Raw genomic sequence first — 57671 nt, forward strand, 5'->3', positions numbered from 1 at the left:
CCTGGTTCAATCACCCCGCACACTAAGTTCGAGTCAGAAGTATACGTACTGTCTAAAGACGAAGGCGGCCGTCATACTCCGTTCTTCAAAGGCTACCGTCCACAGTTCTACTTCCGTACAACTGACGTGACCGGTACTATCGAACTGCCAGAAGGCGTTGAGATGGTAATGCCTGGTGACAACATCAAGATGGTTGTTACCCTGATCGCGCCAATCGCGATGGACGAAGGTCTACGTTTCGCTATCCGTGAAGGTGGCCGTACCGTAGGCGCTGGTGTTGTTGCCAACATCGTTGAATAATGATTTGACGAAACACTAGTAAAAAGGGCATCATTTGATGCCCTTTTTCTGCGTTTGACACTTATATTGTTGCTATTTTGCCCAGTATTAGTGAACAAATGCAGCGTGTTGGTGCTCGTATTGATACCCTTAGGTGTGATAAATACGAGCACCGCGTGTCATTGCCAAGGCATTATGGTGTTTTGGCTGCAAAGACATTGCCGTCTATGTAGACTTGTTACAGGTAGAATGTATGAAAGCGAACGCTGAGACCCAATCCGGTTCGATGGACATCCTTAAATGGGGTGTTGTTTTTGTCCTGTTGGCCGCAGCCGTGGTAGGGAATAGCCTGTACAGTGACGTGTCTGTGGTAGTGCGAGCTGCTGCTGTAGTGGTGTTAGTTGCCGCTGCTGGTGGTATTGCTGCACTCACGATGAAAGGAAAAGCTGCGATCACGTTTGCACGCGAATCGCGTATGGAAGTGCGTAAAGTTGTATGGCCTACGCGTCAAGAGACCTTACAAACCACTCTCATCGTTCTGGCTGTTACTGTCGTTATGGCGCTCATCCTGTGGGGCGTTGACGGGATTATGGTCCGTCTAGTCCGCCTAATCACTGGCGTGTGAGGTAAAAGTACATGAGCGAAGCTCCCAAAAAACGTTGGTATGTGGTTCAGGCTTTCTCTGGTTTTGAAAGCCGTGTTGCGCAGTCATTGCGTGAACATATCAAAATGCACGAAATGGAAGATCACTTTGGTGAAGTCTTGGTGCCAACCGAAGAAGTGGTTGAAATGCGTCAAGGCCAGCGCCGTAAAAGTGAGCGCAAATTCTTCCCAGGCTACGTGCTAGTACAAATGGTGATGAACGATGAATCTTGGCACTTGGTACGCAGTGTTCCTCGTGTAATGGGCTTCATCGGTGGCACCTCAGATCGTCCTGCGCCGATTTCAGACAAAGAAGCCGATGCGATTCTCAACCGTCTTGAAAAAGCGAGTGAGTCACCCGTACACAAAACCGTCTTTGAGGCTGGTGAAGTGGTTCGCGTGACGGAAGGACCCTTTGCAGACTTTAACGGTGTGGTTGAAGAAGTGGACTATGACAAGAACCGCCTGAAGGTGTCTGTGTCTATCTTTGGCCGTGCAACCCCAGTTGAGCTTGAGTTTGGCCAGGTAGAAAAAACCTGATCAAAAAAGCATCATCAACGGTTGGCAAGGGCGCGAAATTTGACTATAATTTCGCGCCCTTTTGTTAAACGGGGAGTCTATCGTCAGGTAGACGTTAGTACCCAAAATTAGGTAATTGAATAATGGCAAAGAAAGTAGAAGCTTACATCAAGCTGCAAGTTGCAGCGGGTGCAGCTAACCCATCGCCACCGGTTGGTCCTGCTCTAGGTCAACACGGTGTGAACATCATGGAATTCTGTAAAGCGTTTAACGCGAAGACCGAATCTATCGAGAAAGGTCTGCCGATTCCTGTTGTTATCACTGTATACAACGATCGTTCTTTCACTTTCGTTACTAAGACTCCGCCAGCGGCAGTTCTTCTTAAGAAAGCAGCAGGCGTTAAGTCTGGTTCAGGTCGTCCAAACACTGAAAAAGTGGGTACCGTCACTGACGCTCAGATCCAAGAGATCGCAGAAACCAAAGCGGCAGACATGACCGGTGCGGACATCGAAGCGATGAAACGCTCTATTGCGGGTACTGCCCGTTCAATGGGCCTGAACGTAGAGGGTTAAGACAATGGCTAAAATGACTAAGCGCATGCGCGTAATCCGCGAAAAAGTTGATGTGACCAAAGAGTACGACATCAACGAAGCCGTTGCTCTACTGAAGGAACTGGCGACTGCTAAATTTGTTGAAAGCGTTGACGTTGCTGTCAACCTTGGCATTGATGCACGTAAATCAGACCAGAACGTTCGTGGCGCAACTGTACTGCCACACGGTACTGGCCGTGATATCCGTGTTGCTGTGTTCACACAAGGTGCGAACGCTGAAGCTGCGAAAGAAGCGGGTGCCGACATCGTTGGTATGGAAGACCTGGCTGAGCAAGTGAAGAAAGGCGAAATGAACTTTGACGTCGTTGTCGCTTCACCAGACGCGATGCGCGTTGTTGGCCAACTGGGTACTATCCTAGGTCCTCGCGGCCTGATGCCAAACCCGAAAGTGGGTACTGTAACGCCTAACGTTGCTGAAGCGGTTAAGAACGCGAAAGCAGGTCAGGTTCGTTACCGTAACGACAAGAACGGCATCGTTCACACCACCATCGGTAAAGTAGACTTTGACGCGAACAGCCTGAAAGAAAACCTGGAAGCGCTGTTGGTTGCTCTGAAGAAGGCGAAGCCAACTTCAGCAAAAGGTACTTTCATTAAGAAAGTTAGCCTGTCTACCACCATGGGCGCAGGTGTTGCTCTGGACCAGAACACTCTGGAAACCAGCGCAAGCTAATTGCCAGAAGCGAGTGAGTAGTTTATACTCTCTCGCTTCACAATTTTATGGCTGAGTCTGTTTAACAGACTTCGTCCAAGACCGTAGGCGTTCATTACGAACTTAATATTTCCTACGTAGACGGTGCCAGAACATGATAGATTTCTCGTCTTTCTTGGATCTGCACCGTACAAGCTCTCTCTGCAAAGCTGTAGAGAGTGGTGTTAAACAATCCAGGAGCAAATCCAAATGGCTTTAAACCTTCAAGACAAAAAAGCAATTGTTGCTGAAGTCAACGAAGCTGCCAGTGGTGCCCTGTCTGCAGTAGTTGCTGATTCTCGCGGTGTAACCGTGGATGCGATGACTTCTCTACGTAAACAAGCGCGTGAAGCGGGCGTTTTCATGAAAGTTGTTCGTAATACACTGGCTCGCCGTGCAGTTGAAGGCACTGACTACGAGTGTCTAAAAGACACTTTCGTTGGTCCAACTCTGATTGCGTTTTCTAACGAGCACCCTGGTGCCGCTGCGCGTCTTTTCAAAGACTTCGCAAAAGAGAACAAAGAGTTTGAGATCAAGTCTGCTGCATTCGAAGGTGCGATCACTGACCCAGAGGTATTGGCAACACTGCCAACGTACGACGAAGCAATTGCACGCCTGATGATGGGTCTGAAAGAAGCATCTGCAGGCAAGCTGGTTCGTACTATTGCCGCTGTTCGCGACCAAAAAGAAGCGGCGTAATTGCCCTTTTACATTGGTTGCTTAATCTAATTATTGTTGACTTTAAAGAGAATTGTTATGTCTATCACTAACGAGCAAATCCTAGACGCAATTGCAGACATGTCTGTAATGCAAGTTGTTGAGCTAATCGAAGCAATGGAAGAAAAATTCGGCGTATCAGCTGCAGCAGCAGTTGTTGCTGGTGGTGCTGCTGAAGGCGGTGCTGCTGAAGAGCAAACCGAATTTGACGTAATCCTGAAAGAAGCTGGTGCTAACAAAGTAGCAGTTATCAAAGCGGTTCGTGGCGCAACTGGTCTAGGCCTGAAAGAAGCGAAAGCTCTGGTTGACGGCGCTCCTGCACCTCTGAAAGAAGGTGTTGAGAAAGAAGAAGCTGAAGCGCTTAAAGCTCAGCTAGAAGAAGCTGGTGCTTCTGTTGAAGTTAAGTAATTTATACTTAATTTCTTAGCCTGAAAGGGCATTGGCTGGTGGCTAAATAGCCACCGGCCTTTTTGCGCTGTAGGGCGGTAGTGAAATTTCCACCCCGTTTTATCACTGCTGACCATGCAAAAAAAATCAAAGCAAGCGCTTTGATTTTCCTACACTAAACGGTGGTTGTTTAGTCACTGTCCCTTGTACTGGACAGTTTGGGTCACTTATCAGCGAGCTGAGGAACCCTATGGTTTACTCTTATACCGAGAAAAAGCGTATCCGTAAGGATTTTGGTAAGCGTCCTCAAGTTCTGGACGTGCCATACTTGCTGTCGATCCAGCTTGAATCTTTTGAGAAGTTTATCGAGCAGGATCCAGAAGGGCAATACGGTCTTGAAGCTGCCTTTCGCTCTGTCTTTCCAATTCAGAGCTACAACGGCAATTCCGAGCTGCAATACGTTAGCTATCGTCTCGGTGAGCCAGTTTTCGATGTCAAAGAATGCCAAATTCGCGGCGTAACCTATTCGGCACCACTACGCGTGAAACTGCGCTTGGTGATGTTTGATAAAGATGCCCCGGCTGGTACCGTTAAAGACATCAAAGAACAAGAAGTCTATATGGGCGAAATTCCGCTCATGACTGAAAATGGTACCTTTGTCATCAATGGTACTGAGAGGGTTATCGTATCCCAGCTGCACCGTAGTCCGGGCGTCTTTTTCGACAGCGATAAGGGTAAAACCCATTCCTCAGGAAAAGTGCTATATAACGCACGCGTGATCCCATACCGTGGTTCATGGTTGGATTTCGAATTTGATCCTAAGGATATCGTTTACGTTCGTATCGACCGTCGTCGTAAGCTGCCTGCATCGATTATTCTGCGTGCGCTGGAATATACAACGGAAGAGATCCTGGATCTGTTCTTCGATAAAGTTGTCTTTGAAGTCAAAGGTAAAGCGCTAGTCATGGAACTGGTGCCTGATCGCCTACGTGGCGAAACAGCCAGCTTTGACATTGAAGCCAACGGCACCGTTTATGTTGAACAGGGTCGCCGTATTACCGCTCGCCACATCCGTCAGTTGGTGAAAGATAACGTCGATCACATCGAAGTGCCGGTTGAGTACATCGCAGGCAAGATTTCTGCACGTGATTACGTTAACCAAGACACAGGCGAAGTGATTGTCTCGGCTAACCAAGAGTTAAGCCTGGAGACACTGGCGCAATTGTCGCAAGCGGGTCACAAGAAAATCGAAACCCTGTTCACCAACGACTTAGATCATGGTCCGTACATGTCAGATACCTTGCGTATCGACAACACCACGGATCGTTTGACTGCGTTGGTTGAAATCTATCGCATGATGCGCCCAGGCGAGCCACCAACAAAAGAAGCGGCAGAGCAATTGTTCGAAAGCCTCTTCTTCTCTGAAGATCGTTACGATCTATCAGCGGTGGGCCGTATGAAGTTCAACAGCTCATTAGGGCGTGATGAACTAACCGGTCCTGGCGTACTGAGCAAAGAAGACATCATTGAAGTGATGCGTAAACTGATCGATATCCGTAACGGTATCGGTGAAGTGGACGACATCGACCACCTAGGTAACCGTCGTATTCGTTCGGTTGGCGAAATGGCCGAGAACCAATTCCGTGTTGGTTTGGTACGTGTTGAGCGTGCGGTTAAAGAGCGTCTGAGCCTGGGTGACCTTGACAATGTGATGCCACAAGACTTGATCAACGCTAAGCCAATTTCGGCCGCGGTGAAAGAGTTCTTTGGTTCATCTCAGTTGTCACAATTTATGGACCAAAACAACCCGTTGTCTGAGGTGACGCACAAACGTCGTATCTCTGCATTGGGTCCAGGTGGTTTGACGCGTGAGCGCGCCGGCTTTGAAGTTCGAGACGTACACGCGACGCACTACGGTCGTCTCTGTCCGATCGAAACCCCTGAAGGTCCGAACATCGGTCTGATTAACTCACTGTCAGCGTTTGCGCGTTGTAACCCTTACGGCTTCTTGGAAACCCCATACCGTAAAGTGGTTGACGGTAAAGTGACCGATCAAATCGATTACCTGTCAGCGATTGAAGAAGGCCACTACGTGATTGCGCAGGCGAACGCCGCGCTGAACGAAGATGGCTCGTTCACTGATGAACTGATCACTGCGCGTGAGAAAGGGGAATCAGGTCTGCACCCACGTGACCATGTTCAGTACATGGACGTTGCAACCAACCAGGTTGTATCGGTGGCAGCCTCTTTGATCCCATTCCTTGAGCATGACGATGCGAACCGTGCCTTGATGGGTGCGAACATGCAACGTCAGGCCGTTCCAACATTGCGTGCGCAAAAGCCGCTGGTTGGTACGGGTATCGAGCGCAATGTGGCGGTTGACTCAGGTGTTACCGCGGTTGCGAAACGTGGCGGTATCATCCAGTCAGTTGATGCTTCGCGCATCGTACTGAAAGTGAATGAAGATGAGCTGGTACCTGGTGAAGCGGGTATCGACATCTACAACCTGACTAAGTACACCCGTTCTAACCAGAACACCTGTATTAACCAGCGTCCAACTGTGATGCCGGGCGACCAAGTGGCAAAAGGTGACGTACTGGCTGACGGCCCATCGACTGACTTGGGCGAGCTAGCACTGGGTCAGAACATGCGTATCGCGTTTATGCCGTGGAACGGTTATAACTTTGAGGATTCCATCCTTATTTCCGAGCGCGTCGCGCAGGAAGACCGTTTAACCACTATCCACATTCAAGAGCTTTCTTGTGTGGCGCGTGATACCAAGTTGGGCAGCGAAGAAATCACCGCGGACATTCCAAACGTGGGTGAAGCAGCGCTATCGAAACTGGATGAGTCAGGGGTTGTGTATATCGGTGCCGAAGTGAAAGGCGGCGATATCATGGTTGGTAAAGTGACGCCAAAAGGCGAAACGCAACTGACACCAGAAGAGAAACTGCTGCGTGCAATCTTCGGCGAAAAAGCCTCTGACGTGAAAGACTCGTCACTGCGTGTGCCGAACGGTGTATCAGGTACGGTTATCGATGTACAAGTCTTTACTCGCGATGGCGTAGAGAAAGACAAGCGTGCACTCGAAATCGAAGAAATGCAGCTGAAAGAAGCGAAGAAAGACCTGACCGAGGAGTTCTCTATCCTTGAAGGCGGTCTGCTAGCGCGTGTTCGTTCACTGCTTTCTCAAGCCGGTTATACCGACAACCAGTTAGACGGCATGGATCGTAAGACCATGTTGACACAAACACTGGATGATGAAGCACAGCAAACCCAGCTAGAGCAGCTGGCTGAGCAATACGACGAAATTAAAGCCGAGTTCGATAAGAAGTTCGAAACCAAGCGCCGTAAGATCACTCAAGGTGATGATTTGGCTCCTGGCGTACTGAAGATCGTTAAAGTCTACTTGGCCGTTAAACGTCGCATCCAGCCGGGTGACAAGATGGCCGGTCGTCACGGTAACAAAGGTGTAATCTCGAAGATTAACCCAGTTGAAGACATGCCTTACGACGAAAACGGTGTTCCTGTGGATCTGGTACTTAACCCGCTGGGTGTACCTTCACGTATGAACATCGGTCAGATCCTAGAAACACACATGGGTCTGGCGGCGAAAGGTATCGGTGACAAGATCAACCGTATGCTCAAAGAGCAGCAAGAACTGGCGAAATTCCGCGAGTTCCTGCAGAAGGTCTATAGTCTGGGCGATACCCGTCAGAAAGTGGACATCAGTAAACTGACTGACGACGAAGTACGCACCTTGGTGAACAACCTGCGTGACGGTCTTCCAACGGCATCGCCTGTCTTTGACGGTGCACCAGAGCCGTTGATCAAAGAGCTACTCAAACTGGGTGATCTGCCAGAGTCAGGTCAGCTAGCGCTTTATGATGGCCGCACGGGTGAGAAGTTTGAGCGTCCAGTAACCGTGGGTTACATGTACATGCTGAAACTGAACCACTTGGTTGATGACAAGATGCACGCCCGTTCAACTGGCTCGTACAGCCTTGTAACTCAGCAGCCGCTGGGTGGTAAGGCACAGTTCGGTGGTCAGCGATTCGGTGAGATGGAAGTATGGGCACTGGAAGCATACGGTGCTGCCTATACCCTACAAGAAATGCTCACCGTGAAGTCGGATGACGTTAATGGCCGTACCAAGATGTATAAGAACATCGTGGATGGCGACCATCGTATGGAGCCGGGCATGCCGGAATCTTTCAACGTATTGCTGAAAGAAATCCGCTCGTTGGGTATCAACATCGAGCTGGAAGACGAGTAAGCCGCTGGCTGACTCTCTCCGGTAAGAATATGAAGGCGCTGCCTGTCAGCGCCTTTATGGGTCAACTCCTCACAGGAGCCGATTGTGAAAGACTTACTTAAGTTTCTGAAAGCACAGCATAAGACCGAAGAATTTGATTCGATCAAAATCGGTCTAGCCTCACCAGACATGATCCGTTCATGGTCGTTTGGTGAAGTGAAAAAGCCAGAAACCATCAACTACCGTACCTTTAAGCCTGAGCGTGACGGTTTGTTCTGTGCACGTATCTTCGGCCCGGTCAAAGACTACGAATGTCTTTGTGGTAAATACAAGCGCCTGAAGCACCGTGGCGTCATTTGTGAAAAATGTGGCGTTGAAGTTACTCAGACCAAAGTGCGCCGTGAGCGTATGGGTCACATTGAGCTGGCTTCACCTGTTGCCCACATTTGGTTCCTGAAGTCGCTACCATCACGCATTGGTTTGCTGATGGACATGCCGCTACGTGACATCGAGCGTGTGCTTTACTTTGAATCCTACGTGGTGATTGAGCCAGGTATGACCAACCTTGAGCGTGGTCAGATGCTGTCTGAAGAGCAGTACTTGGACGCGTTGGAAGAGTGGGGCGACGAATTTGATGCGCGCATGGGCGCAGAAGCAGTGAAAGCACTGCTGGCGAACATGGATCTGTCAGTTGAGACAGAGCAAATGCGTGAAGAGTTGGAAGAAACCAACTCTGAAACCAAACGTAAGAAGATCACTAAGCGTTTGAAGCTGGTGGAAGCCTTCTTGCAATCAGGTAACAACCCTGAGTGGATGATCCTGACTGTGCTGCCTGTGTTGCCGCCAGACTTGCGTCCATTGGTACCGTTGGACGGTGGTCGTTTTGCGACCTCGGATCTGAACGACCTTTACCGTCGTGTGATCAACCGTAACAACCGTTTGAAGCGCCTGCTTGATCTTGCTGCACCAGACATCATCGTGCGTAACGAAAAACGCATGCTGCAAGAGTCTGTGGATGCCTTACTTGATAACGGTCGTCGTGGTCGTGCCATCACTGGCTCGAACAAGCGTCCGCTTAAATCGCTGGCTGACATGATCAAAGGTAAGCAGGGTCGTTTCCGTCAGAACCTGCTGGGTAAACGCGTTGACTACTCTGGCCGTTCGGTAATCACCGTAGGTCCATACTTGCGTCTGCATCAGTGTGGTCTGCCAAAGAAAATGGCACTAGAGCTGTTTAAACCGTTTATCTACGGCAAGCTTGAGACTCGTGGTCTCGCGACCACCATCAAAGCCGCCAAGAAGATGGTTGAGCGCGAAGAAGCTGTGGTATGGGATATCTTGGATGAAGTCATCCGTGAACACCCTGTCCTGCTAAACCGTGCACCAACACTTCACCGTTTGGGTATCCAAGCGTTTGAACCTGTGCTTATCGAAGGTAAAGCGATTCAGCTACACCCATTGGTGTGTGCGGCCTATAACGCCGACTTCGATGGTGACCAGATGGCTGTTCACGTACCGCTGACGCTGGAAGCCCAGCTCGAAGCGCGTGCGTTGATGATGTCGACCAACAACATCCTATCGCCAGCATCCGGTGATCCTATCATCGTACCGTCTCAGGACGTGGTTCTGGGTCTTTACTACATGACCCGTGAGAAGGTGAACGGCAAAGGCGAAGGCATGTACTTGGCCGGCCCAGGCGAAGCCGAAAAGGTTTACCGTACTGGCCATGCTGAACTGCATACGCGCGTAAAAGTGCGTATCAAGCAAGTTGATATCGATGAGATGGGCGCTCGTACCGAGAAAGTATCACTGGTTGATACCACCGTCGGTCGTGCCATGCTGTGGACCATCGTGCCGGAAGGCCTGTCATTTGACTTGGTTAACCAGCCGTTGGGTAAAAAGCAAATCTCTAACTTGCTCAACACCTGTTACCGTAAGCTGGGTCTGAAAGACACTGTTATTTTTGCTGACCAAATCATGTACACCGGTTTTGCCTACGCGGCACTGTCGGGCACCTCTGTCGGTATCGACGATATGGTGATCCCACAAGCCAAGTACGACTTGATCGAAGCAGCAGAAGCAGAAGTTGCGGAAATCCAAGAGCAGTTCCAATCTGGTCTGGTTACCGCGGGCGAACGTTACAACAAAGTGATCGATATCTGGGCTGCAGCGAACGAACAAGTTGCAAAAGCCATGATGGATAACCTGTCTAACGAGACAGTGATTAACCGTGACGGCGAAGAAGAAACCCAGAAGTCGTTCAACAGTGTTTACATGATGGCCGACTCAGGCGCACGTGGTTCTGCGGCACAGATTCGTCAGCTAGCCGGTATGCGTGGTCTGATGGCGAAGCCAGATGGCTCTATCATCGAAACGCCAATCACGGCGAACTTCCGTGAAGGCCTGAACGTTCTTCAGTACTTTATCTCTACGCACGGTGCGCGTAAGGGTCTTGCAGATACCGCATTGAAGACAGCGAACTCAGGTTACCTGACTCGTCGTCTGGTTGACGTAGCCCAAGACGTGGTCGTGACCGAAACCGATTGTGGCACCGAAGGCGGTATCCACATGATGGCGGTTATCGAAGGCGGTGACGTGAAAGAAGCACTGCGTGAGCGTGTGCTGGGTCGTGTCGTCGCTGAAGACGTACTGAAGCCGGGTACTGACGAGGTGCTTGCACCACGTAACACCCTGCTGGATGAGAAGTGGTGTGACATTCTTGAGCAGCACTCTGTCGATAAGGTAAAAGTACGCTCTGTCGTAACCTGTGAAACTGACTTCGGTTGTTGTGCACACTGTTACGGTCGTGACTTGGCACGTGGTCACTTGGTGAACCACGGTGAGTCTGTGGGCGTTATCGCGGCACAGTCTATCGGTGAGCCAGGTACACAGCTGACCATGCGTACGTTCCACATCGGTGGTGCGGCATCGCGTGCGGCGGCAGAAAACAACATCCAGGTGAAGAACAAAGGTTCTATGCACCTGCACAATGTGAAATCCGTGACCAACAGCGACGGTAAGCTAGTGATTACCTCGCGTGCGTCAGAGATGACCATTGTTGATGAGTTCGGTCGTACGAAAGAAAGCTACAAAGTGCCTTACGGTGCCTTGCTGAGCAAGAAAGATGGTGAAGCGGTTGAAGCTGGCGACGTCGTTGCTAACTGGGACCCGCACACCATGCCAATCATCACCGAAGTAGAAGGTAGCGTTCGCTTCGTAGACATGATTGATGGCGTCACCATGCAGCGTCAAACTGATGAACTGACCGGCCTGTCTTCTATCGTGGTCATGGATGCCTCTGAGCGCCCATCATCCGGTAAAGATAAGCGTCCTGCAGTGAAACTGGTTGATGCGCAAGGCAATGACATGATGATCCCAGGCACTGATATGCCGGTTCAATACTTCTTGCCGGGTAACGCAATTGTTCAGCTGGATGACGGCGCGAACGTTGGCATTGGTGACACCTTGGCGCGTATCCCGCAAGAAAGCGGCGGTACCAAGGATATCACCGGTGGTCTGCCACGTGTTGCTGACCTGTTCGAAGCGCGTAAGCCAAAAGAGCCAGCTATCTTGGCGGAGATCACAGGTACTGTTTCCTTCGGTAAAGAAACCAAAGGTAAACGTCGCCTGATCATCACCCCAGAAGAAGGCCAAGCCTACGAAGAGATGATTCCAAAATGGCGTCAGCTCAACGTATTCGAAGGTGAAAAAGTCGAGAAAGGTGATGTGATCGCTGATGGTCCAGAATCACCGCACGACATCTTGCGTCTGCGTGGTGTTCACGCAGTGGCTGAGTACATCACCAACGAAGTTCAAGACGTTTACCGTCTGCAAGGCGTTAAGATCAACGATAAGCATATCGAGACCATCGTGCGTCAGATGTTGCGTAAGGTGACCATTAAGTCTGCAGGTGATACCGACTTCTTGGAAGGCGAGCAAGTGGAATACTCACGTGTGACCATTGCTAACCGTGAACTTGAAGCGGAAGGCAAGCGTCCAGCGACCTATGGTCGTGACCTGCTGGGTATCACTAAAGCCTCGTTGGCGACTGAGTCATTCATCTCAGCGGCATCGTTCCAGGAAACCACGCGCGTGCTGACAGAAGCAGCCGTAGCGGGTAAACGTGATGACTTACGTGGTCTGAAAGAGAACGTGATTGTGGGTCGTTTGATCCCAGCCGGTACTGGTTTCGCGTATCATAAAGATCGTCAAGCCAAACGTGCTGAGCCTGAACAGCCTGTTGCACCACAGATTGATGCTGAGCAAGCCTCACAAGATCTGGCAGCACTTTTGAATGCAGGACTGAACGACGACAATTAATCGATTGTCTCGCACCATTGAAAAGGCACCTCCTCGGAGGTGCCTTTTGTTTTTCTGCCCTAGAGCACAAAAAAACGCCGCCAAGAGGCGACGGATTCGTTTATTCACTGATACGTATTTACGCGCCAGGCGGGTGAGCTAAGCTATCTGCAATGACACGAATTAGTGTGTCTTCTAACTCGAAACGTTGTTCCAGCAGCTCGCCGATCGCTGAGATGTCTTCATCAAAGTCGGGGAAGTGATAGTCCTCATCATCCCAATCAAGCTCACTAAATTTGTCGTTGAAATCGAGCAAAGGATCCGTGGTGTCAACAATGCGGAAATACAAGCTATCGGTTTCTTGTGTTGCCGAGAAGCCGGTAGACTGCCATCGCTCCATGACCATGTTATAAATCTTAAAATGCCCCGTGGAGATGTAATCGACCAAGTGATCGCAGAAGCGGTCAATTTCTTCTTTGCTGGGCAGATTCTGCTTCTTTTTTACCGCGACACCTGCCACGTTGTAGTATTCAACCAGCAGCTGACGACGTAACTCGAGCCAGTAATCGATGACGTCATCGTAACCGCTCCATTGTGCTTTAGTACGTTCAAGTTTTTTCAGCATGATCGGCGTCCTCGTGATCGATCAGCGAATGGGTGGCACTATATACGGCCAACTTAAAATTAACGGGCTGCTCAATCCTTTGCATCACGTTATGAAGTTAGATTGCCAGTATTCAAGTATAGCTGCAAGGCTAAGGAAGTGACCATGTCTCAGAATCAACAAGCCGTCTATTTGTGTGCGGTTGTCGACGGAAAACTCTGGCTTCCTCACGGTACATTGCCTTTGTTATCCCTATCAGAATTGCCGTTTGCGGTGCAGACGACGATCACCGTTGGTCATTATCAACACATCCCAGTGGTGGGGGCATGGAATTGTAACACCATGCTACCGAGTGATGAGATGGCGGACTTGAGAGCGCTATTATCGGATTTACCGGCTGACTTGTTTGCGCTAGTGGGACGAGTCGTTCAGCTTGATGTGATGCAAAAGCAGCAAGCATTTTGCGGCCGCTGTGGCCACCGTGCGGTATTGGATACACAGTCGGTGGCGATGTGGTGCGCCGTCTGTCAACGTCACGATTATCCGCGTGTGTCGCCTTGTGTGATTGTGGCGGTACGTGATGACAAGCGACTGCTGCTGGCACAGCATCCACGGCATAAAACCGGGATGTATACCGTGATTGCCGGATTCGTTGAGCCCGGTGAAACCCTCGAACAGTGCGTGGCGCGCGAGGTCAAAGAGGAAACGGGGATTGAGGTGAAAAATATCCGTTATATGGATAGCCAGCCGTGGGCCTTTCCTTCCAATGTCATGATGGGTTTTTTGGCCGACTATGCAAGCGGTCAGCTACGGCCAGATTATGAGGAATTGACGGATGCACAATGGTTTGACTGCCAATCACTCCCGCCAGTTGCACCTCAAGGGACCATTGCGCGGCGCTTGATTGACGCAAGCTGCGCGCTTGCGCAGGAATAAAAAAACCCGGCCGTAGGGAAGCCGGGGTAAGATGCGAACATAATTGTCTTTCGCAGACCTATTGTCGTTATGCGTTGGTTTTATCATGTGGTGAGAAAAGCAGCAATCATCGCCCACCCTTGGGATGACAGTTTTATGATCCTGTTAACAAAGGTTGGCTTTTGTTGCGACTCGACAGTGATACAATGACGCCTCTTTTCGCTCACAGGCTTTAACACAATGACTGAACTGAAAAACGATCGCTATTTACGCGCTTTACTCAAACAGCCAGTGGATTGCACCCCCGTGTGGATGATGCGTCAAGCTGGTCGCTATCTGCCAGAATACCGCGAAGTACGTGCGCAAGCCGGTGATTTTCTGTCATTGTGTAAAAATGCAGAGCTGGCGTGTGAAGTGACTTTACAACCTTTACGCCGCTTTGATCTCGATGCCGCTATTCTGTTCTCCGACATTTTGACCATCCCCGATGCGATGGGACTGGGTTTGTATTTTGAGACCGGAGAGGGGCCGAAGTTTGCGCGCCCGATTACCTGTAAGGCGGACGTCGATAAAATCGGCATTCCCGATCCTGAAGGTGAGCTGCAATATGTGATGAATGCCGTACGCACTATTCGTCACGAATTGAACGGAGACGTTCCCTTGATTGGTTTTTCCGGCAGCCCTTGGACGCTCGCCACCTACATGGTGGAAGGGGGCAGCTCGAAAGCCTTTACCAAGCTTAAGAAGATGATGTATGCCGAGCCACAAACCCTGCATGCATTACTCGATAAGCTTGCCGATAGCGTGACCAGCTATTTGAATGCGCAAATCAAAGCGGGCGCCCAATCGGTGATGATCTTTGATACTTGGGGTGGGGTATTAACCCCGCGTGATTATTACGACTTCTCACTCCAATACATGCATAAAATTGTGGATGGTCTGATCCGTGAGCATGAAGGCCGTCGTGTCCCAGTGACCTTGTTTACCAAAAACGGCGGAATGTGGCTTGAGAAAATCGCGGCGACCGGTTGCGATGGTGTGGGGTTAGATTGGACAATCGATATTGCCGATGCCAAAGCACGGATTGGTGATAAAGTGGCCTTGCAAGGCAATATGGACCCGTCCATCCTCTATGCTCAGCCTGATCGTATCCGTCAAGAGGTTGCGACTATCCTAGAAGGATTTGGCGAAGGGACAGGCCATGTCTTTAATCTCGGCCACGGGATCCACCTCGATGTCCCGCCGGAAAACGCCGGGGTGTTTGTCGATGCGGTGCATGAGTTGTCCCGTCTGTATCACGACTAAGCTAGCACGCTCGCCAATGGCGAGCGTTTTTTTACCTCGGTGCAGTGAACAACGCCTGTTGGATCTGCGTTTGCAGGGCTGGCACTACCTGTTCTTCAAACCATGGATGACGACGTAGCCATAACGTATTTCTGGGCGAGGGGTGAGGTAGCACAAAAGTGTGCGGTGCCCACTGCCGCCAGTGTTTGACGGTTTCGGTCAATGTTTTGGGCTTATTGGCTAAATAGTACTGCTGAGCATACTGGCCAATCAGCAAGGTCACCGCAACGTTAGGGAGGTGCGCTTTGATTGCCTTGTGCCACACAGGCGCACAAATGCGGGCAGGCGGCAAATCGCCCGATTTACCTTTGCCCGGATAGCATAGCCCCATCGGCATAATGGCAAATAAGTCAGGCTGATAGAATTGCTCGCGCGTGACCCCCAGCCATTCTCGTAAGCGGTCGCCACTGGGATCATTAAAGGGCAGGCCACTGTCATGGACGCGTCTACCGGGTGCTTGGCCGATAATCAGTACCCGCGCATCCGTACTGGCTTGGATCACAGGACGAGGTCCATCAGGTAGCCAATGTTGGCATAATCGGCATGCTTGTGCTGCGGATAACCCTGTCTCCAAATCCGAAAACGTCATCTAGTACCCTTTATCAAAATCGACGTGGTGGAGCAAAGGCTCGCCAGCATGCCAGCGCCGATAGTTATCCGTAAACAGCTTAAAGACCTGATCGGGGAAGCTAACGGCAGCAATATGCGGTGTCACTGTCACCTTGGGGTGTGTCCAAAACGGATGCGACTCGGGCAGGGGCTCCTGTTGCATCACATCCAAGACCGCGCCGCGAAGCTGCTTCGCCTCCAACGCGTGGATCAGGGCGTGCTCATCCACGGTGGCACCACGCCCGACGTTAATAAAGAAAAGATCCAGCGCATGCTGCCAAAACGCTGCATTCAGGCATTGGTGTGTTTTGTCTGTGGCGGGCAAAGTGCTTACTAACACATCAACCTCACGCAACCGTTGCTGTAATTCGGGCAGTGTCATGGTGTGATCAAACGCCTCGACAGACCGGCCGGTTTGGTTGGTGCCCAGTACCTTCATGCCAAACGCGTGAGCGACGGTCGCGATATACTGGCCAATCGCTCCTGTGCCTAAAATGGCGAGCGTTTGCCCATGCAATGACTGATAGGGCTGAGGCTGCCAGTGACACTGCGCTTGCTGTTTGGCGTACTGACCAATATGGCGAGTATTCGTCAATAGGTGTCCGAAAACATATTCGGCCATTAAGGGGCCAAAAATACCGCGCACATTGGTGAGCTGATAGTGGCGGAACGGCGCCTGAATCAGCGCATCGGTCCCGGCGAAGGTGGATTGCAACCAGCGCAACGCGTTGGCATGAGGCAGCTTTGACACGGCAAGCGGTGGGTCAGCTAGCCAGATCGTGGCCTCTTCTGCGTTATGCGTGAGGGCGAGATCTGGGAGTTGGGCTGCTGCCAGTAATTGATGGTAGGTCGCAGCATGCTCACTGATCACATAAACTTTATCCACAAAGGCTCCTTTTTATGGGGCGGTGAATCAAGTACACTTGCACCCAATTTACCGACGGACAATTGTCCCCCGTTATTTAAGATCAATTGGCTATGTTAAGAAACCCCTTACAACTGCGTTTGGAAAAATGTGAGACTTGGCAGCACGTCAGTTTTATGGCTGCGCTGGTGGAGCGTATGTACCCTAACTATGCCCTTTACTGTGCGCAAACTGAATTTGCTGACCCTCAAGCGTTTCGCAATATTCTTGATGCAGTGTGGGAATCACAAACAGTGAAAGGGGCCAAAATTGACTTTGAGCGACAGCTAGAAAAGCTGGAGCCATTGATCCCTGCGCTCACCGATGACGCGATTTACCTCACTTATCCAGCCATTGATGCCTGTGCGGCGTTATCACACCTTCTTCACGCCTTGCTTGACCGTGATGAAATGCTGACCATTACGCTGAAAGTGAGCCAGCAGTCGGTGATGAGCGTCGCGCAACTGGAAGAAGCACAAACCGGCGATGCAGTCACCGATGAAAACCAGAAGGCGAATGAAGCTGTGTGTGATGAATGGGACGCGCAGTGGGCGATTTTCCGGGTACTGAAAAGTGCGGATACCCGCGACGTTGAGATGCTTAAAGGCATTCGCCAAGAGTTACGCGAGGCGGGTGTGAGCAACTTAGGATTAAGCCTTTGAACGGCGGAAAATGAGATAAAAAAGGCGGCTTCGGCCGCCTTTTGTGTTTAGGTTATCCCGATGATTCATCCGATTGACGCTGTACGGGTGGTTCATCGTCGTCTTGGCTCTCAATCATCTTATGCTGCTTTTTCCATGACTCCCAACGCTGGTAGGCCAATTGCTGCATATCGGTGACAGTATCCGCTTCATCAATGATCTCGCGGCCGGTTAAGTACTCGAAAATATCTTCCAGCGTGATTATCCCTTGCACCGTCCCGTACTCGTCCACAATCATCGCTAATTGCGCGCGACGGATCATTAAGATATCGAACGCTTGTAATACGCTATTACCGGGCAAAATCACCGCGAGTGGACGCATAAGGTCACCCAGGGTGGTACGTCGAGCCCCGCGTGTCTTGGCGGCATAGATATCGGATTTGTGGACAAAACCTAAAATATCATCACGCTGTTCGCCATAAATCAACGGGCGCGAGAAGGGACAGTCACTGTGCTCGGTTAAAAAGGTATCTACACTCATCTCCGCCGGGACACGAAAAAGCACCGGACGTGGGGTCATCAACTGCGTGGCAGGGAGCTCACGCAGTTTCAACATGTTGTTGAGCATCTGGGTTTCATCTTCACCCATTTCACCACTTTCTGAGGCGAGCATCGCCATGGCCGAGATTTCATCACGCAGTTTGACATGGGTCGCGTCAGAGCTAAGACGCTTGGTTATTTGCTCGGATACCCACACAAAGGGGGTCAGGCCCCATACCATCCACTTCAATACAATCGCCGCCCCTGGCGCCAATTGCGGCCAGAAGTTGGCACCAATGGTTTTTGGGATAATCTCGGAGAGTAATAAAATAGCCAGTGTGAGTACTGCGGAGAATACCCCAACCCATGCATCGCCAAACACATTGGCCGCTTGTGCCCCTGCACCTGCTGCCCCCACGGTGTGCGCAATGGTGTTTAAGGTGAGGATCGAAGCCAGTGGTCGGTCGATATTATCTTTTAAGGCGGTCAGTTTCGCCGCGGCTGGGTGTTCTTGCTGACGGAGATTCGCCAAATAGCTTGGCGTAATACTCAATAGGATTGCTTCAAGCACAGAACAAATGAAAGATACACCAATAGATAATGAGATAAATAGGACAAGAGTCAGCATATATTCCCGAGTATGAAAGCCAGTCGTCCCCTTAAAGATCAGGCCAGTGGCGGGCTTTTACAACCATTCAAATGAGAAAAAGCGCAACAAATTGTGAGATCGCGCTCAGTTTGTGGTTAAAGAGCCTCCATATAGTCTCACCAAGCGCCACAAACCTTTGCCAGCCGGGCTTCTTTTGAATTAGAGTGAGCTCGTCTCTAAAAAAACCTAGAAGGGAAGACATAATGAACAAGACCCAACTGATCGACCTGATCGCTGAAAAAGCCGACCTTTCAAAAGCGCAAGCAAAAGCAGCACTGGAAGCGACTTTGGGCGGAATTGAAGGTGCCCTAAAAGAAGGCGAGCAGGTGCAACTGATTGGCTTCGGTACGTTTAAAGTAAACCACCGTGCAGCGCGCACGGGTCGTAACCCACAGACGGGTCAAGAGATCCAAATTTCAGCGGCTAACGTGCCAGCCTTTGTGGCAGGTAAAGCACTGAAAGACGCGGTTAAGTAAGCGTCAATCGTCATTATCGCCATAGCCTCTGCTATGGCGTTTTTGTCTCTGGGTGACGCAAAATGCGAAGAGTATGGGCGTTATCGCTGATCATACTGCTCACGGCCTGTAGCCGTGGCGAACCCCCGAAGCCTGTCACACGGGTAACAGCCTCTGTTGCGGGTGGTGACCACAGTGCGGTCTATTGGCTCGATAGCCAACAGGGGCGCCCAATCAGCTTGTCAGAGCATGTTTGGCAAGGGGATTACGGCGAGTATCGCGGCGAATATGTGTGGCGAGATGGCCAATTACGTGCCTTAAAGCGTGAAGGTGAACAGCTCGCAGATAATACGCGTGTCCCTTTTTCTCTCCATGTCCGTTTTGATGCCAGTGGCGAACCTGTATTTCAACGCTATCGCCAAGATGGCGCGATTATTCCCCTCGACAGTGCTGCGTTAACGCGCCTGTATCAAGAGTCCAATCAGATCCTCGGCCAAGCCCAAGGGCAAATCGCGCGCAATGTGTCTGTCTTGCAGGGACAGCGAATAGGTGAATATTGGGTAGATTGCCGTGGCGAACGGCAGCGTTGGGTCTTTGATGATGCGATCCCGCCCGTGGTGGTGAGCAAGCTGCTCCAGCCGGGTACCTTTGTGATTGGCGCTGGGAATCCCGGTATTGGCAAAGATACCATCGATGCCTTGGTCTTGGTGCGCCGTGAAAAGGCGTGCTTAACCCGTCCTCAGCTATTGGCAGAATAAAAAATGCGCCCAGAGGACGCATTGTGGCATGGTGTGACGGTCACTGATTCGCTTATGATGTAGCGTTTTCGCGTGCGATGGCGCGATGGGCAATATCACGGCGGTAAAAGCAGCCCGGCCACTGGATCATGGCAGCCAGCGTATCAGCCCCTTGTTTTGCCGTAGTCACATTCTCACCTAATGCGGTAGCACAGAGTACACGCCCGCCAGCGGTGACAATATCGCCGTCTTTTAGTGCTGTCCCTGCGTGAAATACTTTGGCGGTCTCGCTATCGGTGGGTAACCCAGAGATACGATCCCCTTTGCGATAGTCACCCGGATAGCCACCAGCGGCTAAGACCACGCCCACGGCTGCACGTGGATCCCAGTGAGACTCGACCTTATCAAGGCGTCCTTGCGTGCCTGCCAAGCAAAGCTCAACCAAGTCAGATTGCAAGCGCATCATAATCGGTTGGGTTTCCGGATCGCCAAAGCGACAGTTAAACTCAATCACTTTTGGCGTCCCATCGGCACTGATCATCAAGCCTGCGTATAGAAAGCCTGTATACGGCACACCATCGGCGCGCATGCCTTCTACTGTTGGCATGATTACCTCGTCCATCACACGTTGATGGATTGCATCGGTGACCACAGGCGCGGGCGAGTATGCACCCATACCGCCGGTATTAAGGCCGGTATCGCCTTCTCCGACCCGTTTGTGGTCTTGGCTGGTGGCCATTGGCAGCACATGCTCTCCATCGATCATGACGATAAAGCTTGCTTCTTCACCTTGCAGAAATTCCTCGATGACCACGCGGTGACCGGCTTCACCAAACGCATTGCCCGAGAGCATATCGCGCACTGCCTCGGTGGCTTCTTGTTCGGTCATCGCGACAATGACCCCTTTTCCAGCAGCAAGGCCGTCGGCTTTGACCACAATGGGCGCGCCTTTTTCCTCGATGTAGGCTAATGCGGGCTCTACCGTCGAAAAGGTTTGGTAGTCAGCGGTGGGAATGCCATGTCGCGCTAAAAAGTCTTTACTGAAGGCTTTCGAACCTTCAAGTTGTGCCGCTGCTTGGGTAGGACCAAAGATGGCCAAGCCGTGCTCACGGAAGGCATCGACCACACCTAACACCAAGGGGGCTTCAGGACCCACGATGGTCAAATCAATTTGTTGCTCGCGCGCAAAGGCCAGCAATCCCTCAACGTCATCAGCAGCAATGGCGATATTGCTGACTTTTTCCTCGTGGGCGGTGCCGGCATTGCCCGGTGCGCAATATACGATTTCAACGTTTGATGACTGCGCGGCTTTCCACGCCAGCGCATGTTCGCGGCCACCGCCACCAATCACTAATACCTTCATGTGTTCTCCTTCATCGCCCACTTAGTGGCGGAAATGGCGCATACCGGTAAAGACCATCGCCATGCCATGCTCATTGGCGGCAGCAATCACTTCGTCATCACGCATCGAACCGCCCGGTTGGATCACGCAGGTGATCCCAGCTTTTGCTGCAGCATCAATGCCGTCACGGAAAGGGAAGAAAGCATCGGAGGCCATCACGCTACCGGCCACTTCGAGCTGCTCATCGGCCGCTTTAATGCCGGCTATCTTCGCCGAGTAGACGCGGCTCATTTGGCCGGCGCCCACGCCGATGGTCATGCTGTCTTTGGCATACACAATCGCGTTTGATTTCACGTATTTTGCCACTTTCCAGCAAAATAGCGCATCGTTTAGCTCTTTGTCTGTGGGCTGACGCTCAGTGACAATACGCAAATCGTCTAAACCGACCATGCCTTGGTCGCGGGCTTGGACTAACAAGCCACCATTGACGCGCTTGCTATCCCAACCTGTGGTGCGTGCTTGCCATTGGCCACACTCGAGAAGGCGTACGTTCTTCTTCGCTGCGACCACTGCTTTGGCGGCCTCACTGACGCGCGGTGCGATGATCACTTCAACAAATTGACGTTCGACAATGGCTTGTGCTGTGTCGCTGTCCAGTTCACGGTTAAAGGCAATAATGCCACCAAATGCTGAGGTAGGATCGGTTTGATAAGCACGTTGATAGGCGCTGAGTAAGTCTTCACCGATGGCAACGCCACAGGGATTGGCGTGTTTTACAATCACGCAAGCAGGCTGTTCAAACTCTTTCACGCACTCTAATGCCGCATCGGTGTCAGCGATATTGTTATAAGACAGCGCCTTGCCTTGTAGTTGGGTGGCCGTCGCCACCGAGGCCTCTTGCGGTTGGGCTTCAGTATAAAAGGCACCCGCCTGATGGCTGTTCTCGCCATAGCGCATGTCTTGCTTTTTGACCCAATGTTGCGTCAGGGTGCGCGGGAACGGCGAATCTTGGCTTTCTTCGGCGTGATGGTAGGCGGGGACTTGGGTGCCAAAGTAATTCGCAATCATGGCATCGTAGGCCGCGGTGTGCTCAAACGCGGCAATGGCTAAATCAAAGCGCGTGGCATGTGTCAAAGACTGCTGGTGCTGATCCATCTCGGTAAGCACGCGATCATAATCTTGGCTGTTCACCACAGTGGTGACGTCGGCATGGTTTTTCGCCGCTGAGCGCACCATGGTTGGGCCGCCGATATCGATATTCTCGATGGCTTGCTCGCGTGTGCAATCTGGGTTAGCAACGGTTTGTGCGAACGGGTAGAGATTCACCACCACCATATCAATCGGTGCGATTTGATGCTGTTCCATCACCGCATCGTCTTGACCGCGTCGGCCCAAAATGCCGCCGTGAATTTTCGGGTGGAGGGTTTTCACGCGGCCATCCATCATTTCTGGGAAGCCGGTATGCTCGGAGACTTCGGTGACCGCAAGGCCGTTTTCTGCGAGTAAACGGGCAGTACCGCCGGTCGATAGCAGTTCGACACCGCGTTGGGCGAGTGCTTGGGCAAACTCGACCACACCGGTTTTATCAGACACGCTGAGTAACGCGCGACGAATAGGACGCAGATTTTCCATGGCTTAGTTCTCTTCACTGACAGATTGAATGCTTATCAAAGCCCATCGCGTCTATCACCACGGATAAGCTTTATTAAACCGCCAAGTGTCAAAGCGGCGATATTCTATCTGATTTTGTTTGCGCAATCGATTGCTATTTGCTGATGGCGACATTTTTATTGTTTTTACACTTCATCTTTTTCTGGTTCGCATGCAATGCTGGTCATAAGGTCGCGGCTTTGCTACAAAAAGAAGGATCAATCGCATTACGATAGAGGAGCGGTGATGACCAAGTTGCTGCAAATCGGTGAGCTAGCCAAGCACTGTGGTGTCTCCACCGATACGCTGCGTTTTTATGAAAAGTCTGGCTTGCTAGCACCGAGTGCGCGCACAGAGGGTGGATACCGGCTTTATGCCGATGATGCCATTAGCCAAGTAATGTTCATTTTGCGCGGCAAAGAAATGGGGTTATCGCTTGATGAAATTCACGAGCTGTCTGACATTCGCGAAGAAGCGACGTTACACACCTGTGCAGAAGTCAAAGGGATCACCCAGCGGCGCCTGAATGAGGTCTCAGAGAAGATAGCCGCACTTGAGCGGGTTAGGCATGCACTGACACGTTTAAATGCCGCCTGCTGCGGTATGGACGACGATGACGCGACCCATTGCTCAATATTAGAAACCCTGGCGGACAGCGAAGATTCCAACCCATGCTGTTAAGGGAAGCTGCGTTGTACCATCAGAGAAAACAAAAACGGGCTAACCGATTGACGGCTAGCCCGTTTTATAATAGCCAAACCAATGATTGATTAGTTCATGCCGTATTTTTTCAGTTTCTTACGCAATGTACCGCGGTTGATGCCCATCATGGTGGCTGCGCGGGTTTGGTTACCGCGGGTGTATTGCATGATGGTATCCAGCAGTGGCTGCTCAACTTCTGCGAGGACAAGCTCATACAGATCGTTGACTTCCTGGCCATTCAATTGCGCTAGGTAGTTCTTCAGGGATGCTTTTACAGAGTCACGAAGTGGCTTTTGCGTAATTTGATCTTGTGAAGTTACAGTCGTTACTGTCAATGCTTCGGAAGTCAGGTTTTGTTCGAACATATTCTGTCAGCTCTTCTCGTATTTATGCAACGTTGTCGAAGTAGCCTTGCAGCGCATCGATCTGCTGTTGTGCATCTTCGATTGCGTTGAAGGTTCGGCGAAAATCGCCAATTTGATCATGCTCTTTCAGGTACCAACCCACGTGCTTACGGGCGATACGTAATCCTTTGAGCTCCCCATAAAAGTGATGAAGCTCTTGAACATGACCCAACAAAATCGTCCTAACCTCTTCTAGTGAAGGGGCAGGCAGGTACTCACCAGTAGTGAGATAGTGGTGGATTTCGCGAAAAATCCACGGGCGTCCTTGAGCAGGACGACCAATCATCAATGCATCAGCACCTGTGTAATCCAGCACATAACGTGCTTTTTCCGGAGAATCAATGTCGCCATTGGCAATCACTGGGATCGACACAGCCGCTTTGGCTGCTTTAATGCTGTCGTACTCTGCTTCCCCTTTGTACATACAGGCGCGCGTGCGGCCATGCAGGGCAAGGGCTTGGATACCACAATCTTCCGCCATCCGGGCGATCTCTACACAGTTCTTATTGTCCGGGTCCCAACCTGTACGGGTTTTCAATGTCACCGGCACATCCACCGCGTTTACCGTGGCTTTGAGGATTTGCTCAATGAGGTCCGGTCGCGTTAGCAAGGCAGAGCCGGCTAACTTCTTATTGACCTTTTTCACTGGGCAACCCATGTTGATGTCGATGACTTGTGCCCCGTTTTCGACACAAAAGCGGGCCGCCTCGGCCATTAGCTCTGGCTCGGCACCGGCGATCTGAACCGAACGAAGGCCAGACTCGTCAATATGAACCATGCGCTTTTGCGATTTGTTCGTTCGCCATAAGGCTGGATTAGACGACATCATTTCACTGACCGCCATGCCTGCGCCGTGCGCAAGACATAACTCACGAAAAGGTCGGTCCGTGACACCTGCCATTGGGGCAACGATCAACGGGACATCCAGGTTATAAGGTCCGATACGCAAAAGCTCTAAATCCTCTGTCAGCCGCTCTGAGTCAGCAAGGGCGCGCATTTTACGCATTTTTGACGCGTCTGAAAAGGACAATATTTGAGCATTGATGGCTTGATTTTTACAGCACTTTTTGTATCAGTCGCGTTTCGCTGATTAATCAAGCATTTCGAGTAGCACGTCAACGATGACTTAGCGACCTTGTTAAGGGTACGGTAAGCCGTTTGTACGACGATGCGAACGATTAAGCGGGTAACTGACCGCTAATTCGGCACCACTCTTCACGCTCTACGATCGGGTCGATAGTGAGGCTGTCGCGGTAGTGATTGGCGACGTCTTCTGCTTGGGTATCGAGGACACCAGACATCGCTAATTGGCCGCCGGGTTTGATGAGTCCTTTGATCACGCCAGACAGCTCACGGAGTGGACCGGCCAGAATATTGGCCACCACCACATCGGCTTGGAGATCGGCCGGTTGGTCTTTAGGCAAATACAAGTGCAGTTGGTCGGCGACACCGTTGCGCTCTGCGTTATCTTTGGACGCCAGTAGTGCTTGAGGGTCGATATCAATGCCAATCACACGCTCGGCACCGAGTTTGATGGCGGCAATCGCGAGGATCCCAGAGCCACAACCGAAGTCGATCACTGTCTTACCGCTGAGGTCGAGTCCGTCGAGCCATTCGAGGCACAGCGCGGTGGTCGGGTGTGATCCTGTGCCAAAGGCGAGGCCTGGGTCGAGCATCACGTTGACGGCATTATCATCAGGGACTTCACACCAAGTTGGGCAGATCCACAGGCGCTCACCAAACTGCATTGGCTTGAAGTTATCCATCCAAGCGCGTTCCCAGTCTTTATCCTCAAGCTGTTCGACCTTGTGGGCAAAGTTGTCCGCCAACAATGGGCTCGCGTTTAACACGGCCAACACGGTCGACATGTCCGCTTGGGCGTCGTATAGCGCCATGATGTCGGTTTCGCCCCACAGACGGGTTTCACCAGGCAAAGGTTCAAAAACAGGCGTGTCTTTGGCATCTAAAAAGGTGACGGAAAGGGCGCCCGCTTCTTCCATTAGTAGGTCGCCAATGGCTTCTGCATTTTCAGCAGTTGCATTCAGTTTTAATTGGATCCAAGGCATGGTGAGGTCCGTATAAAAATTAAACGCTGATTATATCAAATATCTCTCTCCTTGTGATGTACGAGTCTCCGAGGGCGACGCATTTTGCTTAGCAGAATGCGACTATTTGCCTGTTTTTTCTGCCTTAGGTACCGATTATCTTTTTCTGGTTGTTTTTTAACCATTGCATTCATAGGGTTAAATGCTGATTGATTTTTAGGCACGTTTTTTGACTCATTATGCACGCGATTTACCATAGAGGGAGTGCCACCATGAAAGATAATGGGCCAGTAACGCAGAAAGAAGTGAGGTTTGAAGGGCGCGGAGAGCTTGTTTCTGTGACTGACATGAAAGGACGTATTACTTATGTCAACGATGCATTTGTTGACATTAGTGGCTACTCCCTCAATGAGTTAATTGGCAGTGATCACTCTATGGTACGGCACCGAGACATGCCGCCAGCCGCGTTCAATGATATGTGGAAGACCATTAAGGCGGGTAAAAATTGGCGCGGTGTGGTGAAAAACCGATGCAAAAATGGGGATCATTATTGGGTGAATGCCTTTGTATGCCCGGTGGTCAAAAATGATCAGGTTGTTGGCTTTCAATCCGTACGCAGTGAGCCTACCCGTGAGGAAATAGAAAAGGCTGAAGCCTTGTATGCTCGGATGCGCAAAGATAGCTCGATAGCGATGCCTCGACCGTCATGGCTTCAGCGTCTGCAGATAAGACACTTTGTGCGTGGTATGTCCGCAGTCAGTGCGGTACTTAGCCTTGCTGTTGCTTATCAAGCGTTTATTCACGGGCTTATGTTTGCCTTTTATGCCGCTATCGGCACGATCGTGAGCGTAGTTTTATTAGCTTGGGTTGTCCGCCACCGTGTCCTGTTTACGGTGGAAAAAACCACCCGAGCCATGCGCTTGTTGGCCTCGGGTGATCTCGATAATGCGACAGAGCCAGTTCGCTATGACGAGATGGGAGAGCTGGCCGATAACTTTCGTATGGTGAAAGCACGATTTGGGGTCATTATTGGTCAAGTCATGGAGAATACCTCCCGACTGGTGCAGTACGCGGATGGACTGTCAGAGCGTGGCTATACCATGCAAAATCAGATGCATGCTCAAGTGCAACACACAACGCAAGTGGCCAGTGCGATGTCGCAAATGAGCTCGACAGTCGAAGAAGTGGCACAAAATATGACTCGTACCGCTGAAACTATTGAGCAAACCCAAGACAGTACGTGCCGAGGGGATGAGCTGGTATCGGCGGCAAGCGCAAGCATGGAACAATATATGGCAGATTTAGAGCAGACGATTGCTCAGATCCAAGCCAGTGCGGCAGAGAGTGAAAAAATTAGTACGGTCACCGAGACGATCAGCGACATTGCAGAGCAAACCAACTTGCTCGCACTGAATGCAGCCATTGAAGCGGCACGTGCTGGGGATCAGGGGCGTGGCTTTGCGGTTGTTGCCGATGAAGTACGCGGTCTGGCTCAGCGCACGCAGCAAGCGACAGGCGATATTCGCCAGATGTTGGAAGGGTTACGTGTTGGTATTGGACAAGCCTCTGAAAACATCGTGAGCAATAATCAAGTGGCGAAAGAAACCCTCACTCACATTCAAGACTCGAAGCAGATACTTCGTGACATTGTCGATCAAATTAGCCTCGTTCGGGATATGGGCGTACAGGTCGCCACTGCGGCTGATGAGCAGGCGACAGTCACCAAAGAAATGAGTCGTTCTGTCGAGCAAATTCATGAGCAAAGCTCGGCGGCCAGTCAACAAGCCTCAGAAACTGGCGAAGTAGCAAGGCAGCTTACCGAGCACTCGCAAATTCTTAAAGTGGCGTTAGCGGATTTCAAACTCAATGGTGCGAGTGACAAAGCCCACGATTTCTCTGCGATCAAGAATGCGCACTTGGCTTGGAAAAGTAAGATGCGCGCCTTTTTAAATGGCAATGCGGAAGCCATGGATAGAAAAGTGGCGTGCTCTCATCACCATTGCGGGTTGGGTAAATGGTTCTACGGCGAAGGCAAAGATATTGCGGGGCATTTGCCGGCCTATCGCCAGCTTGAAAAGCCACATGCACAGCTGCATCGTACCTTGAAGGACATCATTGACTTGCATGACAAAGGTAATCTCGAAGCGGCAAACAACAAGTATTTAGAGATCGAACCCTTATCGCACCAAGTCGTCGCAGGGATAGAGGCGTTGGAGCAGCAACTTATGCCTCGTTAGTCTCTGTATGGGGAGAAAGAGATGAAAACCTGCCGTCTCGACGCGGCAGGTTTTTTCTATGCGAAATACAGATTAAGACAATCCGAGTTTCTTCTCGAGGTAGTGAATGTTAGCACCACCGTGTTGGAAGTGCTCATCGTTCATAATATCGATTTGCAGCGGAATATTGGTTTTAATGCCATCAATCACGGTTTCGGCCAGCGCATTGCGCATACGAGCAATCGCAACATCGCGGTTCTCACCGTAACAAATCAGCTTACCAATCATGGAGTCATAGTGAGGAGGAACACGGTAGCCCGCATACACATGTGACTCCCAACGCACACCCATACCGCCTGGTGAGTGGAAACGCTCAATTTTACCCGGGCTCGGAATAAAGCGCTCTGGGTCTTCGGCATTAATACGACATTCGACGGCATGGCCGCGAATGCGAATATCATCTTGGGTAAACGACAGAGGCTGACCCGCTGCAATGCGCAGTTGCTCTTTGACCAGATCGACACCGGTAACCATTTCGGTGACAGGGTGTTCAACTTGGATACGGGTGTTCATCTCGATAAAGAAGAATTCGCCGTTTTCGTACAAGAATTCAAAGGTGCCTGCGCCGCGATAACCGATTTCGATACAGGCACGGCAGCAACGCTCGCCGATAAACTTACGCATTTCATCGGTAATCCCGGGTGCTGGCGCTTCTTCAACCACCTTTTGGTGACGGCGTTGCATCGAGCAATCGCGCTCACCGAGATGAATAGCGCCACCTTGGCCGTCTGCCAAGACTTGCACTTCGACGTGGCGTGGGTTTTCAAGGAATTTCTCCATGTACACCATGTCGTTGCTAAACGCGGCTTTGGCTTCGGCGCGGGTCATCGCAATGGCATCCACCAGTTCGGCTTCAGAGCGAACCACACGCATACCACGGCCACCGCCGCCGCCTGACGCTTTGATGATCACCGGGTAGCCAATACGTTTGGCGATGGTTTTGTTCTTTTCCTGATCGCTACCCAATGGGCCGTCAGAGCCAGGAACACAAGGGACGCCTGCTTTTTTCATCGCTTCGATTGCAGAGACCTTGTCACCCATCAGACGAATAGTGTCGGCTTTGGGGCCGACAAAGACAAAGCCAGAGCGCTCTACTTGCTCAGCAAAATCGGCGTTTTCCGACAAGAAGCCGTAACCCGGGTGAATCGCCACCGCGCCGGTGATTTCAGCGGCGCTGATGATACGAGGAATATTTAGGTAGCTTTGGTTGCTCGGCGCAGGGCCGATACAAACCGTTTCATCCGCTAACAGGACGTGCTTTAGATCGCGGTCTGCAGTGGAGTGTACCGCCACCGTTTTAATGCCGAGTTCTTTACAAGCACGCAAAATCCGTAGCGCGATTTCACCGCGGTTGGCGATAACAATTTTATCTAACATACGGCCCTCGCTTATTCGATGATTACGAGTGGTTCGTCGAACTCAACTGGCTGGCCGTCTTCACACAGAATCGCTTTTACCACACCGCTCTTATCTGCTTGGATCTGGTTCATCATCTTCATTGCTTCAACGATACACAAGGCATCACCTGCATTGACTTGGCTGCCAACTTCAACAAACGGTGCTGCATCTGGGCTTGGCGCGCGATAGAAAGTACCCACCATTGGCGAAAGAACTTGGTGACCCGTCGGCTCTGGTGCGCTTGCCGGCGCTGCGGCTGGCGCTTCTGCGGCCGTTGCTGCTGGAGCGGCAGGCGCAGGGGCTGGCATGGCATACTGTGGTGCAGCAAACTGAGGCGCGGCAGGTGATGAACGGCTGATACGTACCGACTCTTCGCCCTCAGAAATTTCGAGCTCAGCAATGCCTGACTCTTCAACCAGTTCGATCAATTTTTTGATTTTACGGATATCCATGGTGTCGTCTCTTCTTGTGTTTGTTTTACTGAGCTGCAAACGCCAAATGGCGCGCAGCTGCCGTTAATGCGAATTCGTAGCCATCTGCTCCCAACCCACAAATTACACCGACAGCCTTGTCAGAGAGGTAGGAATGATGACGGAAGGGTTCTCGAGCATGCACATTGGAAAGGTGCACCTCGATAAACGGGATCCCAACACCGAGCAACGCGTCGCGCAGGGCGACGGAGGTGTGCGTAAAAGCGGCAGGATTGATAATGATAAAATCCATCTCACCCATGGCTTGGTGAATGGCATCGATCAGGTTGGCTTCACTGTTGGATTGTAAGTGCTCAAGGTGAAGCCCTAAGGTTGCCGCTTGGGCATGCAACGCGGCGACAATTTGATCGAGCGTTTGGCTACCGTAGTGATCGGGTTCACGCTGGCCTAGCAAATTGAGGTTTGGGCCATTTAAGACTAAAACACGGTTATTTGTAGACATCTTGACGCTTACTTCTCCTATTTGCTGTCAATATGCAGCACTTTGTGGATTCCAGCCTGATGGCATGCTGAATGGGCTTCAAGCACGCCGATTTGTCCTTAGTGGGCTCAATTATAGAGAATTCACCGCAAATCGCAGCAAAATACTGGTCTAATCAGCACACTTTCCCTTTATGGTGTAGCAAAAACTGTCGCGATTGTCGATTGCTGTACTGTCAAGGTTATGTGTTTTTTATCGACAATAAGGATAGGAGTGGTGTTCGCCCAGACAGTTCAGTGGCACAGATCATAAAAACAAAAAAAGCCGCCCGTAGGCGGCAAAGGTTGCTAAGCAATCGTATCGTTGCGCTACACCACGTTTTCTTTCTCGGCAATCAGCTTGTCGACCACACTCGGATCGGCCAGCGTTGAGGTGTCGCCAAGACTACCTGTATCACCGGTGGCGATTTTGCGCAGAATACGGCGCATGATTTTTCCGGAACGCGTTTTGGGTAAGGCGTCGGTCCAATGGATAAAATCGGGCGTCGCAATAGGGCCAATCTCTTTGCGTACCCACTCTTTCACCTCTTTATGCAGCTCGGCGCTGGGCACCTCACCAGCGTTCAGAGTGATGTAGGCATAAATCGCTTGGCCTTTGATGTCGTGTGGCACACCCACGATGGCGGCTTCGGCAATTTTATCAAAGGCCACCAACGCGGACTCGATTTCTGCTGTCCCCATTCGGTGGCCGGATACGTTAAGGACATCATCGACACGACCTGTAATCCAGTAGTAGCCGTCCTCATCGCGACGCGCGCCGTCACCGGTAAAGTACATGCCCTTGAAGGTTGAGAAATACGTTTGCTCAAAGCGGTCGTGGTCGCCAAACACGGTACGCATTTGTCCCGGCCACGAGTCCAGCATCACCAAATTCCCTTCAGCCGCGCCATCGACAATGTTGCCGACGTTATCAACCAACGCAGGTTGTACGCCAAAGAATGGCCGGGTGGCAGAACCGGGTTTGAGGGCGGTCGCGCCGGGCAAGGGGGTGATCAATATGCCGCCAGTTTCTGTTTGCCACCACGTATCCACAATCGGGCTTTGACGATTGCCAATGGTGGTGTAGTACCATTCCCAGGCTTCTGGGTTAATGGGTTCACCCACCGAGCCCATAATGCGCAGTGAGCTACGTGTCGTTCCCTCAACGGCTTCGTTACCTTTGGCCATCAACGCGCGGATGGCGGTCGGTGCGGTATATAAAATATTCACTTGGTGTTTATCAACCACTTCGCTCATGCGGGCGGTTGATGGGTAGGTGGGCACGCCTTCAAATAAAATCGTCTTCGCGCCATTAGCTAGCGGGCCATAAATGAGATAGCTGTGGCCGGTGATCCAACCCACATCGGCAGTACACCAGAACACCTCCCCGTCTTGATAATCAAAAACGTATTTGAAGGTCATCGCAGCATACACGAGGTAGCCGCCTGTGGTATGCAGTACCCCTTTTGGCGTCCCGGTTGAGCCAGATGTATAGAGGATAAATAAAGGATCTTCGGCATTCATTTCTTCGGGAGGGCAATCGGTTGATGCATTTGCGGTGGCTTCATGCCACCACACGTCGCGACCTTCGTGCCAATCAACTTGCCCCCCTGTGCGTTTGAAAACCAGCACGTTATTGACTGACGTGACTTTGCTGTTGGCAAGGGCTTCATCGACGTTCTTTTTCAATGGTACTGCACGGCCGCCACGAACGCCTTCATCCGCGGTAACCACGACTTTAGCGTTGGAGTCGATAATACGTCCCGCCAGCGCTTCAGGTGAGAAACCGCCAAATACCACTGTGTGCACGGCGCCAATACGGGCACAGGCGAGCATCGCGACCGCGGCTTCCATGACCATCGGCATATAAAGACAGACTACATCACCCTTTTTCACGCCATTGTCTTTAAGCGCATTGGCAAATTGGCACACCTGTTGGTGGAGCTGCTTGTAGGTTAGCGTGGCATCGTCCTTCGGATCGTCTCCTTCCCAAATTAAGGCAACCTGATCGCCTTTGTCGTTAAGATGACGATCGATACAGTTGGCGGCCACATTCAAGGTACCATCTTCAAACCAACGAATATCGACGTGGCCGGTATCAAAAGAGGTATGTTTCACCTTGGTATAGGGTTTGATCCAATCAAGAATTTGCCCGTGTTCGCGCCAAAAGCCTTCGGGATCGGTCACTGATTGCTGATAAAGCGCTTGGTAGGTGGCTTCATCCGCGTGTGCCTTTTGTGCAATTGAAGGCATGACGGGGTATACGTGACTATCGCTCATCCTGTTTCTCCTCGTGTCCGCGTAATCTCATGCGGCGCTTCCATGTCGTGAGATGTCAGGCTGTACCGCTGCCTGGCAAATGAAAACCATGCCCTTAAAGGTGTGACAGTTCGTGGGGTCCGGCAATTAGACTTTAGGATGAGGCCATTGATTTATAAGTATTTTGTGCGCTTGTTGGACCATAGATTGCGGGATTGATCTCACTTTTTGTGCAATACGTGTCGTAACGCTGGGTCGCTGTTGGCTATTGCGAACGTAGCATAGGCATGTCGCCATATTGCAAGCGCACGTAAATCAAAGCGGCGGCGATAGTATCGTCCAGTGCATCATGACGGGCGGGCAAAGGGAGGTCTAAATGGCGACTGATCGCTTCCATGCTGATGTCATGGTAGGCATTGGGCAGTAAACGCTCTAATTGACGTTGATAAATATCGCTAACTTCAATCACGGGATTGGGTAACGGAAAGCCTAAAAAACGCCGTGCGTAGCGATCTAAGATCGTTTTGTCGTAGCGAATGTGGTAGCCAACCAAAGGATGGTTATGGATGAAGGCGATTAACGTCGTCATGGCTTGCTCAGCGCTGACACCCTGTTCAAGATCTTGATGGCGCAACTGATGAATGCGGACCGAGCCTGCGTTCAAGCTTTTTGGCGCCACTAAGGTCAAGGTGAGCGCTTGGCTGGTGAGTATTCGATTCCCTTGAATTGGAGTGGCGGCGATAGTAACGAGTTCTGCACGCTCTGGATCTAAGCTGGTGGTTTCGCAGTCGAGCGAGATCACTGTGCTGCGATCCGAGGGTAAGAAGAGCGCGCGGTAGGACGATGTCCGCAATCGGTAGCGGTACCATTGACGTGACAACCAGTTCACGTTAGTCCCTCACATGGTAGTGATAGGCGAGGGATTCTTTGAACTTTTTCACCACATGTAAACCGTGACGCAAAAGATCTCGCTCACTGGAAGGAAGCGTAGAGACATCGATATAGTTACTCTGTTGCTCACCACTTAATTGTTGGCGTAACCGCAGTCGGATAAATAGCTTCAGCGCCTCGGCGAGATTCTCTGCCGTTTCTTCGGCCAGTGTCCCTATGTTAGCCAGCCTCTCAATCCGCTCAAAGGTATTGGTTTCGCTGACCCCTTTTTCTAGGCTCATAGTGCGAATACCGTGCACAATCGGAAAGATGCCGCCTTTTTTGATGTCGAGCCCTTCTTTACCACTCTTTAATGAGCCAAACACCGTCAAAGGGACTTTGAACGCTAATGCCGGGCGCACAAAGGTATTTAAGGTCAGCATATTGTCGCTGAGCGAGGCTTTAAGTGGCGTTTGAACCGCGTCGATAAGCTGGCTGTCGCCCGCAACAGGATGCGAATCGGCGAGAATGGCTAAATCCATCACGCTTTGATGATTAGCACTTTGCGCTAAGTTACGAATGGTTTGTTGCCATTGAGACGCGCTTTTCACCCACTTGGGGTTACTGACCATCACCTGCCCAGGGCAGGGCGGATAGCCGAGTAGATTTAAGGTATGTGAAAAGGCCTCCATCACGGTTTGGCACTCGGGCCAGGTGAGATCATCGGCCAAAATGAGTGCGTTATCTTGATCGGTTTTAAGTACTTGCTCGCCGCGCCCTTCCGAGCCCATCACCACCAAACAGCATTGCTGCTGATAGGGCTCGGGCACGATGAGGCGAAACGCTTTTTCCATGATTTGTTCATTCACGGTCGCGATGAGCTTCATCACAAAGCGGGTGTGGATACCGTTGTTAAAGAGGGTATGAACCAATTTGCTTTGGCTATTTGCCGCTAACACCAGTTCATCGACGGTTTGCGCGCGTGCAATGCGTAAGTTAAGCACATGAGAATGGGTGGAGAACAAGCTCAGCACTTGTGGAAGATCGAGCGTGCCGACGGTCTGTTCCTGATCATCGACGACACGGACACGCTTCACTCGCTGACGCGTCATGGTGATCATGGCATGAAAGAGAAAGTCACCTCGCTCGACACTGATCACAGGGCGGGTAGCAATATTTCCCACCGGGACCGATTGGTCATGGCCGTCGAGTACCAAGGCATGCAGTAGATTGGTGCGGGTAATAATGCCGCAACTTCCGTCCTCGTAGTCGACCAAGGCGCAATCACAGCGTTGTGCTTTCATTTTTGCGGTGGCGTCCCTAAGGGGCACATCGGGTGTTACGCACAGCGCTGGTTGAATATTGCTATCGTCAATGCGAGTGAGCATGAACTCGGCTAAGTTCTGCTGCTGACGAGCTTGTGCGATTAGCTGCTGACGGCGCTGTAAGTTGGTATCGAAGTAAGCACTAAAATCTTGATTGGTATGATAAATGGCGAGGAACACCTCGGCAGGCAGTAAGTGACATAAAGTATCTTCTAGGGCGCGATATTGGTGCTTGGCGGTCCCGTTTAATATCGCTGGGACATCAAATAGATCATCCGTGGTGTAGTGCGAAAAGGTTTCTTTGCCGTCTTCCGACACCTCTTCCACACTGCCTTTGATAATGATAAAGAGCTGATCGCCACTATCACCGGCGGCGAGCAGCGTATCGCCACGTCGGAAGTAGGCAACGTCTATGGCTTGGCGGCATTGCTTGACTTGGGACGCCGTCAGGCAATCAAACGGTGCATGAGAGGTGTCAAACGGTTCAGGCATAATCGCACTCCCCACAATAATATTTCTAGTGTGTCGCACGTTATCTGTTCCGGCTAGCCGACTTTAGTCTAGCCAGTTGCGGCGAAACCTAGGCTGAGATCAACGAAGTGATGAGGATATTCGCTGAGTAGGGCTTTTTTTCATGTCAAAGAGTTGAGACACTTAGCCGCGAATCTATCTTGATGTGAAGTAATGAAATGAGCTTGTCCCACTGTTCTCCTTTTCGTTGGCTGTCAGAGTACTTTGGCGGTTTCTTTTTCTCTTACGGTGTCTACTTGCCGTTTTGGGCGGTTTGGTTTGATTACATGGGGTTGCATGCCGGGGTGATTGGTACGCTGATTGGCTTGGGCTTTGCAACTCGTTGTGTGGCCAACTTAGTGTTTACTCCCAAAGTGCAGCGGGTGGAGTCGTTACTGCCTGCACTGCGTGGCTTAACCTTAATGGCGTTGTTAACCTGTGCCTTGCACCCTGTAATGGGAGCGAACATTGCGTGGCTTGCGTTGGTGACTGTGCTCTTTAATCTGGCGATTGGGCCATCGGTGCCTTTGTCCGACGCGTTAGCGAACTATTATGCACGTCATCAGATTATCGACTATGGTCGAACACGCTTATGGGGGTCGATTGCTTTTATTGTCGGGTCAAGCTTGACAGGATGGCTGGTAACCGAGGAAACCGCCGCGATTATCCCTTGGGTTGCGATTGGAGGCTTGTCGGCTTGCTTGCTGTTAACCTTACGTCGCCCGACAGTAATGCCGGAAAGTGAGCATGACGCGGCCCACAGTAAGGTGTCGATGCGCCAACTTTTTCGTGACCCCCACATTGTGGTATTCCTGCTGATCGCCTCCTTGCTACAAGGCAGTCATGCCGCGTATTACAGTTTTAGCGCTATCTATTGGAAGCATGCCGGTTACAGCGAAAGCATCGTGGGCTATTTGTGGAGTCTGGGTGTGGTCTCGGAAGTGGCGGTTTTTGCACTGGGCGCACGTCTTTTTGGTGGGTGGTCTGCCAAAGCCTTGTTCCGTCTTGCCGCGCTCGGCGTGTTAGTGCGATGGGGGATCACTGGCTCGACGACAGCCTTGGCGCCAGTGATAATGGTACAACTTCTCCACGGAATTACCTTTGCCGCCGCCCATTTGGGTGCCATGCAATATATTCAACGCGAATGTGGGACGCGCCTTGTCGCGGTACAAGCCGCCTATAACGCCCTCCCCATGGGCGCGGTGGTCGCGGCGCTGACGGCAGCCAGCGGTTGGGTGTATGACTTTTCTCCAGCGTGGACTTTCTATGCGATGGCGTTGCTGGCACTGCCGGCGCTGTTACTGCCTTTGCATGAACCTCAGTACCAACAAGCAAGAAAGGCCCGCTTGCAGCAAAGTTAGCCACGAGGTCCACAAAGCCGAGACAGGAAGATTGAGCCGGTGTCTGTCGCGTGTTACACCCTTCTAGGCGGACGAAAAATACGCAGGAGTCAGGAAGGGAGTCATGACACAAGGCTGGGTAATTGTCTCGGTTTCACTACTGTACATGGGGACGCTGTTTGCCATCGCATGGTATGGCGACAGCCGCCCGCGTTGGCTACGAACGTGGCGCCCTTGGATCTATAGCCTTTCTATCGCGGTCTATTGTACCTCGTGGACTTTCTTCGGTACGGTCGGTCAAGCCTCTAGCTCGCCGTGGTCGTTTTTACCTATCTATTTAGCGCCCATTTTAGTGTTCACGCTGGGATGGCGCTTTCTCGCCCGCATGATCTTAATTGCCAAACGAGAGCACATCACTTCGATTGCCGACTTTATCGCGGCACGTTATGGCAAATCACAAGGATTGGCGGTGGTGGTTACCTTGATTGCTGTCATCGGTGTTCTGCCCTATATCGCGCTGCAGCTGCGCGGTATCGCTATGGGGTTAGATGTGCTTTCGCCTGAGCTCGGAGCCAGCATTGGCCTAGAGCAACCCCAAATAGCATGGTTGGTATGCATCTCGCTCGCGATGTTCACCGTGTTGTTTGGCACACGCCATATCGATAGCACCGAGCACCATCGCGGTATGATGATGGCGATTGCGTTTGAATCGGTGATCAAACTGGTCGCCTTTTTGGGCATTGGCGTATTTGTGGTGGCACTCTTGTTTCAAGCGCCGAGCTTGCCCATGAGTCTCGAAGAGTCTGGCGTAATCGGACGGCCGGATATTGGTAATTTAATCATTCATACCTTTCTAACTGCCGCAGCCATTATTTGTTTGCCGCGTCAGTTTCATACCATGGTGGTGGAGAATACCCGTGCCAGCGATCTCAATACTGCCCGCAAAGTATTCCCTACCTATCTATTACTGATGTTGGTATTTGTTTTGCCACTCGCGTACGCCGGACAAATGCTGATCCCAGACGCCCCAGCGGATACGTATGTGATTCGTTTGCCCTTATCGGTGGGTGCCGAAGGCATGGCGTTATTGGCTTTCATGGGGGGCGCATCAGCGGCGAGTGGTATGGTCATTGTCTCGACCATTGCGCTTGCCATTATGGTCTCGAATGATCTGGTGTTGCCCCTTTTACTGCGGCGGATGAAGATGACGTCGCGTAACTTCACGCAGTTCTCTGGCCTTTTGCTCAACGTCCGTCGCGCCTTAATTTTCCTGATTCTTATTGCCGCTTGGGGCTTTTACCACCTGATTTTAACGGTGCCAACTTTATCAGAAATTGGCTTTCTCTCTTTTGCGGCCATTGCGCAGTTTGCTCCCGCGATGATCGGTGCCTTATATTGGCGCCAAGGTAATAAGAAAGGCGTGTATGCCGGCTTGGCGGTAGGATTTAGCTTGTGGCTGATCACCATGATGACGCAAACCGGCATGCTTGCCGGCGATGGGCAGAGCAACTTGTTGATTTGGGTGATCACACCACCGGCGATTGCGCCTATTGCAACGCTAGATCCCATCGATTGGGGCTTGGCATTTAGTGTGTTAATGAACGCTGCCAGTTTTGTGGCCGTGTCACTGTTAACCCGACCGTCTTTGAGTGAGCGACTGCAAGCCGCCGCATTTGTGGGCATGCCGCTACCAGAAAGTGAAGATGCACGCCTATATCAAAGTCGAGTCACGGTGGCAGAACTGGAAATGCTTGCGGCCCGTTTTGTTGGCCGGCGGCGGATGCGTCAGGCATTTAGCCAATTTGCCGATCAACGTGGTGAAGACTTGATCCCGCAACAGCAAGCAAGTGCCCCTTTGATTCGTCATACTGAACGCGTGTTGGCGGGAGTGTTTGGGGCATCGTCTGCGCGGCTGGTGCTATCGTCTGCCTTACAAGGGCGGAATATGCAGCTGGAAGAAATTGCCACCATTGTTGATGAAGCGTCTGAGTTGTTTGATTTCTCGCGCGGTTTGCTCCAAGGCGCTATTGAACATATTAATCAAGGGATCTCGGTGGTCGACAAACAGCTACGGCTGGTGGCGTGGAACCAACGTTATATTGATATGTTTCAGTTTCCACCCGGATTGATTCAGGTGGGACGCCCGGTCGCTGATTTGATTCGATTTAATGCCCAACGCGGACTTTGTGGACCGGGCGATCCGGAAGAGCATGTAGAGAAACGAGTCCATCATTTAACACGCCGTCAGCCGCATACCTCCTCACGTGTGCACCCTGATGGACGGGTCATTGAGCTCCAAGGTAACCCCATGCCCGGTGGTGGGTTCGTGATGACCTTTACCGACATTACTGCGTTTCGCCAAGCGGAGGCGGCGCTTAAGCAATCCAATGAAACCTTGGAAGCACGAGTGACGGAGCGCACCCGTGAGCTTGAATCCCTCAATAGCCGTTTGATTGATGCCACCCGTAAAGCTGAATCGGCGTCTCAGTCGAAAAGCCGTTTTCTCGCGGCGGTCAGTCACGACTTGATGCAGCCTTTGAATGCGGCGCGCTTATTTGCCTCCTCGCTATCGGAGATTGCCCATAATGCCGACACGCAACGGGTTGCTGGCCACATTGAAAGCGCACTGGAAGGGGCAGAGGATTTGATTGGTGACTTGCTGGATATCTCGCGATTAGAGTCGGGCAAGATGAAAGCACGGATTGAACACTTTGCATTAAATGATGTACTCACGGCATTGGAAGCAGAGTTTGGCGTATTGGCCAACCAACAAGGCATGCGCTTTGATGTTCAACACTGTCAAGGCTGGGTTCGTTCAGATAAAAAACTGCTTCGCCGCGTACTGCAAAACTTTTTGACTAATGCCTTTCGCTATAACCCGAGGGGGCGGGTGTTATTGGGAGTACGTCGCGAAGAAAACCGATACCGTATTGAAGTGTGGGATGATGGAGCAGGGATCCCGCATGATCGTCAGCAAGATATTTTCCAAGAATTTACTCGCCTTGACCGTCAAGGTGCAGAGCAAGGATTGGGGCTGGGACTTGCGATCGCGAAAGGGATCAGCCAGATCTTACAGCAGCCGCTTGGGTTGCGCTCTTGGCCCGGCAAAGGCACGGTTTTTTCTATCTCGGTTGATCAAGGCACTCCCGAGGCCGTGGTGCCCGCCGAGCCGCGCTCACACAGTGATGTTGCAGCGAGTGCGCTGAAAGGATGCCGTGTGCTGTGTGTGGATAACGAAGCCGATATTCTAACCGGCATGGCACAGTTGTTATCGCGCTGGGGGTGTGATGTCCGTTGTGCGCCGGATGTCAGTGGCGCGATGCAACAAATTAATGACGATTGGCACCCAGAGTTTGTGCTCAGTGACTACCATTTAGCTAATCAACAAACGGGGTTGCAGGTCTTACAACAATGTCAGTTGCGTTTAGGGCGCTGTTTCCGTGGCGCGATTATCAGCGCAGATCGCAGTGCTGACATTCAACAATCGGTCACTGGACTGGGGTTTGCTTACATTTCCAAGCCAGTAAAACCACTCAAACTTCGCGCTTTATTACAGCAACGAGGACAGTAATGGATCCATTTAGTATTTCTCGTCTCGACACAGACATTGGCACGGTCCGAGTGGAAGGTCGGTTTAATCCCGTGGATGGACATATCGACATAGACGATCTTGCCCATTTGGACAGCAATGGCTGGACGGACGTGAACCACTGGCTGACGGAGCAGGCCTATGAGCATAAAGTCGCCACGATCGTGCACGCCATTCGTGGCTATTTAATGGGCAGCGATGCGTAGCAAAGACTAGGACGCGTCCTGTGCTTTCTGATGCTCGCTGTAGAATGTTTTATGCTCAATAAAAGTGGTCGGTGCCTCGGCAAAGTAGTAGCTACCATCCACACTCACTGCGAGTCGAATTTGCGCTTGCTCATTGGCGGGGGCGGGAAGCGACACCTGCCAAGTCGTGCCGGTTTCATCTGTCGCTTGCATTGATTGTGGCTGAGGCTCGTTGCCTGTATGCGCCATGCTGATCCTCGCGCCTTCGAGGGGTAACGCGCTCGCTAAACGCAGTGTTAGCCGATTATTCTGCACGCCGTCAGATTCTAATTTTAACTTTATATCGCCATTTTCAAGCTGACAAAAGCCACTGGTGTAACGACAATTTGAGCGAACCGCAAGCGGGTAACTTTGTCCTGACTGGGCCGCTTGAGGGGGCTCAGACACACTGGCATCGACGGCAAAATAAGCGATGATGGCTAAGACTGGCGCAACCAGCATCGCAATGACGACATGCTTGTTCGTTAATAATCGTGTGACCGTTGACATCAGGCCTCTCCTTGGCTGGAAGTAACCAATAGTATAAAAGCCCCCGTAGGGGCTTGATAGGTTAATACTGTATTAGTGTGATTGCGCATCGCCTGCGCCCGATGGCATGCGAACGTGTTCGACCAAATCTTGTACCTCTTGTGGGGTTTCTTTGGTCACTCGAGAAACGAGGATAGCCACCACAAAGTTACAGATTGCACCGACGGCACCAAATGCATTAGGTTCAATCCCTAAGATCCAATTGCTGCCAAGACCTTCTAGGTATGTCCATTCAGGGATAAATAGGATCCCTTTGTGTTGGAATACATAGAACAGGGTGACACTGATCCCCGCAACCATCCCTGCGATCGCCCCTTCCTTGTTGATGGTCTTGGTAAAGATCCCCATCATCAGTACTGGGAAGATTGATGAAGCGGCGAGACCAAAGGCTAATGCCACCGTTCCAGCGGCGAAGCCAGGCGGATTCAGTCCCAAATAGCCAGCACCGGCGATGGCTAATGCCATGGATATCCGGCTCGCCATGAGCTCGCCTTTTTCACTGATATTCGGGTTAACGACCCCTTTGATTAAGTCGTGGGATATGGCTGACGATATCGCAAGCAATAACCCAGCGGCAGTCGACAGTGCCGCAGCAAGACCACCGGCAGCCACTAGTGCAATCACCCAGTTAGGCAGCTTGGCAATTTCGGGATTAGCGAGCACCATGATATCGCGGTCAACACGCAGCTCATTGGTTTCTGGATCAGAGGTGTACTGAATTTTCTGGTCACCGTTTTTGTCTTCAAAACCGAGCAGGCCAGTAGTTTCCCAGTTTTTAAACCAGTCCGGACGCTCGTCGTACAGCAAATTATCACCATTAGGTAGATTGACGGTGTCCATCAAGTTTAAGCGAGCCATCGCGGCGACTGCAGGGGCTGAGGTATACAAAATCGCGATAAAGAAGAGTGCCCAGCCAGCAGAGGTTCGCGCATCGCGCACCTTAGGAACGGTGAAAAAGCGAATAATTACGTGAGGTAGACCTGCGGTACCGATCATCAGCGACATGGTGTAGGCAAACATATTGAGCGTGCTGCCACGCACCGCGGTAGTGTATTCGACAAAACCGAGCTCGGTGACCACTTGGTCGAGCCGGTCGAGCAAATACTGATCCGTACCTGCCATGGTGCTACCCAGGCCTAACTGTGGGAACGGATTGCCGGTGAGCTTCAGCGAGATAAAAATAGCAGGGATCGTATACGCCAAAATAAGCACGCAATACTGAGCAATTTGGGTATAAGTAATGCCTTTCATCCCGCCCATCACGGAATACATAAAGACAATCACCATACCGATTAACAGCCCAGTGGAGTAATCGACTTCCAAGAAGCGTCCAAATGCGACCCCAACCCCTTTCATCTGACCGATAACATAAGTGACCGAAGCGATAATCAAGCAAACCACCGCCACGATACGCGCGGTTTTCGAATAAAAGCGCTCACCGACAAACTCGGGGACGGTAAACTTGCCAAATTTACGCAGGTAAGGTGCGAGGAGTAGGGCGAGCAGCACAAAGCCACCGGTCCAGCCCATCAAAAAGACCGAGCCGCCATAACCCATAAAGGCAATCAAACCGGCCATAGAAATGAAGGAGGCTGCTGACATCCAGTCGGCTGCGGTGGCCATCCCGTTTGCAACGGGGTTAACCCCACCGCCAGCGACATAAAACTCTTTGGTTGAGCCTGCTCGAGCCCAGATCGCAATCCCGATATAGAGGGCGAACGTGAACCCGACAACAATGTAAGTAATGGTTCTTAAATCCATGCGTGTTCCCTCTTACTCGTCGTCTACACCGAACTCGCGATCGAGTTTGCGCATCTGTTTGGCATACACAAAAATGATGCCAAGGAAGGTATAAATTGAGCCTTGTTGAGCGAACCAAAATCCCAATTTATAGCCTGCGATTTGAATCGTGTTGAGGGCATCTACGAATAAGATCCCAAAACCGAATGAGACAACAAACCAGACAATCAGCAAGCTGATCATCAGTTTTACGTTTCTCTCCCAGTAGGCTTTCGCGTGTTCCTTGCTTTGAAACGCCATCGCCATCTCCTTGTTTAACACGTTAATGGAATGTTACATGAAGACGATAGCAGTGGATGGGCAAAGCGACATTGCAACTTTAGTCGAGCCACAAGGGCGCCAATATGGCGAAAAGGCAGGATTTTTGTGAGCTAGGTTGGGCTAGCTCGGGGTGAGCTAGCCACGACTTGCGCCAAAGGTCTAAGTCAGGTGATAAAACTTTTGGATCCCTTCGAGCAAATTAGCAACGGCGACGGAGGCGAGGATTAGCCCCATGACACGACTGACAATCGAGGCGCCGACGTTGCCGATCACTTTGTGTATCACATTGGCCCCAAGGAGTAAGACCAAGGTCGCGGCTAAGACTAAAAACATCACTCCGGCAGTAATGGCTTGCTCAGCAATGGCATAGCGGTTGTTATCCGTGAGCATGACGATGGCCATCATCGCGCCGGGTGAGGCGATAGACGGCACCGCCAAGGGATACACCGCGGTGGCGGCTATCTCGGCCTTATCCACGTTTTCGCTGAGCATTTTGGCTTCTTGACTGGGTTTGCCCTCGCCGAAAATCATGGTTAAAGAAAATAACAGCAATACCAGCCCGCCTGCCGCCTGAAAGGCGGGCAAAGGGATTTGCATGGCTTCGAGTAAAAGCTGACCGACAATTAAGAAGAACAATAAAATCGCGAACGCGATCGCTACCGCTTTTACGGCCACGCGGCGCTTTTGTTTGGGGGTCATGTGGCTGGTTTGCGAGAGATAGATGGGCACGCTACCGACAGGATCGATCACGGCCCATAAAATCACGAATTGCGTAGCAAGAATACTTAACATAAGCGGCGCTCCAAGGTCGAGATGTGGCGCTAGCGTATCAAAGTTCGATATTCGATTGCTGCAATAAAATCACCGCTTGGGTGCGATTTTTTACCCCGAGCTTGCGAAAAATAGCCGTCATATGGGCTTTGATAGTGGCTTCGGAGACCGCTAAGTCGTAAGCGATCTGTTTATTCAGCAAGCCATCGCAAAGCATACGTAGTACTTTGTATTGTTGCGGCGTTAAGGCGGCTAATTTGCTCGACAGGCATTCACTGTCGTCATCGTCACCTAAATCATCAGGAAAGCAGGGGGTGCCTTCGAGGACTTGGGTTAACGATTGTACCAGCGTACGCATATCGCTGGATTTAGGAATAAAGCCGAACGCGCCATGGGAGCGCACTTGACGGATTACACTGGGCTCTTCACTGGCGGAGACTACCACAATCGGCAGCGTCGGGTATTGGTGACGCAGGGCAATTAATCCCGACATGCCATTGGCCCCCGGCATTTTTAGATCCAGTAGCACTAAATCGACCTCAGCATCGCGTGCCAACAGATCGTTCAAACTATCCAGACTATCTGCTTCGAGTAGATTCGCGCCGCTGACAGCCATATGCACTGATTGAAATAAGGCATTTCGAAACAGCGGATGGTCGTCAGCGATCACAATGGTATGTTGCGCTTCCATGGTGTTTATGCCGCTCCCGTGTTTCTTTCAACGCTACCACTGGGTGTGCGGTTTATCAATTTTGTAACAAAGGAACTAAGAGATTGATCATTCCTTGCTTTTGGCCCGAACCATGAGTCCGTGTTCAGAAAGATGGGAGAGAAATGTCTCGGGAGGTAAAAAGCCGGTTACGCGTGCGGTTTCATGTCGTTCACCACTGGGTAGCCAAAAGTCGAGGGTGGGTAAGCCCGCTACATTTTGGCGACGCATAAGGGCAAAATCTTCAGGACGATTATGGCTAAGGTTCACTTTAATCCGGTGCATGCGGTTAAGTTGCTGAGCCACGTCGGGATCGGTAAAGGTTTGTGTGGCGAACTGCTTACACGGAATGCACCAATCGGCGTAGTAATCGACAAAGGCGATTTTCTGACTCGCGGCTGCGTTGGCGAGCTCTGCATCAAGCGCTGTTTGGCTGTTGACGGTCACAAACGTTGGCGCCTCGACGGTATGCGATGCGTTTGCAGGCGCGGTGGCTTGTTGCGAGTGAACAATATAAAGCGCACTGGCGCCTAATGCGGCAATCAACGCCCCAGCCGTCAGTGCGAAGCGGCGACCCTGTCTCATACTTTTTCCTTTTCATGCTAATAGGATGAGTATACACAAATACCATGATCACACCGCATGGGTGTGCGACTGGATCAACTGCCCGGGCGTCATACCAAACTGACGCTTAAATGCGGTGACGAAATTAGAGGGATGATGGTAGCCCGCCCAGTAAGCCGCTTCGCCAATTGACATTGCCTCATGCAGTAACTTTTCTTTGACCACCGCGAGCCGGCGGCGCCGAATGTAATCAGACACGGGCACGCCCAGATGGGTACGAAAACGACGCTGCAGTGTGCTGCGGCTCAGGCCGCAAGCCTGCGCGATGGTCGATAAGGTCAATGCGGTATGCAGTTTGGTCTCAATATACGCGACGGCTTTTGCGACTTGCGGTTCATGGGTGGTAGGGATGTGTTCGACAACAGGCTCAATGATCCGATGAGCGGCTTGGTCACACAGATGCTTGATGATGGTGAGTGCATGTAGATGCTGGGTCAGGGGATCAGCCTCATGTTGCCGATTAATACTGGGCAATAAGGCGCGAATGGAGTCAAGTATGGAGGTACTCGGTTGCCAGCGTACACTGCCTAAATGATGGCGATGCAAGCCACTAAGCAGTGGCAAGGCTTGCTCGTCTGCATAGCCATTAAGCCAATCGGGGGGTAGCAGTATATTCACTTTTTTCAGGTGGTTACCTTCAATTAAGCGACGGCGAAAGGTGCTATCACGACCCACGGAGACGGCAAGCGCTTGGGGCTGGTGGCGTGCATCACACCGATAGGTGTGGCCATCGTAGGCAAACTCTAGCACGCCCTCGAGTACTATCACTAGCGTGATCCCCAGATGGGCACGGTGGAGCACATTGGCATCACATAACTCATCGGTGATCCCGCCATCGATCTGCAATCCACCTGGGCATAAGGTATGTGAGAACTGCCCACGTACCAAAGATTGCGTTCCTTGCGAGTGGTTAGCCATGATCTCGGCGTGACCCTCTGTGCTGGATTCTCGTTGTGTGCAAACAACAGACACGGGTGCTGCCATAGTTTTCCCCCTTAACATGCTGCATCAACGCGCTATGCATAAAAGCTCTGCACATAAAAGCTCTGCGCATAAAAGCTTGATGCACGCACATAATTCTTTTTTCTTCCTGAAAATCACTTAAACGTTAACATAAATGCGAATTAGTATCATTTAGTTGTTTGGGTTACCCAAGAAGGAAATGAATTATGACGTTGTTACTTCCCGTCAAGGCGCGTCCGGCTTTGCTTGCGCTGAGCATTGCCAGTGCTTTGTGTCCCTCTGCGATGGCTGATAGCCCCGAAGGTGAAAGCATAGAAACGGTATCCGTGTGGGGCACAAAAGTGTCTAGCTCCTCCCGTTATCTGGGGGAAGCTGATCTTACCGTGAAGCAGCCCGATCACCTTTCTGACTTATTACGTGATATTCCCGGTGTGGATGTGGGCGGCACGCACTCGCTTACCCAGCGTATTAATATCCGTGGCTTTACCGAACAAGATTTGGATATCACCGTCGATGGCGCCTCACAAGGCGGTAAAATGTTCCACCACATCAGCAACCTCACTTTAAATCCTGACATTTTGCAGCGTGTTGATGTCGCGGTGGGCGCATCGTCGATTCTCACCAGCGAGCTGGGGGGCGCGGTCGCGTTTGAAACCAAAGATCCGTACGATCTCTTGCGTGCGAATGAGACATTTGGGGCACGCTTGAGTGGCGGTTGGGGCAGTAACGATTACCAACAAGGCTCATTGACCGTTTATGGGTTGTTGAGTGATGAATGGGATGCGATGGCATATATCAGCCGTTTTGATCGCGACAACTTTAAAGACGGCAATGGGCATCGTACCTTCGGCGGTGAAGGTGAGGTCACTAATGGCTTAGTGAAACTAGGTTGGGAGCCTGAGAGTGGGCATCGCTTTGAAGTCAGTTATGACAAGTACCGCGATAAGGGCGATTACCTGCCGCGTCCTGATATGGGCGTGAGCTTCAACCGCAATCGCACGGGCGAAATGACCCTGCCAGTGACCTACGATCGTGATACCGCGACGATCAACTATGAATATACGCCGTCACAAACCATCGAATTAAAAGCGCTGGCCTATTATAACCAGCTGTCACTCACCCGTGATGAAACCGAATTTGCGACCCACCCATTTCTGGCTGACCGCAAAGGCGTTAACGTGGCAGAAGACACGAATATTGGGGTAAAACTCAGTGTATCGCAGCGTATTGGCGATCATCAGCTCGCGTACGGTGCGCACTATGAAAACCAAGACAACGACACCCAATTTGCCAAACCGGGTGTACAGATTTTGGAGTCGGCCGACAAGATTGCGCTGTATGTGGAAGACAAGATAGCGCTGACCTCACGCTTTTCTGTGACGCCAGCGGTACGTTATGACAGCTTTGATCGTCGAGCGACCAGCTCGAGTCAGCGTTACGATGATGTGTCGCTGGCCTTGGGTGCAGAGTTTGTCGCTACTGACTATCTCACCCTGTTTGCCAACAGTCGAGAGCTGCACAAAGCGCCGCCATTGAATGAATCATTCACCACCACAGCACTGAGTGAAAGCGCGGATAAAGACTTGAGAGCCGAGCATGGCCGGACCGATGAAATTGGTATGCGCCTCTCGAATGCCGCGGCGCAAGAAGACTACTTGTTAACCGCCAATCTGACGGTGTATCGCACTGAGCTCGATGATGAAATTGTGGTGCGTAGTTACAAAGATGGCAGTGGTAACTGGGCTTATGAAACCACCAACCGTGGCGATGCCACCTATCGTGGCTTTGAGGCCAGTACCTATTGGGCATGGCAGCAGTGGACGGCGTCAGCCAGTTACAGTCGCACGGATGTGAGTTATTCAGAGGCGTATCAACTGGATCAAATTTTTGGTCGCGCTCGCCACCTCGGCGATACCCTTGCCTTGAATGTGGATTACGCGTTGAACAGCTGGGATGTGCTGCTGGGGTGGAACACCCAAATTCAGCGCTCGACCACAGTTCCTGATAGCAACTTGACCAAACCGGGCTACACAGTACACGACGTGTTCGCTCAGTGGCAACCAATGACGGTAGACGGGTTCACTTTGACGGCAGGGATCGACAACTTGTTTGACAGTCGCTATCGCTCGCATGCGTCAACGTCAGGTGAACGAGGCGCAGAAATTCTCGATTACGAGCCTGGCCGCAACATTAAATTGACGGCGTCCTATCAATTTTAACGCGATGAGGCTGGCATCTATGCCAGCCTACCAAGGAGAACGTATGCCGAGTATGACAACGATAATTGAGTCCGAGCATGCCCCACGTTACTTGCAGACCTTGTGTCGTCACTTTGGTCGCAAAGTCGAGGCGAGCTGGGATGAGCAAACAGGACGTGTGCATTTCCCTGCGGGTGTGTGCGATATGCAGGTGCAAGGGACCCAGTTGCGTGTTACATGCCACGCCGACGATGAGGCGAACTTGACCTTAGTGACTGAAACGGTCAGTAGCCACATCAAGATGTTTGCCCGCCGAGAAGCACTGCCCCATCAGTGGCAGTGCGTCGCAGACGCTTAGGCGCGTTTTTTCACCCGCCCCTGCACGGCTTTAAAACGTGAATTGGTTTTGCAAATAACAAACATGCGCCCGCGACGACGGACAACCTGACAATCAGGGTGACGCTGGCGGGCGCTTTTCAGTGAGTTCACGACCTTCATGACCTCTCCTTTTGGCTGCCACCAATTTGGCCAAACTTGCGGGCGAAGTGTGCCGCGCGTCCTTCTTTGTTTGTGACCCGCTGTTTACCCGTGTACACCGGATGCGATGCACTCGAGACATCGAGTGGAAAATAGGGATAGGTTTTACCGTCGTGCCACTCAATGGTACGTGACGTTTGCAAGGTTGAACCAATCATAAAATAGGTATCGACACTGGTGTCATGGAACACGACTTGTTGATACGGAGGGTGGATATCTTTTTTCACCGTGGAGTGCCTCTTGTCGTTGTATTTAATTGTTATGTTATATCATAACAATTAAATGTGAGGAAGCGGTGAATTGATCAATAACCCAACAGGCATTGGCGAAACAATCTGCGTTAAAGATCTCATTTTACGAACTTTTTGTTATGAAGGACGCAAAAGTGTTAGTTTTTATTACTTATATCAACACGCGTGTTACTGCTCACGGATAGCCTGTCATCCATGATGCTGCGCATGCGTGCACATCCCCTTCACGGAAGGCAAACATCATGATGATGCACAGACAAGGAACCGTCTCGACACTCATATCCCAATAACACTGGTTAACGTTGGCGACATCAGGGCGAAATGACAGACGATCATGGCGTTGGCTAGTAAGGAAATTGGGCCCAACTATCCAGAGTAGGAGAGCGTTATGTTTTTGGTTGAGTTTTTAGTAGTACTCAGCTGCATCTTGATTGGTGCCCGAATTGGCGGCATTGGTTTAGGTGTGATGGGCGGGGTTGGCCTCGCGATATTAAGTTTTGGGTTTGGTATGCAACCCACGCATCCACCGATTGATGTCATGCTGATGATCATGGCAGTCGTTGCCGCTGCAGCCAGTATGCAGGCAGCCGGTGGTCTCGATTTTCTGATTAAAATTGCCACGGGGATTTTGCGTAAAAACCCGCGTCACATTACCTTTATTGCCCCCTTAGTGACCTATGTCTTTACCATGATGGCGGGGACAGGACACGTTGCTTATTCCGTGTTGCCTGTGATTGCGGAAGTGAGCCGCCGTAGTGGCATTCGCCCGGCACGCCCATTAAGTATGGCGGTTATCGCCTCGCAATTTGCGATTGTGGCCAGCCCCATCGCTGCTGCTGTGGTGGCCTGCGTGGCCTTTTTAGAGCCACAAGGGATTACGCTCACCGATGTGCTGTCAGTGACCATTCCCAGTACCTTTATCGGTCTTGCGCTTGCGTGTGTGATCGTCAATAAGCTTGGCAAAGAGCTTAAAGACGATCCTGAGTACCAACGCCGCCTTCAAGACCCAGCATTTCGCGCAGAAATGGAAGCATCATCGACCGTGGAAGAGGTCGAGGTGACGCCGGAAGCGAAAAAATCGGTGACCTTATTTTTACTCGGGGCCATTACCGTGGTGCTAATGGGGGCGTTTCCTTCGTTGCGCCCAGCGTTTGACGGCGAGCCTCTTGGCATGGCGCACACCATTGAAATTGTGATGCTGTCAGTCGGTGCACTGATCATCTTGACCTGTAAACCGGATGGCAATGCGATTAGCCAAGGTTCGGTGTTTCATGCGGGTATGCGTGCCATTGTCGCTATCTTTGGTATTGCGTGGCTGGGTGACACCTTGATTGGTGGGCATGCGGATATGGTAAAAGACGCCGTGTCTGGCTTGGTTGAGGTGGCGCCTTGGACGTTCGCCTTTGCCTTGTTTGCGCTATCGGTCATGGTGAATAGCCAAGGTGCAACAACGGCTGTGCTGGTGCCAGTAGCGATTACACTGGGTCTGCCACCCTCAATTATCATCGCGACCTTTGTGGCGGTAAATGGTTACTTCTTTATCCCTAATTATGGTCCTATCATTGCTTCTATTGATTTTGACCGAACAGGGACAACTCAGATTGGTAAATATGTGTTTAACCACAGCTTTATGGTGCCGGGGTTGCTCAGTATGGTCTTCAGTATTGCCTGCGGTTTGTTACTCACTCAGGTGCTGTAAGCCAATAGAAAGACAGGTGAATAATAAAAAAGGGCGCATTGAGCGCCCTTGTTGATCAGATAACCGTTATTCACTTAGGCGTTAAAGCGTTTACCGCGATACTTGGGATGCATCAGGTTGTCGACGGAGAAGATGTCTTCAAGTTCTTCTTCGGACATTAACCCGCGTTCTAGCACCACTTCTTTCACGCTCTTTCCTGTTTCCGCACAAATCTTGCCGACAATATCGCCCTCGTGGTGGCCGATAAAGGGGTTGAGATAAGTGATAATCCCAATCGAGTTGTGCACATAGTGCTCGCACACCTCTTGGTTGACGGTAATCCCGCTTACACACTTCTCACCCAAGTTCCGGCAGCCATTCGCCAGAATGGAAATAGACTCAAACAGTGCCTGTCCAATCACGGGCTCCATCACGTTAAGCTGAAGTTGGCCGGCTTCGGCGGCAAACGTAATGGTGGTATCGTTGCCCATCACCTTAAAGCACACTTGGTTGACTACCTCGGGGATCACTGGGTTGACCTTGGCGGGCATAATGGATGAACCTGCCTGCATTTCGGGTAGGTTAATCTCATTGAGTCCCGCACGTGGGCCCGAGGAGAGTAGACGCAAGTCGTTACAGATCTTCGATAGTTTCACCGCCAAGCGTTTCAGCGCGCCGTGGACCATGACATACGCGCCACAGTCTGACGTGGCTTCAATCAAATCTTCGGCCGGGATACATGGCAGACCTGTGATTTCAGCCAGATGTTTTACCGCCAGTTGCTGATAGCCTTCTGCGGCATTCAACTTGGTGCCAATCGCGGTCGCGCCGAGATTGACTTCGAGCAGCAGTGCGGCGGTATATTTAATGTTCTTAATCTCTTCACGCAGTAGTACCGAAAAGGCTTTGAACTCTTGTCCGACCGTCATCGGTACTGCGTCTTGCAGCTGGGTGCGGCCCATCTTCAGTACGTGAGAGTAAGTCTCCGCTTTTTTGTTGAATTCGTTTTGCAGATAATCAATCGCATCCATCAATTTGAGAATGCTGTTGTAGACTGCAATTCGGAAGCCGGTGGGGTACGCACAGTTGGTCGATTGGCTCTTATTGACGTGGTCGTTGGGGTTAATCACATCATAGTCACCTTTCTCATGCCCCATCAGTTCAAGCGCAAGGTTGGCAATCACCTCGTTAGCATTCATGTTCACTGAGGTGCCTGCGCCGCCTTGGAAGACATCCGAGGGGAACTGATCCATGCATTTACCCGTTTCCAAAATCTGGTCACAGGCTTTGATAATGTAGTCACCGACATCAGAGGGGATCACGCCGAGTTCTTGGTTTGCCATCGCGGCGGCTTTTTTGGTGTAAACCATGCCGCGTACGAAATCGGGAATGTCTGAAATACGGGTACTTGAGATGGTAAAGTTCTCAATGGCGCGCAAGGTGTGAATACCGTAATACGCATCGGCTGGAACAGCGCGTTGACCGAGTAAGTCTTCTTCAAGGCGGGTTGCAGTAGTCAGCGTAGGGGTATCATTGGGTGTAATAATCGTCTGAGACATGTGTTGGCCTTAACATCAAAGTTATTATAATGATTAAAACGTCGCCACAAATTTTGCTGTAGAATCCATTCCTCAGAGATTTTGGCTGGATGTATCGTCTCTTACATCCTTTCGCCGCTATTAGAGCATATGATGTGGTGAAAAGGGCTGACACCGGTCACAGCACTAAGAGGAGGCGATAACAAAATGCGCTTTCTTGCCGCGAGATTCAAGCAGTAAATCCACTTTCCCGATTCGGCTTTTGCGTGATTTTGATGTTAGGATGAAAAGTGAATTTCCAGTGCGAGGTGAACCGTGTTTCCAGTTTTATTACTGCTATTTATTTTGGTGCCAGTGATCGAAATTGGCCTGTTTATTCAGGTTGGTGGCTGGCTGGGGCTGTGGCCCACACTGGCGCTGGTTTTGATTACCGCGTTTGTCGGTGCGTCTTTGGTGCGAAGCCAAGGCATTATGACCTTGGCTTCGGTGCAAGACAGGCTCAACCGAGGGGAATTACCCGCTCAGCAAATCCTTGAAGGCGTGATGCTGGCCGTCGCCGGTGTGCTGCTGTTAACGCCAGGTTTTATGACCGATGCGATGGGGATGTTGGTGCTTTTACCTGGGCCGCGAGCCGCGCTCGCCAAACAAGTGATGAAGCGCGTCACTGTGTCTCAAGCAGGCTTTAGCCAAGGTAGCTTCCATCAAGGGGGCAATGCGCAAGGTCCTTTTGGTGAGGATCCGTTCCGTCGCGGAGGCCGTGGTGAGGATGGCAATACCTTTGAGGGAGAATATGAGCGCAAAGATGACGATGATGACCATCGCCTGCGCTAAGCCATGTCGGGATTAAACTCAGCCAAAAGGCCGCATGAGGATGCGGCCTTTTTCGATCATGGCGTCAGCTTACTCGGTGAGCTCGGGGCGCTGGCGGTATTGGTCGAGTGATGCTGGGTTATCCAGTGCGCTTAACTGTGCCACGTCTTGGCCATGGACCACATCGCGCACCGCTAACTCGGCCAGTTTCCCTGACTTGGTGCGTGGAATATCGCTCACCTCGGCAATTACGGCGGGAACGTGACGCGGCGTGCACTGGGTGCGGATGGTTTTTTTGATGGTTTGCTTGAGTGACTCATCCAGTGTCACGCCGGCGGCGAGTTTGACGAATAGCACCACGCGGACATCATTTTGCCATTGCTGGCCGATGACCACCGAATCCATGATCTCGCTAAGCTGATTCACATGGCGATAGATTTCCGCCGTACCAATTCGCACCCCGCCTGGGTTCAATACCGCATCAGACCGGCCATAGAACACCATGCCACCTTGTGCGGTCAGGCGTACATAGTCACCATGAAACCAGATATCATCAATCTTGTTCCAATAGGCATTGTGGTAGCGGCTGCCATCGGTATCGTGCCAAAAGCCAACCGGCTGGTTGGGGAAGCTATTACAGCACACCAGCTCCCCTTTCTGCTCCTCGACCGCTTGGCCTTGGGCGTTAAACACTTGTACATCGAGCGCCAAGCCGCGCTTTTGGCTTTCGCCGCGATAAACCGGTGACAGCGGGCTGCCAAGAACAAAGCAGCCACAAATGTCGGTGCCACCCGCAATCGAGCTTAACTGAAGATCAGACTTTATCTTTTGATAGACATAATCAAACTGCTCGGGCGCAAGTACCGAGCCGGTCGAACACAGGACGCGTAGCGACGCCAGCGAGTAATCCTCTTTTGGCGCCACCCCTTGTTTTTCCAATGCCTCTAAGTATTTCGCCGCCGTACCAAAAAGGGTGATCTGATGCCGCTCGGCCAGTCGCCAAAGTACCCCCGCATCCGGATAAAACGGCGAGCCATCATAAAGCACTAAGGTCGCGCCACTTGCCAAGGCACTGACCTGCCAATTCCACATCATCCAGCCGCAGGTGGTGAAATAGAAAAAGCGATCGCCGGGGCGCACATCCGAATGGAGCTGATGCTCTTTCAAATGATTGAGCAATATCCCGCCCACCGAATGAATTATGCACTTGGGCTTACCCGTGGTGCCGGAAGAGTACAGCACAAAGAGTGGCGCATTGAACGCCACGCGGGTAAAGCGAAGCGGCGGCGCGTCCTTGGCTAATAAGTCTTGCCAGTTATCCACGCTAGCAGGTAAAGAAGGTCGATCGCCATCAAAAGGGATCACCACTAGGCGCTCAATGGCTGGTACGTTATCCACCACCTGCTGCGCTTTATTCAGGCAGTCATAGGTTTTGCCGTTGTAGTGGTAATGATCGGTGGTAAACAGCACTTTGGGCTCGGTTTGGCCAAAACGGTCTAACACACTGTCGACGCCAAAGTCCGGTGAGGTTGAGGTCCAAATCGCGCCCAGTGCTGCGGTGGCAAGCATCGCAATCACGGTTTCAGGCAGATTAGGTAAATAGCCGGCAATCACATCGCCTGGTTGAACGCCTTGCGTATCTAGGTAGTGACGGATGACCGCCACCTGATCGACGAGCTCGCGCCAAGTGAGGGTGCGTGCTACCTCATGCTCACCGCTAAAAATCATCGCTGGTTGGTCGGCATATTGCTCTGCGTGCTTGAGCAGGTTTTCGGCATAGTTCAGACGTGCGGTGGGAAACCACTGGCTATCCCGATTAGGGTGCTCGGGGTCGATATCGCACACTCTCTCGCCCGGATCGCCGATCACGCCGGAAAATTGCCATAATTGTTGCCAAAAATCGCCGCTTTGACGCACTGACCATGCATAAAGATCGTCATAGCCACTCAGCTGGGTGTCGTGAGTCTGATTCACGGCACGGATAAACGCGGCGAGTAAGGTGTGGGTTTGACGTTCCTTATCCGGCGCCCACAACAATCCGTCTTTCATGTCCTCTCCTTAGCTCTTATCAGGGTGTGCCTGTATAAATGCATCCAGCGTTTGGCATTGTGATTCAATGCGCGTCAAAGTTGGGTAGGCCGTTAAATCAAACGCAAATCGGCGTGCATTAAACAGCTGCGCGACTAAACAAATATCGGCCAAATTAGGCGCTTCTCCGCCGATAAAGGGGCTGTCTAATCCCTGTAGTTTGGCTTCCAAGCCATCGAACCCTTGTTTTAGCCAATGGTGATACCAAGTGATTTTGTCATCATCACTGTGGCCAAAGGGGCCGGTTAAGTATTGCAGAACCCGTAAGTTATTGAGTGGATGCACATCACAGGCAATATCGAGCGCCAGAGATCGGCACTGGGCTTTTTGCACTGGATCACTGGGGAGCAGTTTGACCTGTGGATAGCGCTCGTCGAGGTATTCGATAATGGCGAGCGATTGGCTCAAGGTGACATCGCCATCGACCAAGGTAGGCACTAAACCGGCGGGATTGAGCGAGCGATAGGCGTCGCTGTGCTGGTGTTTATCCAGCAAAGACACGGTTTCTCGTTGGTAGCTGAGGCCTTTAAGGCCAAGGGCGATGCGGACGCGGTAGGCCGCGGTCGACTTACTGTAATCATAAAGCAGCATACAAGCTCCTAGGCGGCGTCAACGTAAAGCGCGCCCAGAGGCACCAGGCGCGCATCAAGGTTACTCTGCGATGTAACGGGTCACAGTTTGCTCAATGGCGCCGAAAATAGACGCATTTTGGCTGTCGCGCATATCGATGGTGACGCTATCGCCAAAGGTCATAAACGGAGTTTTTGCCTCGCCTTGGTCGATAATTTCCAGCATGCGCTTTTCGGCTAAGCAGCAAGAGCCTTTACTGCGATCGGTATTGGAGACGGTGCCGGAGCCAATAATGGTCCCAGCGCTGACATGGCGGCTTTTCGCCACATGCGCGACCAGCTCGGCAAAATCAAAGGTCATATCCACACCCGCGTCGGGCGAACCGAACCATTCGCCGTTGAGGGTGACATGCATCGGTAGGTGGACTTTATGATCGCGCCAGTGATCGCCCAGCTCATCTGGGGTAACCGCCACTGGTGAAAATGCAGAAGCCGGCTTAGATTGGAAAAAGCCGAACCCTTTGGCAAGCTCGCCGGGGATCAGGTTGCGCAGTGAAACGTCGTTGACCAGCATCAGCAGTTTAATGTGTTGGCCCGCTTTGTCAGCACTAAGGTGCATGGGGACGTCATCGGTGACGACGGCAAGCTCGGCTTCAAAGTCACAACCCCACGCATCATCGACCAATTCAATCTCGTCACGTGGGCCGAGAAAGCCATCAGACATGCCTTGATACATCAGTGGGTCGGTCCAAAAACTCTCAGGCATTTGTGCGCCGCGTGCTTTGCGCACCAGTTCAACGTGGTTAACGTAGGCGCTACCATCCGCCCACTGATAGGCGCGGGGCAGTGGTGAGTCGCAGACACTCGGGTCAAAGGCAAAGGACTCACTGACTTGGTTGTCGTTGAGCGCGTCGTAGCGCTGAGTCAGTTTGGGCGCAAGGGTCGCCCAATTATCGAGTGCCGCTTGTAGTGTGGGCGCAATATCGTCGGCGTGGACGGCGCGAGTAAGGTCACGAGAGACCAAAATCAATTTGCCATCACGTCCGTGTTTGAGTGAAGCCAGTTTCATTGCTTTCTCCTTCGCTATTCTGCGTCACTTGGCGTGCGCCAAGAGTAAACATAATCGGTCAGCTCGGTGGCTTTCGCCGCGTCGCCCATATCAAGTGGCATGCGGGTATCGATCATCACCGCCACTTCATCGGTCTCTTTTTTCTGATGCTTTTTGCCCGCGGCGAACGCTTTTGGGTGAGGGCCATGTGGGAAGCCACAAGGGTGTAGGGTCACCATGCCGGCATCAATGTTATCGCGGCTGAAAAAGTCACCTTGGTGATAGAAAAGCACCTCATCATAGTCATCGTTATTGTGGTAGAAAGGCACCTTCAGTGCGCCAGGATCGGACTCGATCGGGCGGGGGACAAAGGTACAAATCACAAAACCTTGTGCGACAAAGGTGGTGTGCGCCGATGGCGGCAAGTGATAACGATGGCTCATTAATGGGCGGATATCTCGCCAGTTGAGTCGGAACACGGTGAGGTTACCCTTCCAGCCCACGGCATCGAGTGGGTTATAAGGATAAGTGACGCGGTTAAGCTGTTGGCGCGATTTAATTATCACCTGCCAGCTTTCGCTGTCGGATTGCTGGGCTT

52 protein-coding genes (1 of these 52 running past the window's edge) are annotated in these 57671 nt (G+C 51.5%); 23 read left to right on the plus strand and 29 right to left on the minus strand.

Annotated features, from left to right (window positions below; all coding sequences use genetic code 11):
• The 9 genes from BZG84_RS10020 to rpoC form a co-directional block, all read left to right on the plus strand.
• Nucleotides 1-300: EF-Tu C-terminal domain-related protein (locus tag BZG84_RS10020; protein ID WP_198536725.1), on the plus strand; the 300-nt coding region annotated here is incomplete at its 5' end.
• 232 nt (nt 301-532) lie between these two features.
• Nucleotides 533-904 (plus strand): preprotein translocase subunit SecE, encoded by a 372-nt coding sequence (secE, locus tag BZG84_RS10025; RefSeq protein WP_069587004.1) that lies wholly within the window; start codon nt 533-535, stop codon nt 902-904.
• Between the two features lie 11 nt (nt 905-915).
• A complete protein-coding gene (gene nusG / locus BZG84_RS10030) occupies nt 916-1461 on the plus strand; it encodes a transcription termination/antitermination protein NusG (RefSeq protein WP_069587003.1) in 546 nt (181 codons plus the stop codon).
• 122 nt (nt 1462-1583) lie between these two features.
• Nucleotides 1584-2012 carry a 50S ribosomal protein L11 gene (gene rplK / locus BZG84_RS10035; RefSeq protein ID WP_069587002.1) on the plus strand — a complete coding sequence of 143 codons (429 nt, stop codon included), beginning with the start codon at nt 1584-1586 and terminating at the stop codon, nt 2010-2012.
• Nucleotides 2013-2016: 4 nt separating this feature from the next.
• Entirely contained in the window at nt 2017-2721 is a 705-nt protein-coding gene (gene rplA, locus BZG84_RS10040) for a 50S ribosomal protein L1 (protein WP_069587001.1), read from the plus strand.
• Nucleotides 2722-2949: 228 nt separating this feature from the next.
• Entirely contained in the window at nt 2950-3438 is a 489-nt protein-coding gene (gene rplJ, locus BZG84_RS10045; RefSeq protein WP_069587000.1) for a 50S ribosomal protein L10, read from the plus strand.
• A gap of 57 nt (nt 3439-3495) precedes the next feature.
• Entirely contained in the window at nt 3496-3864 is a 369-nt protein-coding gene (gene rplL / locus BZG84_RS10050; protein ID WP_069586999.1) for a 50S ribosomal protein L7/L12, read from the plus strand.
• A gap of 229 nt (nt 3865-4093) precedes the next feature.
• Nucleotides 4094-8119: a DNA-directed RNA polymerase subunit beta gene (gene rpoB / locus BZG84_RS10055; protein ID WP_077479061.1), complete on the plus strand. Its 4026-nt coding sequence runs from the start codon at nt 4094-4096 to the stop codon at nt 8117-8119.
• A gap of 84 nt (nt 8120-8203) precedes the next feature.
• Nucleotides 8204-12418, plus strand: a complete 4215-nt coding sequence (rpoC, locus tag BZG84_RS10060) for a DNA-directed RNA polymerase subunit beta' (RefSeq protein WP_069586997.1) — start codon at nt 8204-8206, stop codon at nt 12416-12418.
• A 118-nt stretch (nt 12419-12536) separates the two neighbouring features.
• Here the strand turns inward: rpoC and BZG84_RS10065 are convergent, their stop codons facing one another.
• Entirely contained in the window at nt 12537-13022 is a 486-nt protein-coding gene (locus tag BZG84_RS10065) for an Rsd/AlgQ family anti-sigma factor (protein WP_077479062.1), read from the minus strand.
• Nucleotides 13023-13166: 144 nt separating this feature from the next.
• On the opposite strand from BZG84_RS10065, the gene nudC reads away from it, so the two are divergent.
• Nucleotides 13167-13937 carry an NAD(+) diphosphatase gene (nudC, locus tag BZG84_RS10070; RefSeq protein WP_077479063.1) on the plus strand — a complete coding sequence of 257 codons (771 nt, stop codon included), beginning with the start codon at nt 13167-13169 and terminating at the stop codon, nt 13935-13937.
• 219 nt (nt 13938-14156) lie between these two features.
• The gene (hemE, locus tag BZG84_RS10075; protein ID WP_077479064.1) at nt 14157-15221 is read left to right on the plus strand and encodes a uroporphyrinogen decarboxylase; all 1065 of its coding nucleotides are present in this window, start codon (nt 14157-14159) and stop codon (nt 15219-15221) included.
• A 31-nt stretch (nt 15222-15252) separates the two neighbouring features.
• Here hemE and BZG84_RS10080 read toward each other — a convergent pair whose 3' ends face one another.
• Complete coding sequence (locus BZG84_RS10080; protein WP_077479065.1) at nt 15253-15849, minus strand: uracil-DNA glycosylase family protein; 597 nt, start codon at nt 15847-15849, stop codon at nt 15253-15255.
• Entirely contained in the window at nt 15850-16755 is a 906-nt protein-coding gene (locus BZG84_RS10085; RefSeq protein ID WP_077479066.1) for a D-2-hydroxyacid dehydrogenase, read from the minus strand.
• A 92-nt stretch (nt 16756-16847) separates the two neighbouring features.
• Here BZG84_RS10085 and BZG84_RS10090 point away from each other — a divergent pair, with 92 nt between their 5' ends.
• Nucleotides 16848-17435 (plus strand): YjaG family protein, encoded by a 588-nt coding sequence (locus BZG84_RS10090; protein WP_077456048.1) that lies wholly within the window; start codon nt 16848-16850, stop codon nt 17433-17435.
• A gap of 52 nt (nt 17436-17487) precedes the next feature.
• Here the strand turns inward: BZG84_RS10090 and BZG84_RS10095 are convergent, their stop codons facing one another.
• Complete coding sequence (locus tag BZG84_RS10095; RefSeq protein ID WP_077456049.1) at nt 17488-18582, minus strand: CNNM domain-containing protein; 1095 nt, start codon at nt 18580-18582, stop codon at nt 17488-17490.
• Between the two features lie 224 nt (nt 18583-18806).
• Here BZG84_RS10095 and hupA point away from each other — a divergent pair, with 224 nt between their 5' ends.
• Both hupA and BZG84_RS10105 read left to right on the plus strand, forming a co-directional pair.
• The gene (gene hupA, locus BZG84_RS10100) at nt 18807-19079 is read left to right on the plus strand and encodes a nucleoid-associated protein HU-alpha (RefSeq protein ID WP_069586989.1); all 273 of its coding nucleotides are present in this window, start codon (nt 18807-18809) and stop codon (nt 19077-19079) included.
• 62 nt (nt 19080-19141) lie between these two features.
• A complete protein-coding gene (locus BZG84_RS10105) occupies nt 19142-19816 on the plus strand; it encodes a DUF1481 domain-containing protein (protein ID WP_077479067.1) in 675 nt (224 codons plus the stop codon).
• Nucleotides 19817-19868: 52 nt separating this feature from the next.
• Here BZG84_RS10105 and purD read toward each other — a convergent pair whose 3' ends face one another.
• Nucleotides 19869-21158: a phosphoribosylamine--glycine ligase gene (gene purD, locus BZG84_RS10110; RefSeq protein WP_077678167.1), complete on the minus strand. Its 1290-nt coding sequence runs from the start codon at nt 21156-21158 to the stop codon at nt 19869-19871.
• A 21-nt stretch (nt 21159-21179) separates the two neighbouring features.
• Nucleotides 21180-22769, minus strand: a complete 1590-nt coding sequence (gene purH / locus BZG84_RS10115) for a bifunctional phosphoribosylaminoimidazolecarboxamide formyltransferase/IMP cyclohydrolase (protein ID WP_077479069.1) — start codon at nt 22767-22769, stop codon at nt 21180-21182.
• A 264-nt stretch (nt 22770-23033) separates the two neighbouring features.
• Between purH and zntR the strand changes: the two genes are divergently transcribed.
• Complete coding sequence (zntR, locus tag BZG84_RS10120; RefSeq protein ID WP_077479070.1) at nt 23034-23468, plus strand: Zn(2+)-responsive transcriptional regulator; 435 nt, start codon at nt 23034-23036, stop codon at nt 23466-23468.
• 89 nt (nt 23469-23557) lie between these two features.
• Here zntR and fis read toward each other — a convergent pair whose 3' ends face one another.
• The 3 genes from fis to prmA all read right to left on the minus strand — a co-directional run bounded on the left by fis (nt 23558) and on the right by prmA (nt 25959).
• Nucleotides 23558-23854, minus strand: coding sequence for a DNA-binding transcriptional regulator Fis (gene fis / locus BZG84_RS10125; protein WP_002542007.1), 297 nt, complete (start codon nt 23852-23854; stop codon nt 23558-23560).
• Nucleotides 23855-23876: 22 nt separating this feature from the next.
• Nucleotides 23877-24842: a tRNA dihydrouridine synthase DusB gene (dusB, locus tag BZG84_RS10130; RefSeq protein WP_069587013.1), complete on the minus strand. Its 966-nt coding sequence runs from the start codon at nt 24840-24842 to the stop codon at nt 23877-23879.
• Nucleotides 24843-25071: 229 nt separating this feature from the next.
• A complete protein-coding gene (prmA, locus tag BZG84_RS10135) occupies nt 25072-25959 on the minus strand; it encodes a 50S ribosomal protein L11 methyltransferase (RefSeq protein WP_077479071.1) in 888 nt (295 codons plus the stop codon).
• A gap of 251 nt (nt 25960-26210) precedes the next feature.
• Here prmA and BZG84_RS10140 point away from each other — a divergent pair, with 251 nt between their 5' ends.
• Nucleotides 26211-28175 carry a methyl-accepting chemotaxis protein gene (locus BZG84_RS10140; protein WP_158074928.1) on the plus strand — a complete coding sequence of 655 codons (1965 nt, stop codon included), beginning with the start codon at nt 26211-26213 and terminating at the stop codon, nt 28173-28175.
• A gap of 72 nt (nt 28176-28247) precedes the next feature.
• On the opposite strand, the gene accC is transcribed toward BZG84_RS10140, so the two are convergent.
• From accC to BZG84_RS10170, 6 genes are all read right to left on the minus strand, one after another.
• A complete protein-coding gene (gene accC / locus BZG84_RS10145; RefSeq protein WP_069586982.1) occupies nt 28248-29591 on the minus strand; it encodes an acetyl-CoA carboxylase biotin carboxylase subunit in 1344 nt (447 codons plus the stop codon).
• Nucleotides 29592-29602: 11 nt separating this feature from the next.
• Nucleotides 29603-30064 carry an acetyl-CoA carboxylase biotin carboxyl carrier protein gene (gene accB / locus BZG84_RS10150; RefSeq protein WP_077456057.1) on the minus strand — a complete coding sequence of 154 codons (462 nt, stop codon included), beginning with the start codon at nt 30062-30064 and terminating at the stop codon, nt 29603-29605.
• A gap of 25 nt (nt 30065-30089) precedes the next feature.
• A complete protein-coding gene (gene aroQ / locus BZG84_RS10155) occupies nt 30090-30545 on the minus strand; it encodes a type II 3-dehydroquinate dehydratase (RefSeq protein WP_077479074.1) in 456 nt (151 codons plus the stop codon).
• A 347-nt stretch (nt 30546-30892) separates the two neighbouring features.
• Nucleotides 30893-32842 (minus strand): acetate--CoA ligase, encoded by a 1950-nt coding sequence (gene acs, locus BZG84_RS10160; RefSeq protein WP_077479075.1) that lies wholly within the window; start codon nt 32840-32842, stop codon nt 30893-30895.
• Nucleotides 32843-33086: 244 nt separating this feature from the next.
• Nucleotides 33087-33710: a 3'-5' exonuclease gene (locus tag BZG84_RS10165; RefSeq protein WP_069586978.1), complete on the minus strand. Its 624-nt coding sequence runs from the start codon at nt 33708-33710 to the stop codon at nt 33087-33089.
• Nucleotide 33711: 1 nt separating this feature from the next.
• Nucleotides 33712-35508 carry a DUF294 nucleotidyltransferase-like domain-containing protein gene (locus BZG84_RS10170; protein ID WP_077678168.1) on the minus strand — a complete coding sequence of 599 codons (1797 nt, stop codon included), beginning with the start codon at nt 35506-35508 and terminating at the stop codon, nt 33712-33714.
• A gap of 197 nt (nt 35509-35705) precedes the next feature.
• On the opposite strand from BZG84_RS10170, the gene BZG84_RS10175 reads away from it, so the two are divergent.
• From BZG84_RS10175 to BZG84_RS10185, 3 genes are all read left to right on the plus strand, one after another.
• Nucleotides 35706-36887 (plus strand): 3-phenylpropionate MFS transporter, encoded by a 1182-nt coding sequence (locus tag BZG84_RS10175; RefSeq protein WP_077456060.1) that lies wholly within the window; start codon nt 35706-35708, stop codon nt 36885-36887.
• Between the two features lie 103 nt (nt 36888-36990).
• The gene (locus BZG84_RS10180) at nt 36991-40437 is read left to right on the plus strand and encodes a hybrid sensor histidine kinase/response regulator (protein WP_077678169.1); all 3447 of its coding nucleotides are present in this window, start codon (nt 36991-36993) and stop codon (nt 40435-40437) included.
• On the plus strand, nt 40437-40661 hold the full coding sequence (locus tag BZG84_RS10185; RefSeq protein WP_077678170.1) for a hypothetical protein: 225 nt from the start codon (nt 40437-40439) through the stop codon (nt 40659-40661). Before BZG84_RS10180 ends, BZG84_RS10185 begins: the two co-directional genes overlap by 1 nt.
• 6 nt (nt 40662-40667) lie before the next feature.
• On the opposite strand, the gene BZG84_RS10190 is transcribed toward BZG84_RS10185, so the two are convergent.
• From BZG84_RS10190 to BZG84_RS10220, 7 genes are all read right to left on the minus strand, one after another.
• On the minus strand, nt 40668-41189 hold the full coding sequence (locus BZG84_RS10190; RefSeq protein WP_077678171.1) for a hypothetical protein: 522 nt from the start codon (nt 41187-41189) through the stop codon (nt 40668-40670).
• Between the two features lie 72 nt (nt 41190-41261).
• Entirely contained in the window at nt 41262-42989 is a 1728-nt protein-coding gene (locus tag BZG84_RS10195; RefSeq protein ID WP_077456064.1) for a sodium:solute symporter family protein, read from the minus strand.
• A 12-nt stretch (nt 42990-43001) separates the two neighbouring features.
• Nucleotides 43002-43268, minus strand: a complete 267-nt coding sequence (locus BZG84_RS10200; RefSeq protein ID WP_069586971.1) for a DUF4212 domain-containing protein — start codon at nt 43266-43268, stop codon at nt 43002-43004.
• Between the two features lie 180 nt (nt 43269-43448).
• Nucleotides 43449-44081 (minus strand): MarC family protein, encoded by a 633-nt coding sequence (locus BZG84_RS10205; RefSeq protein WP_077479081.1) that lies wholly within the window; start codon nt 44079-44081, stop codon nt 43449-43451.
• Between the two features lie 37 nt (nt 44082-44118).
• On the minus strand, nt 44119-44751 hold the full coding sequence (locus BZG84_RS10210) for a response regulator transcription factor (RefSeq protein ID WP_077479082.1): 633 nt from the start codon (nt 44749-44751) through the stop codon (nt 44119-44121).
• A gap of 87 nt (nt 44752-44838) precedes the next feature.
• The gene (locus BZG84_RS10215) at nt 44839-45354 is read right to left on the minus strand and encodes a thioredoxin fold domain-containing protein (protein ID WP_077479083.1); all 516 of its coding nucleotides are present in this window, start codon (nt 45352-45354) and stop codon (nt 44839-44841) included.
• 48 nt (nt 45355-45402) lie between these two features.
• On the minus strand, nt 45403-46377 hold the full coding sequence (locus tag BZG84_RS10220; RefSeq protein ID WP_158011483.1) for a helix-turn-helix domain-containing protein: 975 nt from the start codon (nt 46375-46377) through the stop codon (nt 45403-45405).
• A 185-nt stretch (nt 46378-46562) separates the two neighbouring features.
• Here BZG84_RS10220 and BZG84_RS10225 point away from each other — a divergent pair, with 185 nt between their 5' ends.
• Both BZG84_RS10225 and BZG84_RS10230 read left to right on the plus strand, forming a co-directional pair.
• On the plus strand, nt 46563-48575 hold the full coding sequence (locus BZG84_RS10225) for a TonB-dependent receptor domain-containing protein (RefSeq protein ID WP_077678172.1): 2013 nt from the start codon (nt 46563-46565) through the stop codon (nt 48573-48575).
• 52 nt (nt 48576-48627) lie between these two features.
• On the plus strand, nt 48628-48912 hold the full coding sequence (locus BZG84_RS10230) for a DUF2218 domain-containing protein (RefSeq protein WP_241825778.1): 285 nt from the start codon (nt 48628-48630) through the stop codon (nt 48910-48912).
• On the opposite strand, the gene ykgO is transcribed toward BZG84_RS10230, so the two are convergent.
• Together ykgO and BZG84_RS10240 are read right to left on the minus strand one after the other, a co-directional pair.
• Nucleotides 48909-49052: a type B 50S ribosomal protein L36 gene (ykgO, locus tag BZG84_RS10235; protein WP_077479087.1), complete on the minus strand. Its 144-nt coding sequence runs from the start codon at nt 49050-49052 to the stop codon at nt 48909-48911. The two genes, BZG84_RS10230 and ykgO, sit on opposite strands and share 4 nt — an antisense overlap.
• Complete coding sequence (locus BZG84_RS10240; RefSeq protein ID WP_077479088.1) at nt 49049-49318, minus strand: type B 50S ribosomal protein L31; 270 nt, start codon at nt 49316-49318, stop codon at nt 49049-49051. Before BZG84_RS10240 ends, ykgO begins: the two co-directional genes overlap by 4 nt.
• A 412-nt stretch (nt 49319-49730) precedes the next feature.
• Between BZG84_RS10240 and BZG84_RS10245 the strand changes: the two genes are divergently transcribed.
• Nucleotides 49731-51041 carry an anaerobic C4-dicarboxylate transporter family protein gene (locus BZG84_RS10245; RefSeq protein WP_077479089.1) on the plus strand — a complete coding sequence of 437 codons (1311 nt, stop codon included), beginning with the start codon at nt 49731-49733 and terminating at the stop codon, nt 51039-51041.
• A gap of 74 nt (nt 51042-51115) precedes the next feature.
• On the opposite strand, the gene aspA is transcribed toward BZG84_RS10245, so the two are convergent.
• Entirely contained in the window at nt 51116-52567 is a 1452-nt protein-coding gene (gene aspA / locus BZG84_RS10250) for an aspartate ammonia-lyase (protein WP_420876441.1), read from the minus strand.
• 306 nt (nt 52568-52873) lie between these two features.
• On the opposite strand from aspA, the gene BZG84_RS10255 reads away from it, so the two are divergent.
• A complete protein-coding gene (locus tag BZG84_RS10255) occupies nt 52874-53389 on the plus strand; it encodes an FxsA family protein (RefSeq protein ID WP_077456074.1) in 516 nt (171 codons plus the stop codon).
• A gap of 69 nt (nt 53390-53458) precedes the next feature.
• On the opposite strand, the gene BZG84_RS10260 is transcribed toward BZG84_RS10255, so the two are convergent.
• The 4 genes in view from BZG84_RS10260 to BZG84_RS10275 are tightly spaced (at most 60 nt apart) and all read right to left on the minus strand, a layout consistent with a single transcriptional unit that may run on beyond the window.
• Nucleotides 53459-55417, minus strand: coding sequence for an acetoacetate--CoA ligase (locus BZG84_RS10260; RefSeq protein WP_077678173.1), 1959 nt, complete (start codon nt 55415-55417; stop codon nt 53459-53461).
• Between the two features lie 9 nt (nt 55418-55426).
• Nucleotides 55427-56047, minus strand: a complete 621-nt coding sequence (gene maiA / locus BZG84_RS10265) for a maleylacetoacetate isomerase (protein WP_077479092.1) — start codon at nt 56045-56047, stop codon at nt 55427-55429.
• 60 nt (nt 56048-56107) lie between these two features.
• Nucleotides 56108-57094 (minus strand): fumarylacetoacetate hydrolase family protein, encoded by a 987-nt coding sequence (locus BZG84_RS10270; RefSeq protein ID WP_077479093.1) that lies wholly within the window; start codon nt 57092-57094, stop codon nt 56108-56110.
• Between the two features lie 14 nt (nt 57095-57108).
• Nucleotides 57109-57671: the 3' portion of a homogentisate 1,2-dioxygenase gene (locus BZG84_RS10275; protein WP_077479094.1), read on the minus strand. The gene runs 577 nt beyond the window's last position; only the last 563 of its 1140 coding nucleotides appear in the window; its start codon lies off the right edge, out of view; the stop codon is at nt 57109-57111.

Origin of the sequence: Salinivibrio sp. PR932, assembly GCF_001996125.1 — a bacterium.
Taxonomy (GTDB): Bacteria; Pseudomonadota; Gammaproteobacteria; order Enterobacterales; family Vibrionaceae; genus Salinivibrio; species Salinivibrio proteolyticus.

Excerpts from the sequence above, each read along its gene's own strand:
- secE (WP_069587004.1), top strand. The coding sequence starts at position 533 with ATGAAAGCGAACGCTGAGACCCAATCCGGTTCGATGGACATCCTTAAA.
- nusG (WP_069587003.1), top strand. The coding sequence starts at position 916 with ATGAGCGAAGCTCCCAAAAAACGTTGGTATGTGGTTCAGGCTTTCTCT.
- rplK (WP_069587002.1), top strand. The coding sequence starts at position 1,584 with ATGGCAAAGAAAGTAGAAGCTTACATCAAGCTGCAAGTTGCAGCGGGT.
- rplA (WP_069587001.1), top strand. The coding sequence starts at position 2,017 with ATGGCTAAAATGACTAAGCGCATGCGCGTAATCCGCGAAAAAGTTGAT.
- rplJ (WP_069587000.1), top strand. The coding sequence starts at position 2,950 with ATGGCTTTAAACCTTCAAGACAAAAAAGCAATTGTTGCTGAAGTCAAC.
- rplL (WP_069586999.1), top strand. The coding sequence starts at position 3,496 with ATGTCTATCACTAACGAGCAAATCCTAGACGCAATTGCAGACATGTCT.
- rpoB (WP_077479061.1), top strand. The coding sequence starts at position 4,094 with ATGGTTTACTCTTATACCGAGAAAAAGCGTATCCGTAAGGATTTTGGT.
- BZG84_RS10065 (WP_077479062.1), bottom strand. The coding sequence starts at position 13,022 with ATGCTGAAAAAACTTGAACGTACTAAAGCACAATGGAGCGGTTACGAT.
- nudC (WP_077479063.1), top strand. The coding sequence starts at position 13,167 with ATGTCTCAGAATCAACAAGCCGTCTATTTGTGTGCGGTTGTCGACGGA.
- hemE (WP_077479064.1), top strand. The coding sequence starts at position 14,157 with ATGACTGAACTGAAAAACGATCGCTATTTACGCGCTTTACTCAAACAG.
- BZG84_RS10080 (WP_077479065.1), bottom strand. The coding sequence starts at position 15,849 with ATGACGTTTTCGGATTTGGAGACAGGGTTATCCGCAGCACAAGCATGC.
- BZG84_RS10090 (WP_077456048.1), top strand. The coding sequence starts at position 16,848 with ATGTTAAGAAACCCCTTACAACTGCGTTTGGAAAAATGTGAGACTTGG.
- BZG84_RS10095 (WP_077456049.1), bottom strand. The coding sequence starts at position 18,582 with ATGCTGACTCTTGTCCTATTTATCTCATTATCTATTGGTGTATCTTTC.
- hupA (WP_069586989.1), top strand. The coding sequence starts at position 18,807 with ATGAACAAGACCCAACTGATCGACCTGATCGCTGAAAAAGCCGACCTT.
- BZG84_RS10105 (WP_077479067.1), top strand. The coding sequence starts at position 19,142 with ATGCGAAGAGTATGGGCGTTATCGCTGATCATACTGCTCACGGCCTGT.
- purD (WP_077678167.1), bottom strand. The coding sequence starts at position 21,158 with ATGAAGGTATTAGTGATTGGTGGCGGTGGCCGCGAACATGCGCTGGCG.
- purH (WP_077479069.1), bottom strand. The coding sequence starts at position 22,769 with ATGGAAAATCTGCGTCCTATTCGTCGCGCGTTACTCAGCGTGTCTGAT.
- zntR (WP_077479070.1), top strand. The coding sequence starts at position 23,034 with ATGACCAAGTTGCTGCAAATCGGTGAGCTAGCCAAGCACTGTGGTGTC.
- fis (WP_002542007.1), bottom strand. The coding sequence starts at position 23,854 with ATGTTCGAACAAAACCTGACTTCCGAAGCATTGACAGTAACGACTGTA.
- prmA (WP_077479071.1), bottom strand. The coding sequence starts at position 25,959 with ATGCCTTGGATCCAATTAAAACTGAATGCAACTGCTGAAAATGCAGAA.
- BZG84_RS10140 (WP_158074928.1), top strand. The coding sequence starts at position 26,211 with ATGAAAGATAATGGGCCAGTAACGCAGAAAGAAGTGAGGTTTGAAGGG.
- accC (WP_069586982.1), bottom strand. The coding sequence starts at position 29,591 with ATGTTAGATAAAATTGTTATCGCCAACCGCGGTGAAATCGCGCTACGG.
- accB (WP_077456057.1), bottom strand. The coding sequence starts at position 30,064 with ATGGATATCCGTAAAATCAAAAAATTGATCGAACTGGTTGAAGAGTCA.
- aroQ (WP_077479074.1), bottom strand. The coding sequence starts at position 30,545 with ATGTCTACAAATAACCGTGTTTTAGTCTTAAATGGCCCAAACCTCAAT.
- acs (WP_077479075.1), bottom strand. The coding sequence starts at position 32,842 with ATGAGCGATAGTCACGTATACCCCGTCATGCCTTCAATTGCACAAAAG.
- BZG84_RS10170 (WP_077678168.1), bottom strand. The coding sequence starts at position 35,508 with ATGCCTGAACCGTTTGACACCTCTCATGCACCGTTTGATTGCCTGACG.
- BZG84_RS10175 (WP_077456060.1), top strand. The coding sequence starts at position 35,706 with ATGAGCTTGTCCCACTGTTCTCCTTTTCGTTGGCTGTCAGAGTACTTT.
- BZG84_RS10180 (WP_077678169.1), top strand. The coding sequence starts at position 36,991 with ATGACACAAGGCTGGGTAATTGTCTCGGTTTCACTACTGTACATGGGG.
- BZG84_RS10185 (WP_077678170.1), top strand. The coding sequence starts at position 40,437 with ATGGATCCATTTAGTATTTCTCGTCTCGACACAGACATTGGCACGGTC.
- BZG84_RS10190 (WP_077678171.1), bottom strand. The coding sequence starts at position 41,189 with ATGTCAACGGTCACACGATTATTAACGAACAAGCATGTCGTCATTGCG.
- BZG84_RS10195 (WP_077456064.1), bottom strand. The coding sequence starts at position 42,989 with ATGGATTTAAGAACCATTACTTACATTGTTGTCGGGTTCACGTTCGCC.
- BZG84_RS10200 (WP_069586971.1), bottom strand. The coding sequence starts at position 43,268 with ATGGCGTTTCAAAGCAAGGAACACGCGAAAGCCTACTGGGAGAGAAAC.
- BZG84_RS10205 (WP_077479081.1), bottom strand. The coding sequence starts at position 44,081 with ATGTTAAGTATTCTTGCTACGCAATTCGTGATTTTATGGGCCGTGATC.
- BZG84_RS10210 (WP_077479082.1), bottom strand. The coding sequence starts at position 44,751 with ATGGAAGCGCAACATACCATTGTGATCGCTGACGACCATCCGCTGTTT.
- BZG84_RS10215 (WP_077479083.1), bottom strand. The coding sequence starts at position 45,354 with ATGAGACAGGGTCGCCGCTTCGCACTGACGGCTGGGGCGTTGATTGCC.
- BZG84_RS10220 (WP_158011483.1), bottom strand. The coding sequence starts at position 46,377 with ATGGCAGCACCCGTGTCTGTTGTTTGCACACAACGAGAATCCAGCACA.
- BZG84_RS10225 (WP_077678172.1), top strand. The coding sequence starts at position 46,563 with ATGACGTTGTTACTTCCCGTCAAGGCGCGTCCGGCTTTGCTTGCGCTG.
- BZG84_RS10230 (WP_241825778.1), top strand. The coding sequence starts at position 48,628 with ATGACAACGATAATTGAGTCCGAGCATGCCCCACGTTACTTGCAGACC.
- ykgO (WP_077479087.1), bottom strand. The coding sequence starts at position 49,052 with ATGAAGGTCGTGAACTCACTGAAAAGCGCCCGCCAGCGTCACCCTGAT.
- BZG84_RS10245 (WP_077479089.1), top strand. The coding sequence starts at position 49,731 with ATGTTTTTGGTTGAGTTTTTAGTAGTACTCAGCTGCATCTTGATTGGT.
- BZG84_RS10260 (WP_077678173.1), bottom strand. The coding sequence starts at position 55,417 with ATGAAAGACGGATTGTTGTGGGCGCCGGATAAGGAACGTCAAACCCAC.
- maiA (WP_077479092.1), bottom strand. The coding sequence starts at position 56,047 with ATGCTGCTTTATGATTACAGTAAGTCGACCGCGGCCTACCGCGTCCGC.
- BZG84_RS10270 (WP_077479093.1), bottom strand. The coding sequence starts at position 57,094 with ATGAAACTGGCTTCACTCAAACACGGACGTGATGGCAAATTGATTTTG.